Origin of the sequence: Cellulomonas sp. RIT-PI-Y (genome assembly GCF_025642745.1) — a bacterium.
In the GTDB taxonomy this organism is placed as follows: domain Bacteria; phylum Actinomycetota; class Actinomycetes; order Actinomycetales; family Cellulomonadaceae; genus Cellulomonas.
In genome coordinates, this window is sequence record NZ_JANZKP010000003.1 from 56,989 (window position 1) to 112,347 (window position 55,359).

56 protein-coding genes and 3 tRNA genes (2 of these 59 cut by a window edge) are annotated in these 55,359 nt (G+C 73.9%); 34 read left to right on the plus strand and 25 right to left on the minus strand.

Annotation, left to right across the window (positions count from 1 at the left end; genetic code table 11):
• Positions 1 to 189, plus strand: partial view of a UDP-glucose 4-epimerase GalE gene (galE, locus tag OGL89_RS01995; protein ID WP_263118170.1) — the 3' end only. Its footprint begins 771 nt before the window's first position; only the last 189 of its 960 coding nucleotides appear in the window; the start codon falls outside the window, past its left edge; the stop codon is at positions 187 to 189.
• Here the strand turns inward: galE and OGL89_RS02000 are convergent.
• The gene (locus OGL89_RS02000; protein WP_263118171.1) at positions 177 to 1,061 is read right to left on the minus strand and encodes an LLM class flavin-dependent oxidoreductase; all 885 of its coding nucleotides are present in this window, start codon (positions 1,059 to 1,061) and stop codon (positions 177 to 179) included. The two genes, galE and OGL89_RS02000, sit on opposite strands and share 13 nt — an antisense overlap.
• A 10-nt stretch (positions 1,062 to 1,071) precedes the next feature.
• Complete coding sequence (locus tag OGL89_RS02005) at positions 1,072 to 1,416, minus strand: metallopeptidase family protein (RefSeq protein ID WP_263118172.1); 345 nt, start codon at positions 1,414 to 1,416, stop codon at positions 1,072 to 1,074.
• 99 nt (positions 1,417 to 1,515) lie between these two features.
• Between OGL89_RS02005 and OGL89_RS02010 the strand changes: the two genes are divergently transcribed.
• From OGL89_RS02010 to OGL89_RS02025, 4 genes are all read left to right on the plus strand, one after another.
• Positions 1,516 to 1,588: transfer RNA gene (locus OGL89_RS02010), tRNA-Glu, on the plus strand.
• A gap of 50 nt (positions 1,589 to 1,638) precedes the next feature.
• Positions 1,639 to 1,712 (plus strand) — tRNA-Asp (locus OGL89_RS02015).
• Between the two features lie 47 nt (positions 1,713 to 1,759).
• Positions 1,760 to 1,832: transfer RNA gene (locus tag OGL89_RS02020), tRNA-Phe, on the plus strand.
• A gap of 197 nt (positions 1,833 to 2,029) precedes the next feature.
• Positions 2,030 to 2,353 (plus strand): hypothetical protein, encoded by a 324-nt coding sequence (locus OGL89_RS02025; RefSeq protein ID WP_263118173.1) that lies wholly within the window; start codon positions 2,030 to 2,032, stop codon positions 2,351 to 2,353.
• A gap of 12 nt (positions 2,354 to 2,365) precedes the next feature.
• Here OGL89_RS02025 and OGL89_RS02030 read toward each other — a convergent pair whose 3' ends face one another.
• Entirely contained in the window at positions 2,366 to 2,860 is a 495-nt protein-coding gene (locus OGL89_RS02030) for a MarR family winged helix-turn-helix transcriptional regulator (RefSeq protein ID WP_263118174.1), read from the minus strand.
• Between the two features lie 83 nt (positions 2,861 to 2,943).
• Here OGL89_RS02030 and OGL89_RS02035 point away from each other — a divergent pair, with 83 nt between their 5' ends.
• From OGL89_RS02035 to OGL89_RS02050, 4 genes are all read left to right on the plus strand, one after another.
• Positions 2,944 to 3,837, plus strand: a complete 894-nt coding sequence (locus OGL89_RS02035; RefSeq protein WP_346770657.1) for an LLM class flavin-dependent oxidoreductase — start codon at positions 2,944 to 2,946, stop codon at positions 3,835 to 3,837.
• Positions 3,834 to 6,086 carry an LLM class flavin-dependent oxidoreductase gene (locus OGL89_RS02040; RefSeq protein WP_263118175.1) on the plus strand — a complete coding sequence of 751 codons (2,253 nt, stop codon included), beginning with the start codon at positions 3,834 to 3,836 and terminating at the stop codon, positions 6,084 to 6,086. Before OGL89_RS02035 ends, OGL89_RS02040 begins: the two co-directional genes overlap by 4 nt.
• A 39-nt stretch (positions 6,087 to 6,125) precedes the next feature.
• On the plus strand, positions 6,126 to 6,527 hold the full coding sequence (locus OGL89_RS02045; protein WP_263118177.1) for an ATP-binding protein: 402 nt from the start codon (positions 6,126 to 6,128) through the stop codon (positions 6,525 to 6,527).
• 79 nt (positions 6,528 to 6,606) lie between these two features.
• The gene (locus tag OGL89_RS02050; RefSeq protein WP_263118178.1) at positions 6,607 to 8,928 is read left to right on the plus strand and encodes a transglycosylase domain-containing protein; all 2,322 of its coding nucleotides are present in this window, start codon (positions 6,607 to 6,609) and stop codon (positions 8,926 to 8,928) included.
• A 9-nt stretch (positions 8,929 to 8,937) separates the two neighbouring features.
• Here the strand turns inward: OGL89_RS02050 and OGL89_RS02055 are convergent, their stop codons facing one another.
• On the minus strand, positions 8,938 to 9,093 hold the full coding sequence (locus tag OGL89_RS02055; protein WP_263118179.1) for a hypothetical protein: 156 nt from the start codon (positions 9,091 to 9,093) through the stop codon (positions 8,938 to 8,940).
• 114 nt (positions 9,094 to 9,207) lie between these two features.
• Here OGL89_RS02055 and OGL89_RS02060 point away from each other — a divergent pair, with 114 nt between their 5' ends.
• Positions 9,208 to 9,663 carry a metalloregulator ArsR/SmtB family transcription factor gene (locus tag OGL89_RS02060; RefSeq protein WP_263118234.1) on the plus strand — a complete coding sequence of 152 codons (456 nt, stop codon included), beginning with the start codon at positions 9,208 to 9,210 and terminating at the stop codon, positions 9,661 to 9,663.
• Here OGL89_RS02060 and OGL89_RS02065 read toward each other — a convergent pair whose 3' ends face one another.
• On the minus strand, positions 9,664 to 10,272 hold the full coding sequence (locus tag OGL89_RS02065) for a M15 family metallopeptidase (protein ID WP_263118180.1): 609 nt from the start codon (positions 10,270 to 10,272) through the stop codon (positions 9,664 to 9,666).
• A gap of 182 nt (positions 10,273 to 10,454) precedes the next feature.
• Positions 10,455 to 12,284, minus strand: a complete 1,830-nt coding sequence (locus tag OGL89_RS02070; RefSeq protein WP_263118181.1) for a hypothetical protein — start codon at positions 12,282 to 12,284, stop codon at positions 10,455 to 10,457.
• Positions 12,285 to 12,447: 163 nt separating this feature from the next.
• Here OGL89_RS02070 and OGL89_RS02075 point away from each other — a divergent pair, with 163 nt between their 5' ends.
• Positions 12,448 to 13,629 carry an LLM class flavin-dependent oxidoreductase gene (locus OGL89_RS02075; RefSeq protein WP_263118182.1) on the plus strand — a complete coding sequence of 394 codons (1,182 nt, stop codon included), beginning with the start codon at positions 12,448 to 12,450 and terminating at the stop codon, positions 13,627 to 13,629.
• Positions 13,626 to 14,252, plus strand: coding sequence for an FMN reductase (locus OGL89_RS02080; RefSeq protein WP_263118183.1), 627 nt, complete (start codon positions 13,626 to 13,628; stop codon positions 14,250 to 14,252). The genes OGL89_RS02075 and OGL89_RS02080 overlap by 4 nt, the downstream gene beginning before the upstream one ends.
• Positions 14,253 to 14,478: 226 nt before the next feature.
• Here the strand turns inward: OGL89_RS02080 and OGL89_RS02085 are convergent, their stop codons facing one another.
• The 3 genes from OGL89_RS02085 to OGL89_RS02095 all read right to left on the minus strand — a co-directional run bounded on the left by OGL89_RS02085 (position 14,479) and on the right by OGL89_RS02095 (position 17,691).
• A complete protein-coding gene (locus tag OGL89_RS02085; protein ID WP_263118184.1) occupies positions 14,479 to 16,767 on the minus strand; it encodes a SpoIIE family protein phosphatase in 2,289 nt (762 codons plus the stop codon).
• Positions 16,768 to 16,894: 127 nt separating this feature from the next.
• A complete protein-coding gene (gene crcB / locus OGL89_RS02090) occupies positions 16,895 to 17,275 on the minus strand; it encodes a fluoride efflux transporter CrcB (protein WP_263118185.1) in 381 nt (126 codons plus the stop codon).
• Entirely contained in the window at positions 17,272 to 17,691 is a 420-nt protein-coding gene (locus OGL89_RS02095) for a CrcB family protein (protein WP_263118186.1), read from the minus strand. Before OGL89_RS02095 ends, crcB begins: the two co-directional genes overlap by 4 nt.
• Before the next feature lie 105 nt (positions 17,692 to 17,796).
• Between OGL89_RS02095 and OGL89_RS02100 the strand changes: the two genes are divergently transcribed.
• Positions 17,797 to 18,246: a phage holin family protein gene (locus tag OGL89_RS02100; RefSeq protein ID WP_263118187.1), complete on the plus strand. Its 450-nt coding sequence runs from the start codon at positions 17,797 to 17,799 to the stop codon at positions 18,244 to 18,246.
• A complete protein-coding gene (locus OGL89_RS02105; RefSeq protein ID WP_263118188.1) occupies positions 18,243 to 18,521 on the plus strand; it encodes a DUF3618 domain-containing protein in 279 nt (92 codons plus the stop codon). Before OGL89_RS02100 ends, OGL89_RS02105 begins: the two co-directional genes overlap by 4 nt.
• Here OGL89_RS02105 and OGL89_RS02110 read toward each other — a convergent pair.
• A complete protein-coding gene (locus tag OGL89_RS02110) occupies positions 18,508 to 19,038 on the minus strand; it encodes a methylated-DNA--[protein]-cysteine S-methyltransferase (protein WP_263118189.1) in 531 nt (176 codons plus the stop codon). The genes OGL89_RS02105 and OGL89_RS02110 overlap by 14 nt on opposite strands.
• 95 nt (positions 19,039 to 19,133) lie before the next feature.
• Positions 19,134 to 19,340, minus strand: coding sequence for a BldC family transcriptional regulator (locus OGL89_RS02115; protein ID WP_263118190.1), 207 nt, complete (start codon positions 19,338 to 19,340; stop codon positions 19,134 to 19,136).
• A 526-nt stretch (positions 19,341 to 19,866) separates the two neighbouring features.
• Between OGL89_RS02115 and OGL89_RS02120 the strand changes: the two genes are divergently transcribed.
• Complete coding sequence (locus tag OGL89_RS02120) at positions 19,867 to 20,052, plus strand: DUF3073 domain-containing protein (RefSeq protein WP_263118191.1); 186 nt, start codon at positions 19,867 to 19,869, stop codon at positions 20,050 to 20,052.
• Between the two features lie 82 nt (positions 20,053 to 20,134).
• Here OGL89_RS02120 and purM read toward each other — a convergent pair whose 3' ends face one another.
• From purM to OGL89_RS02135, 3 genes are read right to left on the minus strand one after another with little or no spacing between them, the layout of a single operon-like run.
• Positions 20,135 to 21,256, minus strand: a complete 1,122-nt coding sequence (gene purM / locus OGL89_RS02125; protein ID WP_263118192.1) for a phosphoribosylformylglycinamidine cyclo-ligase — start codon at positions 21,254 to 21,256, stop codon at positions 20,135 to 20,137.
• Positions 21,253 to 22,797, minus strand: coding sequence for an amidophosphoribosyltransferase (gene purF, locus OGL89_RS02130; protein ID WP_263118193.1), 1,545 nt, complete (start codon positions 22,795 to 22,797; stop codon positions 21,253 to 21,255). The genes purM and purF overlap by 4 nt, the downstream gene beginning before the upstream one ends.
• Before the next feature lie 48 nt (positions 22,798 to 22,845).
• A complete protein-coding gene (locus OGL89_RS02135; RefSeq protein ID WP_263118194.1) occupies positions 22,846 to 23,232 on the minus strand; it encodes an ATP synthase subunit I in 387 nt (128 codons plus the stop codon).
• A gap of 46 nt (positions 23,233 to 23,278) precedes the next feature.
• Here OGL89_RS02135 and OGL89_RS02140 point away from each other — a divergent pair, with 46 nt between their 5' ends.
• Positions 23,279 to 23,923, plus strand: coding sequence for a YigZ family protein (locus OGL89_RS02140; protein WP_263118195.1), 645 nt, complete (start codon positions 23,279 to 23,281; stop codon positions 23,921 to 23,923).
• On the opposite strand, the gene OGL89_RS02145 is transcribed toward OGL89_RS02140, so the two are convergent.
• The 4 genes from OGL89_RS02145 to purL form a co-directional block, all read right to left on the minus strand.
• Positions 23,920 to 24,294, minus strand: coding sequence for a sterol carrier family protein (locus OGL89_RS02145; protein WP_263118196.1), 375 nt, complete (start codon positions 24,292 to 24,294; stop codon positions 23,920 to 23,922). The two genes, OGL89_RS02140 and OGL89_RS02145, sit on opposite strands and share 4 nt — an antisense overlap.
• A gap of 4 nt (positions 24,295 to 24,298) precedes the next feature.
• Positions 24,299 to 25,654 carry a glycoside hydrolase family 6 protein gene (locus OGL89_RS02150; RefSeq protein WP_263118197.1) on the minus strand — a complete coding sequence of 452 codons (1,356 nt, stop codon included), beginning with the start codon at positions 25,652 to 25,654 and terminating at the stop codon, positions 24,299 to 24,301.
• Between the two features lie 61 nt (positions 25,655 to 25,715).
• On the minus strand, positions 25,716 to 27,053 hold the full coding sequence (gene gdhA / locus OGL89_RS02155) for an NADP-specific glutamate dehydrogenase (RefSeq protein WP_263118198.1): 1,338 nt from the start codon (positions 27,051 to 27,053) through the stop codon (positions 25,716 to 25,718).
• A gap of 91 nt (positions 27,054 to 27,144) precedes the next feature.
• Positions 27,145 to 29,511, minus strand: coding sequence for a phosphoribosylformylglycinamidine synthase subunit PurL (gene purL / locus OGL89_RS02160; RefSeq protein ID WP_263118199.1), 2,367 nt, complete (start codon positions 29,509 to 29,511; stop codon positions 27,145 to 27,147).
• A 105-nt stretch (positions 29,512 to 29,616) separates the two neighbouring features.
• Here purL and OGL89_RS02165 point away from each other — a divergent pair, with 105 nt between their 5' ends.
• Positions 29,617 to 30,351 carry a DUF2599 domain-containing protein gene (locus OGL89_RS02165; RefSeq protein WP_263118200.1) on the plus strand — a complete coding sequence of 245 codons (735 nt, stop codon included), beginning with the start codon at positions 29,617 to 29,619 and terminating at the stop codon, positions 30,349 to 30,351.
• 60 nt (positions 30,352 to 30,411) lie between these two features.
• Here OGL89_RS02165 and OGL89_RS17080 read toward each other — a convergent pair whose 3' ends face one another.
• Both OGL89_RS17080 and OGL89_RS02175 read right to left on the minus strand, forming a co-directional pair.
• Complete coding sequence (locus OGL89_RS17080; RefSeq protein WP_346770658.1) at positions 30,412 to 30,852, minus strand: hypothetical protein; 441 nt, start codon at positions 30,850 to 30,852, stop codon at positions 30,412 to 30,414.
• Positions 30,849 to 32,375 carry a sugar ABC transporter ATP-binding protein gene (locus OGL89_RS02175; RefSeq protein WP_263118201.1) on the minus strand — a complete coding sequence of 509 codons (1,527 nt, stop codon included), beginning with the start codon at positions 32,373 to 32,375 and terminating at the stop codon, positions 30,849 to 30,851. Before OGL89_RS02175 ends, OGL89_RS17080 begins: the two co-directional genes overlap by 4 nt.
• 291 nt (positions 32,376 to 32,666) lie before the next feature.
• On the opposite strand from OGL89_RS02175, the gene OGL89_RS02180 reads away from it, so the two are divergent.
• On the plus strand, positions 32,667 to 33,848 hold the full coding sequence (locus tag OGL89_RS02180) for an ROK family transcriptional regulator (protein ID WP_263118202.1): 1,182 nt from the start codon (positions 32,667 to 32,669) through the stop codon (positions 33,846 to 33,848).
• Between the two features lie 30 nt (positions 33,849 to 33,878).
• On the opposite strand, the gene OGL89_RS02185 is transcribed toward OGL89_RS02180, so the two are convergent.
• Genes OGL89_RS02185 through OGL89_RS02205 form a run of 5 tightly spaced genes read right to left on the minus strand, consistent with a single transcriptional unit; the run spans position 33,879 to position 39,684 of the window.
• Positions 33,879 to 34,721: a siderophore-interacting protein gene (locus tag OGL89_RS02185; RefSeq protein ID WP_263118203.1), complete on the minus strand. Its 843-nt coding sequence runs from the start codon at positions 34,719 to 34,721 to the stop codon at positions 33,879 to 33,881.
• A gap of 30 nt (positions 34,722 to 34,751) precedes the next feature.
• Positions 34,752 to 36,317, minus strand: coding sequence for an ABC transporter ATP-binding protein (locus tag OGL89_RS02190; protein ID WP_263118204.1), 1,566 nt, complete (start codon positions 36,315 to 36,317; stop codon positions 34,752 to 34,754).
• Entirely contained in the window at positions 36,314 to 37,108 is a 795-nt protein-coding gene (locus OGL89_RS02195) for an ABC transporter permease (RefSeq protein ID WP_263118205.1), read from the minus strand. The genes OGL89_RS02190 and OGL89_RS02195 overlap by 4 nt, the downstream gene beginning before the upstream one ends.
• Positions 37,105 to 38,058: an ABC transporter permease gene (locus tag OGL89_RS02200; protein ID WP_263118206.1), complete on the minus strand. Its 954-nt coding sequence runs from the start codon at positions 38,056 to 38,058 to the stop codon at positions 37,105 to 37,107. Before OGL89_RS02200 ends, OGL89_RS02195 begins: the two co-directional genes overlap by 4 nt.
• Positions 38,059 to 38,061: 3 nt before the next feature.
• Positions 38,062 to 39,684 carry an ABC transporter substrate-binding protein gene (locus tag OGL89_RS02205; protein WP_263118208.1) on the minus strand — a complete coding sequence of 541 codons (1,623 nt, stop codon included), beginning with the start codon at positions 39,682 to 39,684 and terminating at the stop codon, positions 38,062 to 38,064.
• Positions 39,685 to 39,760: 76 nt separating this feature from the next.
• On the opposite strand from OGL89_RS02205, the gene OGL89_RS02210 reads away from it, so the two are divergent.
• From OGL89_RS02210 to OGL89_RS02285, 16 genes are all read left to right on the plus strand, one after another.
• Positions 39,761 to 40,324: a TetR/AcrR family transcriptional regulator gene (locus OGL89_RS02210; RefSeq protein WP_263118209.1), complete on the plus strand. Its 564-nt coding sequence runs from the start codon at positions 39,761 to 39,763 to the stop codon at positions 40,322 to 40,324.
• A 152-nt stretch (positions 40,325 to 40,476) separates the two neighbouring features.
• Positions 40,477 to 41,085, plus strand: a complete 609-nt coding sequence (locus OGL89_RS02215; RefSeq protein ID WP_263118210.1) for a hypothetical protein — start codon at positions 40,477 to 40,479, stop codon at positions 41,083 to 41,085.
• Between the two features lie 148 nt (positions 41,086 to 41,233).
• Positions 41,234 to 41,947, plus strand: a complete 714-nt coding sequence (locus OGL89_RS02220) for a YcnI family protein (RefSeq protein WP_263118211.1) — start codon at positions 41,234 to 41,236, stop codon at positions 41,945 to 41,947.
• 120 nt (positions 41,948 to 42,067) lie between these two features.
• On the plus strand, positions 42,068 to 42,709 hold the full coding sequence (locus OGL89_RS02225; RefSeq protein ID WP_263118212.1) for a DUF3105 domain-containing protein: 642 nt from the start codon (positions 42,068 to 42,070) through the stop codon (positions 42,707 to 42,709).
• Positions 42,706 to 43,350, plus strand: coding sequence for a DUF305 domain-containing protein (locus OGL89_RS02230; RefSeq protein ID WP_263118213.1), 645 nt, complete (start codon positions 42,706 to 42,708; stop codon positions 43,348 to 43,350). Before OGL89_RS02225 ends, OGL89_RS02230 begins: the two co-directional genes overlap by 4 nt.
• A gap of 356 nt (positions 43,351 to 43,706) precedes the next feature.
• On the plus strand, positions 43,707 to 44,882 hold the full coding sequence (locus OGL89_RS02235) for an LLM class flavin-dependent oxidoreductase (protein WP_263118214.1): 1,176 nt from the start codon (positions 43,707 to 43,709) through the stop codon (positions 44,880 to 44,882).
• A complete protein-coding gene (locus tag OGL89_RS02240; protein ID WP_263118215.1) occupies positions 44,879 to 46,036 on the plus strand; it encodes an acyl-CoA dehydrogenase family protein in 1,158 nt (385 codons plus the stop codon). Before OGL89_RS02235 ends, OGL89_RS02240 begins: the two co-directional genes overlap by 4 nt.
• 46 nt (positions 46,037 to 46,082) lie before the next feature.
• Positions 46,083 to 47,741 carry an ABC transporter substrate-binding protein gene (locus OGL89_RS02245; protein WP_263118216.1) on the plus strand — a complete coding sequence of 553 codons (1,659 nt, stop codon included), beginning with the start codon at positions 46,083 to 46,085 and terminating at the stop codon, positions 47,739 to 47,741.
• Positions 47,738 to 48,739 carry an ABC transporter permease gene (locus OGL89_RS02250; protein WP_263118217.1) on the plus strand — a complete coding sequence of 334 codons (1,002 nt, stop codon included), beginning with the start codon at positions 47,738 to 47,740 and terminating at the stop codon, positions 48,737 to 48,739. Before OGL89_RS02245 ends, OGL89_RS02250 begins: the two co-directional genes overlap by 4 nt.
• Positions 48,736 to 49,635 carry an ABC transporter permease gene (locus tag OGL89_RS02255; protein WP_263118219.1) on the plus strand — a complete coding sequence of 300 codons (900 nt, stop codon included), beginning with the start codon at positions 48,736 to 48,738 and terminating at the stop codon, positions 49,633 to 49,635. The genes OGL89_RS02250 and OGL89_RS02255 overlap by 4 nt, the downstream gene beginning before the upstream one ends.
• The gene (locus OGL89_RS02260) at positions 49,632 to 51,203 is read left to right on the plus strand and encodes an ABC transporter ATP-binding protein (protein WP_263118220.1); all 1,572 of its coding nucleotides are present in this window, start codon (positions 49,632 to 49,634) and stop codon (positions 51,201 to 51,203) included. Before OGL89_RS02255 ends, OGL89_RS02260 begins: the two co-directional genes overlap by 4 nt.
• Positions 51,200 to 52,066: a LysR family transcriptional regulator gene (locus tag OGL89_RS02265; RefSeq protein WP_263118221.1), complete on the plus strand. Its 867-nt coding sequence runs from the start codon at positions 51,200 to 51,202 to the stop codon at positions 52,064 to 52,066. The genes OGL89_RS02260 and OGL89_RS02265 overlap by 4 nt, the downstream gene beginning before the upstream one ends.
• Positions 52,056 to 52,895, plus strand: a complete 840-nt coding sequence (locus tag OGL89_RS02270) for a sulfurtransferase (RefSeq protein WP_263118222.1) — start codon at positions 52,056 to 52,058, stop codon at positions 52,893 to 52,895. Before OGL89_RS02265 ends, OGL89_RS02270 begins: the two co-directional genes overlap by 11 nt.
• Positions 52,892 to 53,611 (plus strand): alpha/beta hydrolase, encoded by a 720-nt coding sequence (locus tag OGL89_RS02275; protein WP_263118223.1) that lies wholly within the window; start codon positions 52,892 to 52,894, stop codon positions 53,609 to 53,611. The genes OGL89_RS02270 and OGL89_RS02275 overlap by 4 nt, the downstream gene beginning before the upstream one ends.
• A complete protein-coding gene (locus tag OGL89_RS02280) occupies positions 53,608 to 54,930 on the plus strand; it encodes an FAD-linked oxidase C-terminal domain-containing protein (RefSeq protein WP_263118224.1) in 1,323 nt (440 codons plus the stop codon). The genes OGL89_RS02275 and OGL89_RS02280 overlap by 4 nt, the downstream gene beginning before the upstream one ends.
• Positions 54,931 to 54,939: 9 nt before the next feature.
• Positions 54,940 to 55,359, plus strand: partial view of an NAD(P)H-dependent oxidoreductase gene (locus OGL89_RS02285; RefSeq protein ID WP_263118225.1) — the 5' portion only. It continues 129 nt past the right edge of the window; the window shows 420 of its 549 coding nt (coding positions 1–420); the start codon lies at positions 54,940 to 54,942; the stop codon falls past the right edge of the window.

The window sequence follows — 55,359 nt, forward strand, 5'->3', positions numbered from 1 at the left end:
GAGATCATGACCGCGATGGCGGCGGGCACCGGGATCGACTTCGAGCCGGAGGTCGCCCCGCGTCGAGCCGGTGACCCGGCACGGATCGTCGCCTCCGGCGAGGCGGCCGCCCGCGACCTGGACTGGCGGATGCGGCACAGCCTGACCGAGATGGTGTCCAGCGCCTGGCAGGCCCGTCAGGCGCGCTGAAGCCGGGACAGCCCCTCCGCCATCACGTCCTCGGAGCCGGCGTAGATCCCGGATTCGCGCGGCCAGTGCACCACCACGTCGCCGAACCCGAGCGCGGCGGCGCGCTCGACGCCCTCGACCAGCAGGTCGGCGGACTCCAGGGAGTAGCGCGGTGCGCCGTCCAGGTTCAGGTACATCGGCGGGACCGGGCCGATCGGCTCGGCGATCTCACGCATCCGCTCGACCATCGCCGCCAGGCCCGTCCACCAGGACTCCTGGTCACCGTCCTCACCGGGCGCGAACGTCGGACCGTAGGTGGCCCAGCCCTGCCCGTACCGCGCGGCCAGGGTCATCGCCCGCGGGCCGTTGGCGGCCACGATGAACGGGGTCCGGGGCGTGGCCAGGGTCCCCGGGATCATCCGGGCCTGGTGCGCGGTGTAGAACTCGCCCTCGTGGTCGGTCACCGGCTGGGTGAGCAGCCGGTCCAGCAGCGGCACGAACTCCTCGAACCGCCGGGTGCGCTCACCCCGGCTCGGCGCGGGTCCGGTCACCGAGGCGTCGAAGCCCTCCCCGCCCGCACCCAGCCCGAGCAGGAACCGGCCGCCCGCGATGTCGTCCAGGCCCATCACGTCCTTCGCGAACGGCACCGGGTGCCGGAAGTTCGGCGACGCGACCCAGGTGCCGAGCTGGATCCGCTCGGTGACCGCGGCCGCGGCGGCCAGCAGCGGCACGGTGGCGAACCACGGCTCGTCGGCCAGCGACCGCCAGGCCAGATGGTCGTAGGTCCACGCGTGGTCGAAGCCGTACTCCTCCGCCCGCAGCCACTGCGACCGGGACTCGGTCCAGCGACGCTGAGGGAGGATGACGACGCCGAGGCGGGTGCGGGTGCTCATGGCCCCGAGGCTACGACCAGCCCAGCTCGTGCAGGCGCTCGTCGTCGATGCCGAAATGGTGGGCGATCTCGTGCACGACGGTGATCGCGACCTCCTCCACCACGTCCTCGCGGGTGTCGCAGATCGCCAGCGTGGGCCGGCGGAAGATCGTGATCCGGTCCGGCAGGGACCCGGCCGCCCAGAACCCGTCGCGCTCGGTCAACGGGGTGCCCTCGTACAGGCCCAGCAGCTCCGGCTCGTCGGCGGGAGCATCGTCCTCGACCAGCACCACCACGTTGTCCATCTGGGCCGCGAGCTCCGGCGGCACCCGGTCCAGACCGTCCCCGACGGCCTGCTCGAATTCCTCGCGCGACATCTCCACCACGGGCCCATCATGGCCGATTTGGGAGTTCGGCTCCGGACCCCGTATGGTTCATCTCGGTCTGAAGACGCCTCGACGTCAGGGGCGCATCTGGCCCCCATCGTCTAGCGGCCTAGGACCCCGCCCTTTCACGGCGGTAGCACGGGTTCGAATCCCGTTGGGGGTACGGCGTGTGCATGTGGAATACTGTTGGTCAGCATCACGGTCTCACCACGAGGCCCCGTAGCGCAGTTGGTTAGCGCGCCGCCCTGTCACGGCGGAGGTCGCGGGTTCAAGTCCCGTCGGGGTCGCTCGGCACTCGCCGGTCGTTCTAGTGACGACCGGCGTCGTCGTTCAAGGCTCTGTAGCTCAGTTGGTAGAGCGTTCGACTGAAAATCGAAAGGTCACCGGATCGACGCCGGTCGGAGCCACCTCGAGAAGCCCCGCATCACCTCGGTGATGCGGGGCTTCTGCCGTTCCGCCACTCACCCGGCCCGATCGCGACACTCATTCGACCTGGGATGACACCCGGACGTCGGACCTGGGGCATAACCTCCCCTCACACCGCGCGGGCCCGGGCCGCGCGATCTTCCCAGGGGCCGAGATGTCGCAGCAGTCCACGCCTGGCGTGCCGAACCCATCCGCGCGCCGTGCGATCGGCGGGCTGCGGTCCGACGACTCCCCCACGGGCCCGATCCCGGTGGTCTTCCCGGTCACGGCCAAGCAGGCGGCCGCCGTGCGCGACTCGCTGACCGAGCGCCACCGCGCCGCCCGCGCCGCCGCGAGCGCCGGGCACTCCGACGCCGCCGTGCTGGCCGGTCAGACCGAGCAGGCGCTGCGCGAGGTCGAGCGCTACGTCGACCACGGCGGCGGCCTGTCGGACGGCCTGGTGGAACTCCTGGCCGACCTGGACATCGTGCTGGTGCCGTTGCGGCAGGTCCGGACCGCCTGAGCACGCCGGGGCTCAGCTCAGCCCGGCGACCGCCTCCTCGACCACCTGGCACGCGTCGCGGTCGGTGCCCAGCTCCCGGGCGCCCTGGGCCGCACGCCGCAGCAGTCCGCACAGCTGCGCACGCTCGTCGCCGTCGAGTCCGGCCAGCGCGTGGTCCTCGGCGTCGCCCACCACCGCCTCGCACTCGGCCAGTCGGCGCGTCCCCCGGTCGGTGAGCACCACCAGGCGCTGACGACGGTCCTGGGGGTTCGGGCGGCGTTCCACCAGGCCGTCGGCCACCAGATCGTCGATCAGGTAGGTCATCACCGTGCGGTCGATGCCGAGGTCCGCGGCCAGGGCCAGCTGGCTGGGGTGCTGTCCGGTGGAGACCGCGTGCAACACCTGGAAGCCTCGGAAGCCGTGCGGGAGGCTGTCCAGCGCGGACCCCAGCGCCACCTGGTAACCGCGCAGCAGTACCCCGAGCGACCAACCGAGGTCGGTGCGGCGGTCGGAGGTCTGCGGGTCCATCCGGGAATCGTAGGCAGTGATCGCCGGTTGAGCCACTCGTCTGTGCTGCATATGATCTGCGAACCCGCTTGTTTGGAGAGACGATGACCGACTACGGACACGACCTGCTGTTCGGCACCTTCCTGACCCCGACCGCCGCCGCCCCCGAGCGGGTGGTGGCTCTGGCGCAGCAGACCGAGCAGGCCGGACTCGACCTCGTCACCTTCCAGGACCACCCCTACCAGCCCGGTTTCCTGGACACCTGGACCCTGCTGAGCTGGGTCGGTGCGGTCACCTCCACCGTGCGGATCGCCCCCAATGTCGCGAACCTGCCGCTGCGGCCCCCGGCGGTGCTGGCCCGGTCGGCGGCGACCCTCGACCGGCTCACCGGCGGACGGGTGGAGCTCGGGCTCGGCTCGGGTGCGTTCTGGGACGCGATCGTCGCGATGGGCGGACCGCGGCGCACCGCCGGTCAGGGCGTGGACGCGCTGACCGAGGCCGTCGCCGTGATCCGGGCCCTGTGGGACACCGAGCAGACCGCGCGGCTGGACCTGCCCGGTGCGTACTACCCGGTGGCGGGCGCCAAGCGCGGACCCGCACCGGCGCACCCGATCGGCATCTGGCTCGGCGCGTACAAACCCCGGATGCTGCGGCTGACCGGCACCTCCGGCGACGGCTGGCTGCCGTCGATGGGCTACCTGAAGAGCCTGGACGACCTGACCGAGGGCAACCGCCGGATCGACGACGCCGCGCAGGCCGCCGGACGACCGGTCACCGCCGTGCGTCGGCTGCTCAACATCAACGGGCAGCTCACCAGCCGGGCAGGCGACGCCCTGCTGGTCGGGCCCCCGGAGCAGTGGGTGGAACAGCTCGCGGTGCTGGCCCTGCAGTACGGGATCAGCGGGTTCGTGCTGGCCGCGGACGATCCGACCCTGATCGCCGCGTACGGGCAGGAGATCGCCCCCGCCGTGCGCGCGCTGGTCGAGGCGGAGCGGTGAGCGATCTCGGACTGCCGCTGCAGCTGGGAGTCTGGCTCCCGACCGATGTCGACACCGACCCCGCCGCCCGCGCGCTGGCCGCCGAGCACGCGGGCCTCGACCTGGTGGCGGTCGGCGGTCGGGTGGACCTGGTGCAGACCGGCACCGACGCCCGAGATCGGCAGTCGGCGCCCGAGGTCGGCAGTCCGCCGGGCGCTTCCCGGGGCGAACTGCCGAGTTCGGCGGAGCAGGGCGCTGAGGTTGCGGACGGTGCGGACGGTGCGGACGACGACTGGACTGTCGCCGCGTGGGTGGCGGCGCGGACGGCCACCATCCGGCTGCTGGTGGCCGTCGACGCGCAGCACCGCCCCGCGACCGTGACGGCACGGGCGGCGGCGGGTCTGGACCACCTGGCCGGTGGCCGGGTGGACCTGGTGCTGACCGGCACGGACCCGGCGGTGCTGCGTGAGGCGATCGCGGCGGTACGCGGGACGTGGGCGGCCGCCGACCCGACCCCGCTGCACCTGGACGGCGTGCATCACCGGGCCGACGGTGCACGGCGCGGACCGGCACCGGCGCACACCCCCGTGCTCGGCCTGTCCGCAACCGGTTCGGCGCCCGCCGAAGTGCGGACGCTCGGCGCGCAGTGGGCCGACCTGTGGTGGTCGGGGACCGTCGACGACGCGACCCCGCTCGCCGAGGCCGCGCGCACCGCCGGCCGGGAGCCCGCCGAGGTGCGGATCGTGCGCACCGTCGGATCGGACGCGACCCCCGAGGAGGTGGCCGCGCTGGTGCTGTCCGGCCGGGCGTCGACGATCCTGCTGGACGGCGACGACCCGGAGTGGGCGCGCACCGTCGCGCCCCGGGTCCGCGCCCTGGTCGACGCGGGCCGCGAGCTCGCCGGCACCCGGGTGCGTCAGCCGCGCAGCGCGGCCGTGCGGACGGCCCGGCGGCCCGGGATCGACTACGACGGCATCCCGGCCGAGCTGGTCGTGGACGCGGTGGAACCCGGGGACGCGGCCTATGCCACCGTCCGGTCCGGCTACATGCGCGGCGGCAGCCCGGGTCTGGTGCTGCGCCCCGCGGACACCGCCGGGGTGGTCACCGCGCTGGCGTGGGCCCGGACCCAGGACGTGCCGCTGGCGGTCCGGTCCGGCGGGCACGGGATCAGCGGTCGGTCCACGAACGACGGCGGGATCGTGCTGGACGTGGGACGGCTGAACCGGATCGAGGTGCTGGACCGGGCCTCCCGTCGGGTGCGGATCGGCCCCGGCGCCCGCTGGGGCGAGGTCGCCCAGGCACTGGAGCCGTACGGCTGGGCGATCACCTCGGGCGACTCCGGCGGCGTCGGAGTCGGCGGGCTGGCCACCGCGGGCGGGATCGGCTTCCTGGTCCGGGAGCACGGACTGACCCTGGACCACCTGCGGTCGGTCGAGATCGTGCTGGCCGACGGCAGCGTGGTACACGCCTCGGAGACCGAGAACACCGAGCTGTTCTGGGGCGTGCGAGGCGCGGGCGCGAACCTGGGGATCGTGACCGGCTTCGAGTTCGTCGCGGACCCGGTGACCGAGGTCGGCTTCGCCCAGCTGGTGTTCGACGCCACCGACCTGGAGTCGTTCCTGGTCGACTACGGCGCGCTGGTCGAGGCGGCGCCGCGGGACGTCACGCCGTTCGTGCTGATGGGCCGGCCCCAGGGCGGGCGGATCTACGCCCAGGTGATGGCGATGGTCGACAGCACCGACCCGGAGGTCGTGATCGACCGGTTGCAGCCCTTCGCTCAGCTCGCACCGCTGGTGCAGCAGCAGGTGCAGCTCCTGCCGTACAGCGCCGTGGTGGTCGCACCGGACGAGCAGCACCAGGGCGAGGGCGAGCCGGTCAGCCGCTCCGGGATGATCGAGCATCTGACCCCCGGCTTCGCCCGGGACGCGGCGGCTCTGGTCCGCAGCGGTCACACCTACTTCTTCCAGATCCGGGCCGCCGGAGGCGCGGTGGCGGACGTCCCGGCGGAGGCGACCGCGTACGCACACCGGTCGGCCAACTTCTCCGTGGTCGCCTTCGGGGCGAGCCGGCACCGGCTGGACGCGGTGTGGGACGCGATGGCCGGGCACTTCTCCGGCATCTACTCCAGCTTCGAGACCGACCGCCGCCCGGAGCGGCTGGCCGAGGTGTTCCCCGGCCGGACACTGGAACGGCTGCGCGCGCTCAAGCGGCGCCTCGACCCGGAGGACGTGTTCCGACACAACTTCTCCGTGGCTGCGGGCGACGACTGACCCGGCTAGCCTGTCCGCTCGATCGTGGACGGAGGTCCGATGGAGCAGGCGGCCACCGAGCGCTGGACGGTACCGTCGCGGCTGTCCGCCGTGCCCACCGCCCGGCGGTGGGCCGCACGGTTCCTGTCCGGCCGCGGCCTTCCCGAGGACCTGGTCGACACCGTCGAGCTCCTGGTGAGCGAGCTGGTGACCAACGCGGTCCGGCACGCGGACACCGGGGCGGTGAGCGTCGCGCTCCGGATCGAACCGACCCGCCTGCTGGTCGAGGTGCAGGACGACGACCCGCTGCCGCCCAGCCTGGTAACCGCGCGGCCGGGGGACGTCGGCGGGCGCGGGATCGGCATGCTCGCGCTGGCCGGCGCGGAGTGGGGCGTCACGGACCGGGGGACCACCGGCAAGGCGGTGTGGTTCGCACTGCCGTTGACGTCCACGGAATCGTGACCTGATCCGTCGCGCTGGCCGAGAGGTCGTCGCCTACGGTGGGGCCATGGTCAGGCCGCCGCGACAGTCCCGCCGACGGATGTCCGTGTTCACCGCGTTCGCGCTGGTGCTGGCCCTGGTGGTCACCTCGGCGGTCGGTGGTGTGCTCGCCGCCGGACTGGTCGCCCCGGCGGTCGCGATGGCCGACGGGACCACGGACATGGCGGTCCAGGCGTTCGAGGACCTGCCGACCGAGCTGGAACGCCAGCCGCTGTCCGAGAAGTCGGTGATGCTGGCCTCGGACGGCACCACCAAGCTCGCGGAGTTCTGGTCGGAGAACCGGATCGTGGTGCCGCTCGCCGCGGTGAGCGAGCAGATGCAGAACGCGGTGATCGCCACCGAGGACAAGCGGTTCTACCAGCACGGCGGCATCGACCCGACCGGCATGATGCGCGCCGCGGTCCGCAACCTGACCAACCCGGGCCGGACCGAGGGCGCGTCCACGCTGACCCAGCAGTACATCAAGAACGTGCTGATCGAGGCCGCGGTCCGGCAGGACGACCTGGCCGCGGTGGACGCCGCCCGGGAGGCCGACGGCGCCGAGGGCTACCTGCGCAAGCTCCGGGAGGCGAAGCTCGCCATCGCCCTGGAGAAGGAGATGACCAAGGACGAGATCCTCGAGTCCTACCTCAACATCGCGCAGTTCGGCCTGAACACCTACGGCGTCGAGGCGGCCGCGCAGCGGTACTTCAGCACCTCCGCCGCCCAGCTGACCTCCCTCCAGGCGGCCACGATCGCCGGGATCACCCAGAGCCCGAGCGCCTACGACCCGATCCGGAACCCGGAGGCATCCCAGGAGCGCCGGGACCGGGTGCTCCGGCTCATGCACGACCAGGGGTACATCAGCCGCGACGAGCTGGACGCCGGTCTGGCCGCCCCGCTGACCGACACCCTGGTGCCGAGCGAGCCGACGGTCGGCTGCATGGCCGCCGAGCAGACCGTGCTCGGCGCCGGGTACTTCTGCGACTACGTCACCAAGGTGATCCGCAACGACCCGGCGTTCGGCGAGACCCCCGAGGACCGGGTCGACCGGCTGTACCGCGGCGGGCTGACCATCACCACCACCCTGGACGTCCGCGAGCAGACCATCGCCGACCAGGAGGTGAAGAACGGGATCCCGGTGGACGACGCCTCCGGGGTCGCGTCCTCGATCGTCACGGTCGAGCCGGGCAGCGGCAAGATCACCTCGATGGCCCAGAACCGGGTCTACAACAACACCGAGCAGCACGGCGACCGCGAGACCGCGGTCAACTACAACACCGACTTCGCGTACGGCGGCGGCAGCGGCTTCCCGCCCGGATCGACCTTCAAGCCGTTCACGCTCACCCAGTGGCTCAAGCAGGGGCACAACCTCAGCGAGGTGGTGAACGGCACCCGGTTCTCCTACCGGTTCAGCGAGTTCTCCGCGCCCTGCACCAGCCTGAACGGATCGACCGAGTACCGGTTCTCCAACGCCGAGGGCCCGCGGTCCGGCGGCATGATGACGGTGCAGCAGGCGACCTCCGGCTCGGTGAACTCCGGCTACCTGGCGATGGCCGCCCAGCTCGACCTGTGCGGGATCATGGACACCGCCACCTCGCTGGGCATCCACCGGGCGGGCGGGAACTCCGGCGACGGCCCGTTCCAGGTGCTCCCCGCGAACGTGCTCGGCTCGGACTCGGTCGCCCCGGTCACGATGGCCGCCGCCTTCGCCGCGTTCGCCGCCGGGGGCACGTTCTGCGCGCCGATCGCGATCCTCGCGGTCGCCGACACCGACGGGAACCCGTTGCCGGTGCCGGATGCGGGCTGCCACCAGGCACTGGACCCGCAGATCGCCAACGCGGTGGCCTACGCGCTCAGCGGGGTGTGGAACGGCACCGCGAGCACCAGCCCGCCGCCGTTCACCGCCGCGGGCAAGACCGGCACCACCTCGCGGAACGAGCACACCTGGTTCGTCGGCTTCACCCCGCTGCGGTCCACCGCGGTGTGGGTCGGGCACTCCGAGGGCATGGTGCCGATGCAGCGGGTCACGATCAACGGGGCCACCTACCGGAACGTCTTCGGATCCTCGGTGGCGGTGCCGACCTGGAAGCGATTCATGGAGCGCACGCTGGAGAACGTGCCGGTGCCGGCGTTCGGCGCCCCCAACCCGGACCAGATCGTCGGCCAGCAGGTCGCGGTGCCGTCGGTGGTGGGCCAGGACCAGACCGCGGCGATCAGCGCGCTCGCCGCGGCCGGCTTCCCGGCCCGGGTCGCCGGGGCCAACCCGGATGCGGCACCGGCCGGGACGGTGATCCAGCAGTCCCCCGCCGGGACCGCGCCGCCCGGGACGCCGGTCAGCCTGCTGCTGTCGGCCGGCGGCGGCGCACCCGCCACCGGGTGAGCCGGCGGGTCAGGCGGTCTTGCTGAGCACCGGTGCGTCGGCCTCCACCGGCACCAGCAGCGTCTCGCCGTCGTCGAGCACCAGCACCACGGCGGACCCGCCGCAGACGCAGAACAGCTCGGCGGTGTCCCCGTCGTCGAAGTACGTGCAGACGTGTGCGGTCATGTCTCGACGGTAGGCGCGACCACTGACACTCCGGCTCCGATCGGGCCGCGTGTCGCACATCGATCCCCGGTTGCGCAACCTCGGGGTTGCCCGGCTGGCCCCGGCAGTGGTGAGATCGCCCGCGTGGATGACCTGACCCCTGTGCTCGCCGCCCTCGCAGACCCCACCCGTCGGGACATCGTGACGCGGCTCGCTGCCGGGGACGCCACCGCTGGTGAGCTCGCCGCGCCCTACGCCATCACCCCGCAGGCGGTGTCCAAGCACCTGAAGGTGCTCGAAGACGCCGGTCTGGTCAGCCGTCGCCGGGAGGCCCAGCGACGGCCGGTGCACCTGGAGGTGGACCGGCTGGACCTGATGACCATGTGGATCGAGCGCCAGCGCCGGACCGCGCTGCTGCGAGCGGCGGAACAGGCGGCAGCGGAGCAGGCCGCGGCGGACGAGGCGGCAGCGGAGGAGGAGGCCGAGGAGTCGGCTGCGCACGATCCCGCCGGTCCGCCGTTGCGCGGTGGCGCGGACCGGGTGTTCCAGCCCTGGGACCTCGGTGCGCGTCGGGTCGACCCGACGCAGTAGTCAGTTCGTGTACGCCCAGTGCCAGGGCTCGCGGGGGGTGTCCTCGACGAATCCGTAGCGACCGGCGTTCGCCCGCATCCAGGCCTGTGCGGAGGAGTCGAGGTCGAGGTCGGCGGCCATGCCCCAGCCGTGGTCGCTGGTGCCCGGCACCGCGGCCAGACCGCCCTCGGAGTACAGGCCCTTGCGCGCGGCGACGTCGACCTGGGATGCGTAGGACCGGTAGGAATCGGTGATGCCGATCGTGACGCCCTGTGCCTTGGCGTCCGCGATCAGCTGGGTGAGCGCCGACGCCGCCGGGGCCCACAGCCGGTGCGAGGTGGTCCCGACCTGCTGCAGCGCGTCCGCCGGGATCTTGCCGTTGCCGTAGGCGGCCAGCGCCGTGGGGATGCCGTCGGCGTTCCGGGTGGAGTCGACGGCCGCCGCGGCCGTGGTCGAAGTGGTGGTCGTCGTGGTGGACGTGCTGGTCGAGGCGCTCCCGAGCTGAGCGGCGAGTGCCTGCGCGAAGCTGGTGCCGGCGACCGTCGTCGACCCGAACCGGGTGCTCAGGGACGACAGATCGGCCTGGATGGCGGCGATCCGGGACGTGATGCCGGTGATGCCCTCGGTCATGCGGTGCGGTCCTCCCCTGTCCCCGTTCCCATCGGCCGCGCGGGGTCGGGGATGAGCGAACCGGGTCTGCGCCGGCGGCCGGGTGCCGGTCGGCCGGGCCACCGGGCGCCGGTCCGTCGCGCCGCCGGGTGCCGGTCGGCCTGTCGACCGAGTGCCGGACAGCCGGTCCACCGGTCCACCGGTCAGGGCAGGGTCCGCACCGACTGCGTCGGGCCGGTCGCGGTGCCGAGGGCGTTGCTCGCCACCACCCGGAAGGTGTGGCCGGTCCCGGGCGCCAGACCGGTGAGCTCCTGGGTGGACGCCCGTTCCCAGGTCGCGGCGGCGAAGGTCTGCACGGCGCTGCGGTTCTGGAACGCCGGCCCCCACTCCACCCAGACCCGGGTCTCCAGCGCGTGCGGATGCACCCGTAACGGCACGGTGGCCACGGTCCGTCCCACCCCGGTGGCCGCGAGCGCCCGCACCACCGGCGGTCCCGGCGTGTCCAGCACCCGGGTCAGCACGCTGTTCCCCGCCGCGGTGCTGACCGTGGCGGTCCAGGTGTAGCGCGTAGCGGGGGTCAGCCCGGACAGGTCCTGCACGAAGGCCTGGGCGTACCGGGTGGCCGCCACCGCGAACCGCACCCGGCCGACCGGGGCGGCGCCCTCCGGCCCCCAGGCCAGGGTGAGCGTGCCGGACAGCCCGTGTGGATCCACCCAGGCACGCAGCGAGGCGGTGGTGCCGGAGACCGTCTCGGACCCGGTCACCGTCGCCGCCGCACTGGAGACCACCCGTCGCCGGTCGACCGCCGTCCGGCCGCCGGTGTCCGTGACGGTCACGGTGAGCGGCCAGTCGCCCGCCGGGTAGCTGTGCCGGATCGTGCCCGGCTGGCCGGTGCCGGCACCGATCGCGGACCCGTCCCCCCAGTCGACCTGCCAGGAGGCGATGCCGGAACCGGGGGGCGACCCGGAGCCGGTGCTGCGCGACAGGTCGAGCGCGACCGGCAACGGCGCGGGACCGGCGGCGGGGTCCGGCCGCGCCCAGGCGCTCGGCGCGGACCGAACGGAGCTCTGCCGCACCGCCTGCCCGAAGGCCGCCACCGAGTCCGGATCGCCACCGATCCGCCAGTCGCAGGTCCCGACCCCCTCGAACACCGACGCGCCCTCCAGCTCGGGCCAGGCCGCCAGCCACTCCACCGCCTCGCGGAGCCAGTCCGGTCGCCGACCGGGGTCCGCCTGATCCGGAACAGAGCCGAACTCGGCCAGCAGCGGGACCTTGCTCCGGGCGGCGGCCCAGTTCCGGAACGGTCCGGCCACCGTGGACAGCGCCCGCCATGCCGGCGGCTTGCCCGGCGCGCAGCCGAACCAGTTGTAGGCGTCCAGCCCGACCCGGTCGACCACGTCGTCGCCGGGGTAGAACGCCTCCGCCCCCGCGGTGGACGGAGCGGAGCCGAAGCTGCCGGGCGTCATCACCCAGGTCCAGCGCACGGTGGTCACCCCGGCGGCGCGGAACACCGCCACGTAGTGCCGCCAGGCCGCGCGGAACTCCGCGGGGGTGCCCCAGCCCTGCGCGACGTCCGGTTCGTGGTGGAACGTGAGATAGACCGGCACACCGAGGGCGGCGATCCCGGCGGCCTGGGTCCGGATCTGCTCGTCGAGCGCTCCGGAGGCCACCGTCGCCCAGGACACCCGGCTGCCGTCCCGGCGCATCGGCCAGACGGACAGCAGCGGGGTGCGGCCGCGGGCCACGGACGCGGCGACAGGCGCCGGCGGCTGCACGTCGTCCCAGCGCGCGTACCAGCGCACCAGGTCCAGCCGACGGTCCAGCCGGTCCTCGAACGCGTCGACCGCCTCGGCCGCACCGCTCGCCGAGCCCTGGTCGACGTGCGCCCCGAGCAGGAGGCCGGGTCCGGGATCAACGGCGGCCGCGGCGCGCGCCGCCGGGTCGATCGCGGTCGCGGCCGACGGCCCTACCGGGAGCAGTAGGGCGGCGAGGCACAGCGCGAGGATCGCCCGGATCGGATCGGGAGGGTGCATGCGAGGATCCTCACGGCGCTGCACGCCCTGCGATCCACGGATCGCGTGGCCGGATCGATGTGTCCCGCACCACTGTCACATCCGGGGAATATCCCCGCATCCGCGCCGGTTGGGGCGCAGGTACATGCAAACGCATCGAGTTTCGAGTTCTGGGGAGCGCACCATGCAGTTCGGAGTCTTCACGGTCAGCGACATCACCCCTGACCCGCACACCGGCCGTGCCCCCGACGACACCGAGCGGGTGCGCAACATCCTGGCGATCGCCGAACACGCCGACGAGGTCGGCCTGGACGTCTTCGCCACCGGCGAGCACCACAACCCGCCGTTCGTCGCCTCCTCCCCCACCACGATGCTCGGTTACCTGGCCGCCCGCACCCGGCGCATCCAGCTCTCCACGGCCACCACCCTGATCACCACCAACGACCCGGTCCGCCTGGCCGAGGAGTACGCGATGCTCCAGGTGATCAGCGACGGCCGGATGGACCTGATGCTGGGACGCGGCAACACCGGACCGGTCTACCCGTGGTTCGGCCAGGACATCCGCCAGGGCATCCCGCTCGCGATCGAGAACTACGCACTGCTGCGCCGGCTCTGGACCGAGGACGTCGTGGACTGGGAGGGCAAGTTCCGCACCCCGCTGCAGGGCTTCACCAGCACCCCGCGCCCGCTGGACGGCGTGCCGCCCTTCGTCTGGCACGGGTCGATCCGCTCCCCCGAGATCGCCGAGCAGGCCGCCTACTACGGGGACGGCTTCTTCCACAACAACATCTTCTGGCCGATGAGCCACACCCGACAGATGGTGAACTTCTACCGCCAGCGGTTCGAGCACTACGGCCACGGCCAGGCGGACCAGGCGATCGTCGGCCTCGGCGGTCAGGTGTTCATCCGGAAGAACTCCCAGGACGCCGTGAACGAGTTCCGGCCGTACTTCGACGTGGCGCCGGTCTACGGCCACGGTCCCTCGCTGGAGGAGTTCGCCGACCAGACGCCGCTGACCGTCGGCTCGCCGCAGCAGGTGATCGACCGGTACGCCGCCATGCGGCACGAGGTCGGCCACTACCAGCGCCAGCTGTTCCTGATCGACCACGCCGGCCTGCCGCTGAAGACGGTGTTCGAGCAGCTGGACATCCTGGCCGGTGAGGTCGTGCCGGTGCTTCGCAAGGAGATGGAGTCCGATCGTCCCGCGCACGTGCCCTCCGACCCGCCGAGCCACGCCCAGCGCGTCGCCGCCGCCCGCGCCGCCGGGCAGTTGCACGAGCAGCAGGCCGCCGCGGCGGACCACTGGACCGGCAGGACCGCCGAGGACGACATCGAGGCGGCCGACGCCGTGGGCGGTGCCCGGTGACCGCCCGGCGGATCGTCGCGCTGTCGGCCGGGCTGTCCCAGCCGTCGTCCACCCGCCTGCTCGCCGACCGGCTGGCCGAGGCCACCCGCGCGGAGCTGGACGGTCGGGGCGTCCCGGCCGAGGTCCGGGTGGTCGAACTGCGGGACGTGGCGCACGACGTCATCAACGCCATGCTCACCGGCGGGGTCGCCAGCCCCGCCCTGACCGAGGTGATCGACGCCGTGACCGGAGCCGACGGCCTGATCGCGGTCACCCCGTTGTTCACCACGACCTACTCCGGGCTGTTCAAGAGCTTCATCGACATCCTGGACAAGGAGTCGCTCACCGGGGTGCCCGTGCTGCTCGGCGCGACCGGAGGCACCCCGCGGCACTCCCTGGCCCTGGAGTACTCGATCCGCCCGCTGTTCACCTACCTGCGAGCCGACGTGGCCACGACCAGCGTGTTCGCGGCCACCGACGACTGGGCCGCGGGTAGCACCGCCGGGGAGCCCAGCCCGCTGCCGACCCGGATCACCCGCGCCGGCGCCGAGTTCGCCCGGACGATCGCGGCCCGCTCGGCCCGGGGCCCCGCCGCCGACCCCTTCGCCGGCACACCGGACTTCGCGGACCTGCTCGGCAACTGACCGCCGGCCCCTCGACCACCGCACGCACGGCCCAGCGCGCGCACCCGGCCAAGCGCTCTGCCCGCCCAGCGCGCACCCAGCCACGTGCGCACCCCACCCGGCCCAGCGCTCCCCCGCCGAGTGCGAAGAACTTGTCGGACAAAACGCCATGTCGGCGACAAGTTCTCCGCACTCGGCGAAGCGTCGAGGCGCGGGCGCGGGAAGGCCCAGATCAGTCCGGGTCGGGTCAGTCGCGGGTGATCAGGACCAGGGTCGCGTCGTCGTCCGAGTCCGGGTCGCGCAACGACTCGACCAGCGGACGCAGGCCGCTCGGGTCCGGACGGCCGATCCCGGTGACCAGGCGGTCCATCGCGACCCGGAGCGACTCGCCGCGACGCTCGATCACCCCGTCCGACAGCAGCACCATCCGCTCGCCGGGCTCCAGCGTCCCGGACTCCTCCGCGGGCGGACCGTCGAGCAGTCCGATCAGCGGCGAGCCCAGCACCCGGAGCCAGCGGGCCGTCCCCGCCGCGTCGATCAGCACGGGCGGCAGGTGCCCCGCGGAGGAGTACTCGTACCGTCCGGTCGCCGGATCGATCACCACCAGCACCAGGGTCGCCATCTGACCGGGCAGGGTCCAGCGCGCCAGACCGGCCACCCGGTGCAGCACCCGGGCCGGGGACGCCGAGTCGATCATGTAGGCGCGCACCGCGTTGCGCAGCTGACCCATCGCGCCGACCGCGGCGAGCCCGTGCCCGGTCACGTCGCCGACCGCCACCGCCAGCCGCCCGTCCTGCAACCGCAGCACGTCGAACCAGTCGCCGCCGACCCGGCCGCCGTCCGCGGGCTGGTAGTGCGCGTCCACCCGCCAGCCGTCCAGCGCGGGCAACCGGGCTGGCAGCAGGGCACGCTGCACCGCCTGCGCGGCCCGGATCTCACGCTGCCCACGACGGAACAGCGCCTCGACCAGGTGCCCGCGCAGGTCGTCCGCGGCGGTGACCTGCGCGTCCTCCCAGGGTGCCGACCGTCCGCTCACCAGCTCACGCCACAGGTCGAAGGACCGCCGCGGGCTGAGCCGGAACCGGTCGCCGTCGCGCACGATCTCCTTGCCGGTGGGGTCGCCGCCCCAGTCGACGGTGCGGAGCACCTCGTCCCGGAGCCAGACCACCGTCCCGCCGTCCGGCAGCTCGAGGGCCAGCAGTCCGGCCACCCCGGGCAGGATCGGGGCGCCTTCCGGCAGTTCGTCCAGCACCAGCACGCCGGTGCGGTCGTCGTCCTGCGCGAGGACCGGGTCCCCCGATCCGGGCGCGGCCTCGATCCTCGACAGCTCACCCGAGGTCACCCAGTCCAGCAGGTCCTGCGACCCGGCCGGGACCCTGCCCCGTGAGCCGAGTTCACCGTCGGCGCACACCAGCACGCCGTCCGCGGGCACCAGCTCCAGCAGGGCGTCGTCGGCGGTCAGCGCCTCGGCCAGCGGACGTTCCTCGTCCCGGGACGCCGCCACCAGCCGGGCCAGGATCACCGCGGACCGCCGGGTGGCCTCCAGCACGTCCTGGTCGACCTGCGCGATCAGCCGCAGCGAGAGCGCCACACCCAGGAACTCCGCGGCGGCCCGCACCCCGTAGGACGGCGCGTGCGGTCCCGCGTAGTGGTGGCACGCGATCATGCCCCAGAGCTTCCCGTCCCGGAGCAGCGAGATCGACATCGACGCGCGCACGCCCATGTTCCGCAGGTACTCGCAGTGGATCGGCGACACCGAGCGCAGGCTGGCGTAGGTCAGGTCCAGCGGCGTGGGCAGCGCCGGCACCACCGGCACAGGGACGTAGTCCACGTCGGAGATCAGCCGGATCCAGGACTTCTCGTACAGGGCACGGGCCTGCGGCGGGATGTCCGAGGCCGGGTAGTGCAGTCCGAGGAACGGCTCCAGGTCGGCGCGCTTGGCCTCGGCGACGACCTCCCCGTTGTACTCGGCGTCGAACCGGTAGACCATCACCCGGTCGAAGCCGGTCAGCCGCCGCACGTGCCGCGCCGCCAGGTCGTACAGCTCGGGGAGCGTGGTGCCGCGGTTCAGCTCCGCGATCGCGTCCCGGACCCCCTCGTAGGTGGTGCCGTAGGTCAGCGGGCGGATGCCGTCGGCGGGCTCCAGCTCCAGCACGAACACGCCCTCGTCGCCGGGCGGCCGGTGCACGACCACGTCCAGGTCCACGACCTGCCCGGCGACCTCGACCTGGACCAGGCCCGGGTTCCGCACCCGGGTGTCCGGCACGTCGACCAGCTGATCGCGGACGGTGCCGTCGGCCACCCCGCCCAGGACCTCGGCGAGCGTGCGGCCGACCACCCGCTCCACCGGCAGACCGAGCAGCTCGCGCACGTTCTCCGAGGCCTGCCGGATCCGGCCCTCCGCCTCGTGCACCACCAGCAGCAGGCCACGGGGCTGCACCGACCCGGGGATGTGGATGGGCTCACGCGCGCAGTTGTCCAGGTCGATCGGGACATCGGGCGAGACGAACCAGGTTCGGTCGAGCGCGTCGGTCACCGGCGGTGGCACCGCCTTCCGCCCCGAGGGTGACGGGGCCTGGGAGGACGCCCACCAGCAGGTCGGCGTGACGGGCCGCCACGGTTCACGAGCGGCCCGGGCCGGTAGCCTCTCAGGCCGATGCCCGCTAGTCCAGCAGCCCGACCAGGGCGAGCCCCATGGCCGCCGCGGCCACCGTGACCAGCACCGTGCCGAGCGCGTTCACCACCGCCCGCCACCGGTCGCCCTCCTGCGCCAGCCGCACGGTCTCCACCGCCGCGGTGGAGAACGTGGTGTACCCGCCGCAGAAGCCGGTGGCCAGCACCGTCTGCCACCCGGACGACAGACCGAGGAGCAGGTGCGCCCCGGCGATCAGCCCGATCACGAAGGACCCGGAGACGTTGATCGCGATCGTCGCCACCGGCAGCGCGGTCCGCCATCGGCCGCGGATCTCCCCGTCCAGCCAGAACCGGCACGCCGCACCGACGCCACCGGCCAGTGCCAGCAGTACCGCCAGCCCCGCGCTCATCGGTGCGTGCCGACCGGCAGCATCCGACCGATCCGGATCCCGGCCCAGGCCAGCAGCACGCCGCCGACCATGGTGCCGAGGACGTAGACCGCCGCCTGGCCGGGCGCTCCGTCCGCGAGCAGTCGCTCGGTCTCCAACGCCAGCGCGCTGAACGTGGTGTACCCGCCGAGGAATCCGGTGCCGATCGCCAGCCGGGCCCGGAGCGCGCCGCGGTGCCAGGGGCCGAAGCGCGAGCACACCTCCAGCACCAGCCCGAGCAGCAGGGCACCCGTGAGGTTGGCGGTCAGCGTGCCGACCGGCCAGCCGTGCACCGGGGGCCACCCGGTGCCGATCAGCGCCCGGCTCAGCGCACCGAGCGCTCCGGTCACGGCGACCAGCAGCACCAGGAGCGGTTGCCGGTGGGCGGGGGGTTCCACCCCCGCATCCTCGCACCGGTGGCTAGGCTCATCAGCACCCTGACCTGCGCCGAGCGCGGGATCGGGCCACACTGGGATCCGGCACTCGGACGAAGGAGCACAGGCATGACGTTCGCATCGGGCCCGTCCGGACCCTCTCCCGTCACCGACCCGCCCCAGGGGCAACCCTCGCTCGGGCACCTGATCAGCCAGATGTCGGAGCAGACCGCGCGTCTGGTCCGGGCCGAGATCGACCTGGCCAAGGCCGAGCTGACCGAGAAGGCCAAGGCGGCGGGGATCGGCATCGGGCTGCTGGCCGCGGCCGGATTCCTCGGGTTCTTCGCCTTCGGGGTACTGCTGACCGTGGCGATCCTGGCGCTGGCCGTGGCGTTCCCGGCCTGGCTGGCCGCGCTGATCGTGCTGGTCGCACTGCTGCTGATCATCGGGGTGCTGGCCCTGATCGGGATCAAGAAGCTCAAGCAGGGCGTCCCGCCCACCCCGGAGAAGGCCATCGACGGCGTGAAGCAGGACGCCGACGCGGTCACCACCGCCGTGAAGGAAGGGTTCCAGCGATGAGCGAGAACACCCCGAAGCTGACCGTGTCGGACTACGAGGCCGAGGTGCTCCGTTCGCGCGCGGATCTGGCAGCGACCGCCGACGCGCTGGCCGCCAAGATCGACCCGCGGACGCAGGTCGCCGAGGCCAAGGAGTCCGCGAGCCGGCTCGTGCGGGACGCGGTGGGCAGCGACCCGGCCGCCGACCCGGAGAACAAGAGCCGGGCCCGTGCGATCCTCGCCGGGGGCGTCGCCGCGGTGGCGGGTCTCGTGGTGCTGGCGATCAGGCGGCGCTGACCACGCCCGACTCGTGGGCGAGCAGCGCTCGCTTCACGTCCAGACCGTAGTAGTAGCCCCCCATCGCCCCGCCGGTGCGCAGCACCCGGTGGCAGGGCACGAACGGGGCGACCAGATTGCGGGCGCACGCGGACCCGGCGGCACGCACCGCCGCCGGGTTCCCGGCTGCCTGGGCGAGCTCCGCGTAGGTCAGCGTCTCGCCGGGGGCGATGTCCCGCATGGCCTGCCAGGCGCGCTGGGTGAACGGTCCACCGGGTTGCGCGACCGGGACCTCGGCCAGCGCCTCCAGGTCGCCGTCGGCGTACCGGCGTACGGCGTCCGCGACCGGCCCCAGGACGGACGGCGTCTCCTGGACACCGCGGTCCCGCAGGGCGACGTCCAGGCGCGGGGCCATGTCGGCCACCGGGGCGAATCCCGCAGCCCGCACCGTCTGGTCCTCCGGCGTGAGCAGCACGGTCAACGGGCCGGCCGGGGTGGGCAGCACCAGCGCGGACAGCGGGGCGGTGGAGGTCGTCATGGCTCCATCCTGCGCCCGCGGACGGTGCAGCGCTGGCGGTTTTCGGACGCCGCGGGTGGCCTCATCGCCGCCCGCGGCGCCCGGTCGATCGAGGCTCAGGCCTCGTCGCGCTGGTCCGGGATCCCGGTGAGCAGCTCACGGACCTCGGTCTCGCGGTACCGGCGGTGACCGCCGAGGGTGCGGATCGAGGAGAGCTTGCCGGCCTTCGCCCAGCGCGTGACCGTCTTCGGATCGACCCGGAACAACGTGGCCACCTCCGAGGGCGTCAGGAGCACCTCGTTCTCGGTGTGGGGAACAGACATGGGAACCTCCGAGGCCTGCGGGGGAAGCGCCGTGACGGTGTCGCCCCCATTGTCTGGTTGCTCCCGGCCCCCTCTGGACCGGTCGCGTGACATGCGTGTTCCTCGTTCATTGCCCCCCGGAACAAGTTTCACCCTGTCACACGAGAGGGTACCGAAGAGGGACCAACATCCCATCCCGGACAACTGTTACTAATCAGGACAGGGTAGGTCGTAACGGCCCATGCGTCGCGGCGAGCGGGCGGCGCGCGACGCCCCAGGCTCCATCCCGGGCGAGTTCACCCGTTCGGACGCCCCCGGAGGTGGGGTGCCACGCCCGACTGGCGGAGGTGCTGTGAGGAAGCTCACAAGCCGTCAGACCGGGCGGAGTGGCGGATTCCGACCCCTCATCGGGTTCCCGCCGCCCCCGCGAGTGGCCGGATGGCTCACCCGCCATGTACCGTTGCCAATCGAACAGATATTCCAGCATCCCGGGGCCGCACGTGTGAGCACGGAGCCGCCCCGCTTCCACGTTGAGGGGGTCGGTGCCATGGGGCGCGGCCGTCAGAAGGCTAAGCAGACCAAGGTGGCTCGGGAGCTGAAGTACTTCAGTCCCGAGCCGGATTACCGGGTCCTCGAGCGAGAGCTCACGGAACCGCGGAGCAACCTGGTCACGGACAGCCGACAGGACTCCGACGACGAGGACGACTACTCCCCCTGGGCGGACGAGCGCTGACCTCGCGGGACTAGCCACAGACGCCCGCGGCGGAGGTCACTCCCCCACCGCGGGCGCTGTCTGTCCAGGTCAGTGCGCGAGCTCAGGCGCGGTAGCTGTTCCGCAGCCGCACCGCTCCGCCCTGCACGCCCTTGGTGCCGGCCACCAGGTCCGGGCCCTCGACGTCCCCTGCGTCCAGTGCGCGCACCTCGCCGAGCGGCCATGCCGCCAGCCCCAGGCCCTCGGCCTGACGGCGCAGCGCGTCCGCGCGCTCCGGCTCGACGACGGCGACCATGCCCACGCCCAGGTTCAGCGTGCGCTCCAGGTCGTGCCACGGCACCTGCCCGAGCTGCTGCATCACCGCGAACACCGGCGGCAGCCGCCAGGAGTCCCGGTCGATGTCGGCGACCAGGCCCGAGGGCAGCACCCGGGCCACGTTCGCGGCCAGTCCGCCGCCGGTCACGTGGCTGAACGCGTGCACGCCGCCGGACGCGGCCAGGGCCAGGCAGTCCGCGGCGTAGACCCGGGTCGGCTCCAGCAGCTCGGCACCCAGGGTCCGCCCGAACTCCGGCACGTCCCGGTCCAGCGACCACCCGGCGACCTCGACCACCCGGCGGACCAGGGAGTACCCGTTCGAGTGCAGCCCGGAGGATCCGAGGGCCAGCAGGACGTCGCCTGCACGCACCCGTTCCGGCCCGAGCAGGTCGTCCGCCTCCACGACCCCGGTGGCGGCGCCCGCGACGTCGTACTCGTCCGGGCCCAGCAGGCCCGGGTGCTCGGCGGTCTCCCCGCCGACCAGCGCGGTCCCGGCCACCTCGCAGGCGGCCGCGATCCCCTGGACCACGGCGGCGATCCGCTCCGGGATCACCTTGCCGCAGGCGATGTAGTCCGTCATGAACAACGGCTTCGCGCCGACCACGACGATGTCGTCCACCACCATGCCGACCAGGTCGAAGCCGATGGTGTGGTGCGCGTCCATCGCCTGCGCGATCGCGACCTTGGTGCCCACCCCGTCGGTCGAGCTGGCCAGCAGCGGACGGCGGTAGCCGGTCAGCGCGGAGGCGTCGAAGAGTCCGGCGAACCCGCCGACCCCACCGAGCACCTCCGGGCCGTGCGTGGCGCGGACGGCGTCCTTCATCAGCTCGACAGCCTTGTCACCCGCCTCGGTATCGACCCCGGCGGCGGCGTAGGTCACGGGGCTGCGGTCGGCGGGTGCGGTGCTCACGGTTGCTCCAGGGCGGTCGACCCGCCGGTCGAGGGGACGATGGCGGCCAGGCCGTCCGGGCCGAGCGGCAGTTCGCTCTGCTCCAAGAGGTGCTTGCCCAGGCGATCCGCCGGGGGCAGTTCGATCGGGTACTGACCGGTGAAGCAGGCGGTGCACAGCTGGTTCGCGGGCTGCTCGGTGGCGGCGATCATCGCGTCCATCGAGATGTAGCCCAGCGAGTCCGCACCGAGCGAGGCGCCGATGTCGTCGACCGAGAGCCCGTTCGCGATCAGCTCCGCCCGCGAGGCGAAGTCGATGCCGTAGAAGCATGGCCACTTCACCGGCGGGGAGCTGATCCGCACGTGCACCTCGGCCGCGCCGGCCTCGCGCAGCATCCGGATCAGCGCGCGCTGGGTGTTGCCGCGGACGATCGAGTCGTCGACCACCACCAGCCGCTTGCCGCGGATCACCTCGCGCAGCGGGTTCAGCTTGAGCCGGATGCCGAGCTGACGCAGGGTCTGCGACGGCTGGATGAAGGTGCGCCCGACGTAGGCGTTCTTGGTCAGGCCCTGGCCGAACGGGATCCCGGACGCCTGGGCGTAGCCGACCGCGGCGGGGGTCCCGGACTCCGGCACCGGGATGACCAGATCGGCCTCCACCGGATGCTCCTGGGCGAGCCGACGTCCCATCTCGACCCGGGCGGCGTGCACCGAGCGGCCGGAGATCGTGGTGTCCGGGCGGGCCAGGTAGACGTACTCGAACACGCAGCCCGCACGCTGCTGGCGCTCGGTGAACCGCCGGGTGCGCAGCCCGTCCGCGTCGATCGCGATCAGCTCGCCGGGCTCGATCTCCCGGACGTAGGACGCGCCGACGATGTCCAGCGCCGGGGTCTCCGAGGCGACCACCCAGCCACGCTCCAACCGGCCGAGCACCAGCGGGCGCACGCCCTGCGGGTCCCGGGCGGCGTACAGGGTGTGCTCGTCCATCCAGACCAGGCTGAACGCGCCGCGCAGCCGGGGCAGCACCTCCAGGGCGGTGGCCTCGAGCGTGCGGTCCGGGTCGCCGGCGAACAGCGCGGTGACCAGCGCCGTGTCGGTGGTGTTGCCCCGGGCCAGCTCACCGCGACGCTGGCTGCCGTAGCGCTCGGCGACCAGATCCACCAGCTCGGCGGTGTTGGTCAGGTTGCCGTTGTGCGCGAGCGCGACCGTGCCGCCCGACGTGGGGCCGAGGGTGGGCTGGGCGTTCTCCCAGGTGGAGCCACCGGTGGTGGAGTAGCGCGCGTGCCCGACGGCGATGTGCCCGTGCAGCGCGTTCAGCGCGGTCTCGTCGAAGACCTGGGAGACCAGTCCCATGTCCTTGTAGACCAGCAGCTGCTCACCGTTCGAGGTGGCGATGCCCGCGGACTCCTGTCCGCGGTGCTGGAGGGCGTAGAGCCCGAAGTAGGCGAGTTTGGCGACCTCTTCACCGGGTGCCCAGACCCCGAAGACGCCGCAGGCGTCTTGAGGTCCCTTCTCACCCGGCATCAGGTCGTGGTTGAGGAGTCCGTCTCCGCGGGGGGCCACAGGTCCTATGGTGACACACCCCACTGTGCCGCCCCGACGAGATGTCCGTTATCGGCGGCGGCTGCGGTGATCCGCCCACACCGCAGCGGCGGCGCCCAGCAGCGCACCCAGGCAGCCACCGGCCACGGCGCTGAGGAACCGGATCGCGCCCTCGCCCTCGAACGCGCTGATGAACGCCTGTCCGGCGTCCGCGGCCAGGGTCGCCTCGTCCGCCCGGGCGAAGAGGACCGCCAGCAGGAATCCGATCACGAGGCCGAGCAGGGCACCCGCGGTGATGAACGCGCCGATCTTGGGCGCCCGGCGCACGGTGGCGTCCTCGGCCACCCGCTCCAGCTGCTCCTCGGTGGGCAGCTCGGGCGCCTCGGTAGACAGCTCGGGTGCCTCGGTGGGCAGCTCGGGCTCCTCGCTCTCGGGCACGTCCCGCTCGTCGACCATCCGGCGATCCTAAGGCGGTCCGTCCGCGCCCCCTACCCTGGCCGATGTGATCTCCGCCTACCCGTCCTCGGTCACCGCGCCGGTGGAGCACGAGCTGGTGGAGAAGAAGTCCCGGTTCCTGACCCGGATCCAGCCGGTGCCGACCGTGGCCGACGCCGACGCGGTGGTGGCCGCCCGGCGCAAGGAGTTCTGGGACGCCCGGCACCACTGCGTGGCCCTGATCGTCGGGACCGAGGCCGACCAGCAGCGCTCCACCGACGACGGCGAGCCCTCGGGCACCGCAGGCATCCCGATGCTGGAGGTGCTCCGCCGCCGGGACCTGACCGATCTGGTGGCGGTGGTGACCCGGTACTTCGGCGGGGTGAAACTGGGCGCGGGCGGACTGGTCCGGGCCTACTCCTCCGCGGTCTCCGAGGCGCTGGACCGGGCGGTGCTGGTCCGGCGGCTGCCCGCGGTGGTGGTCACTGTGCCGGTGCCGCACGCGGACGCCGGGCGGCTGCACGGGGTGCTGGCGCTGTGGTGCGAGGGGCACGACGCGGAGCTCCGGGACGTGGCCTACGGCGAACGGGCGGTGTTCACCCTGGTGGTGCCGCCGGGCGCGTTGGACGACCTGGACGCGGTACTGGCGGCCGCCTCGGCGGGGACCCTGTCGGCCGGACGCGGCGAGACGGTGGTGCTGGACCGGGTCTAGCCCCGGCGCCGGGTCGCCTGCAACGGCAGCAGGGCTGAGAGGTCCGCGCGCTCCCCGGACGCGGACACCCGTCCGTCCGCGACCGCGTCTGCCCAGTCCAGCGTGCCGGTGGCCAGCCGCAGCCAGGTCTCCGGATCGGTCTCCACCACGTTCGGCGGCGTGCCGCGGGTGTGCCGCGGCCCCTCGACCGCCTGCACCGCGCCGTCCGGGGGCACCCTCACCTCCACGGTGTGCCCGGGGGCGACGTCCGCCAGCTCCTCCAGGGTGAACCGGACCGCGGTGCGCCGGTTCCCGGTGTCCTCGGGGTGGTCGCGCCAGGTGGTGACGGCGGCGCGGCCCACGGCGGGGTCGGTGCGGCGGCGGGGAGGCATGCGGTCATTGTCCCTCGGTGCCGGCCACCAGCTCCCGGGCGATCTCCGGCCACCACTGCCCGGCCTCCGGCCCGCCGCCGCAGGTGCCGTCCGACTCACCGGGGTTCTTGATCCAGAGCAGGGCGTCCAGGGCGGTGTCGTCGTCGACCGGCCGCGGGTCGTCGCCCAGCGCCCGGCCGCGCAGGTTGCACCACTCGCCGTCGGGGTTGCCGTTGCCGTTCCGGGAGGTGTCGATCACGTAGCCGAGGTCGCCGGTCAGCTGCGAGACGACCTCCCCGTAGCGGACCGACTCCGCGGTGGTGTGGTAGTTCGACACGTTCAACGCGAAGCCGGTCAGGTGGGCGGTGCCGACCTGGTTGATCCGGTCCGCGGCGTCCTCGGCCGGCAGCCACCCGGAGTGCCCGGCGTCCAGGTAGACCCGGGCGCCCGCCGCGTCGAGCAGGGCGGCGGCGTCCCGGAGCATCCCGACCCGGTCGCCCTGTCCGTCGCAGGAGCCGAGGTCGGCCAGGGCGTCGGGTTCCAGCACCACCCACGGCTCGCCGACCACGGCGTCGGCGACCCCGGACACCCAGTCCCGGTAGGCGTCGGTCGGCGTGCCGCCCGCCGAGTACGCACCGCAGTCCCGGCCGGGGATCGCGTAGAGCACCAGCAGGCCGGTCTGCCCGGCGGACCGGGCGGCGGCGGTGTAGTCCGCGACCTGCCGGGCCGCGGCCCCGGGGTCGGCGTCGGTGACCCAGAAGCCCTGCGGGGTGCTGGCGATCCGCTGGAAGACGGCCCGGTCGTCGCCGGTGGCCGTCGCGGCGGCGCGGGCGGCCTGGCTGTCCGGGTCGACGTAGAAGCCGGACGTGCTCACCGGGGCGGTGGCCGGCACCGTGTCCCCGCACTCCAGACCGTTCAGGCTCGCGCCGACCAGCGTCGGCTCCGACGTCGTGTCCCGCTCACCGTTGAAGCCCACCGTCGCGGACTGCCCGGCGGCCAGGTCCGGTGCCCAGTCCGGCGCGGTGACCTGGACCGGCAGTCCGTCGGCACCTCCGGAGACCAGGGTGCTACCCCAGGCCTCGGTCACCGTCGCGCCGTCGGACAGCGTCCAGCTGAGCCGCCAGTCCGGCGCGGCGGAGGCGGCGGTCACGACCAGCTCGGCGCCGAAGCCACCGGGCCAGGAGGCGGTGATCCGCAGCTCCGCCGCGCAGGACGCGTCGGTCGCCGGATCCGCCGTGGCCGGTGCGGTGCCGGACGTGGCGCTCGCGGTCGCCGCCGGCCGGTCGCCGGGGCCACGGCCGAGCAGGGCGATCACCACGAGCACCACCACGATCGCGGCGGTGAGGATCCCGCCCAGCAGCACCGTCGCACGCTGGGTCATGCCTGCCCCCTCCGGACGGACGAGTCGCCTCCCGAGTGCACAGGCTAGGGCCGGGCGGGTCTCAGATCACGCCGAAGGCGAGCATGGCGTCCGCGACCCGGGTGAACCCGGCGATGTTGGCGCCCACCACGTAGTCGCCGGCCGCCCCGAACTCCTCGGCGGTCGCGGCGCACCGGTCGTGGATGCCGCGCATGATGTCGGACAGCCGCTGCTCGGTGTACTCGAAGCTCCACGCGTCCCGGCTGGCGTTCTGCTGCATCTCCAGCGCGGAGGTGGCCACACCGCCGGCGTTGGCGGCCTTGCCCGGAGCGAACAGCACCCGCTCGGCCTGGAACAGCTCGACGGCCGCCGGGGTGGTCGGCATGTTCGCGCCCTCGGCCACCGCCAGCACGCCGCCCGCGATCAGGGTCTTGGCATCGGCGGCGGACAGCTCGTTCTGGGTGGCGCAGGGCAGCGCGACCTCGGCCGGCACGTCCCACACCCGGGCACCGGCGGCGTAGCGGGCGTCCGGGCGGCGCTCGGCGTACGCGCTCACCGGCAGTCGCTCCGCCAGGCGCACCCGCTTGAGCAGCTCCAGGTCCAGGCCGGCCTCGTCGACCACCGCACCCTGGGAGTCCGAGCAGGCGACCACGTGGGCACCGAGCTGCTGGGCCTTCTCCACCGCGTGCAGCGCCACGTTCCCCGAGCCGGAGACCACCACCCGCAGCCCCTCCATCGACCGGCCCCGGGTGCGCAGCATCTCCTGGGCGAACATCACGGTGCCGTAGCCGGTGGCCTCGGTGCGGACCAGCGACCCGCCCCACTCCACGCCCTTGCCGGTCAGCGCACCGGACTCGTAACGGTTGGTGATCCGCTTGTACTGGCCGAACAGGTAGCCGATCTCCCGGCTCCCGACGCCGATGTCACCGGCCGGGACGTCGGTGTACTCGCCGATGTGCCGGGCGAGCTCGGTCATGAAGGACTGACAGAACCGCATCACCTCGGCGTCGGAACGCCCGCGCGGGTCGAAGTCCGCACCGCCCTTGCCGCCGCCGAGTGGCATGCCGGTGAGCGCGTTCTTGAACACCTGCTCGAAGCCGAGGAACTTCACGATCCCCAGGTAGACCGACGGATGGAACCGCAGCCCGCCCTTGTACGGCCCGAGCACCGAGGAGTACTCCACCCGGAAGCCCCGGTTCACCTGGATGCGCCCGGCGTCGTCCACCCACGGCACCCGGAAGATGATCTGCCGCTCCGGCTCGCACAGCCGTTCCAGCACGGCGGCGTCCGCGTACTCCGGATGCGCCTCGATCACCGGTCCGAGGCTGTCCACCACCTCCCGCACCGCTTGGTGGAATTCCGTCTCACCGGGATTCCGGCGCAGGACTTCCTCGAGGACGGGGGTGAGACGGGGGTGCACGATCGGGCTCCTGACCTGTGACGAAACCGCCATCGTGCACCCCTTGCCCGAATGCTGCGCAGATTCGTCTCAGCCGTCGGGACGGTCGGCCTCAGTCGAAGTAGCGCGGCAGCGTCCCCTCGAAGACCTCGCGCGCCTCGGCGAGCGGCAGGGTGAACAGCCCCTGCACCTCCACCGCGGCGGCGTGCACGTGGTCGGAGGGCAGCTCGTCCACCGGAGCGCCGGCACCCGGGGTGCAGGCCTCGGCGGTCTCACCGATCTTGAGCACCGGCACGCCCTGCGCGGTGCACAGGTCCTCCAACCGGACTCCCTCGCCGCGCGGCACCGCGACCAGCGCACGCGCGGTGGACTCGGAGAACAGCAGCTCGAACGGGGTCAGACCGCTGCGCTCGGCCAACGGGCCCAGGTCGATCTGGACCCCGACGCCGTAGCGCAGGCTGGACTCGACCAGCGCCTGCGCCAGGCCACCCTCGGACAGGTCGTGCGCCGCGTCGGCCACCCCGTCGCGGGCGGCCCGGATCAGGACCTCGGCCAGCCGGCGCTCGGCCTCCAGGTCGACCTGCGGCGGCCGACCGCCCAGGTGCTGGTGCGCGACGTCCGCCCACGCCGACCCGTCCAGCTCCGAGCGGGTGACGCCCAGCAGGTAGACCGACTGGCCGGGCTCGGTCCAGCCGGAGCGCACCGCCTTGGCCACGTCGTCCAGCACCCCGAGCACGCCCACCACCGGGGTCGGGTGGATGGCGGAGTCGATCTTCCCGGGCTCGCCGGTGCCGTTGTAGAGCGAGACGTTGCCGCCGGTGACCGGGACCGACAGCACCTGGCACGCCTCGGCCAGGCCCTCGATCGCCTGCACCAGCTGCCACATGGACGCCGGGTCCTCCGGGCTGCCGAAGTTGAGGCAGTCGGTGACGGCCAGCGGGCGGGCGCCGGAGGCGGCGACGTTGCGGTACGCCTCCGCGAGCGCCAGCTGCGCACCGGTGTACGGGTCGAGCTTCGCGTACCGCCCGTTGGCGTCGGTGGCCAGCGCCACGCCCAGGCCGGTGACCTCGTCCACCCGGATCACCCCGGCGTCGTCGGGCTGCGCGGCGGCGGTGTTGCCCTGCACGAAGCGGTCGTACTGGTCGGTGACCCAGGCCTTGGACGCCAGGTTCGGCGAGGCCAGCAGGTCCAGCACGGTCCGGCGCAGCTCGGCGCCGGTGGACGGGCGGGGCAGCGCGGCCACGGTGTCCGCGTTCAGCTCGGCCTGCCAGGTCGGCACCGAGTACGGGCGGTCGTAGACCGGGCCCTCGTGCGCGACGGTCTTCGGGTCGACATCCACGATCCGGCGCCCGTGGTGGTCGATGGTCAGGCGGCCGGTGCCGGTGACCTCACCGATCACCGCGGTCTCCACGTCCCACCGCTGCGTGATCGCCAGGAACGCCTCCAGCTGGTCCGGCCGGACCACCGCCATCATCCGCTCCTGCGACTCGGACATCAGGATCTCGCCCGCGGTCAGGGTCGGGTCGCGGAGCAGCACGTTCTCCAGGTCGACGTGCATGCCGCCGTCACCGTTGGACGCCAGCTCGCTGGTCGCGCAGGAGATCCCCGCCGCCCCCAGGTCCTGGATGCCCTCCACCACGTGCGCGGCGTACAGCTCCAGGCAGCACTCGATCAGCACCTTCTCCATGAAGGGGTCGCCGACCTGCACGCTGGGCCGCTTGGACGGCTTGGTGTCGTCGAAGGTCTCGGAGGCCAGGATCGACGCGCCGCCGATGCCGTCGCCACCCGTCCGCGCACCGAAGAGCACCACCTTGTTGCCCACACCCGAGGCGTTGGCCAGGTGGATGTCCTCGTGCCGCAGCACCCCGAGGCAGAGCGCGTTCACCAGCGGGTTGCCCTGGTAGGAGGCGTCGAACACCAGCTCGCCGCCGATGTTCGGCAGCCCCAGGCTGTTGCCGTAGCCGCCGACGCCGGAGACCACGCCGTGCACGACGCGGGCGGTGTCCGGGTGGTCCACCGCGCCGAAGCGCAGCTGGTCCATCACCGCCACCGGCCGGGCCCCCATCGAGATGATGTCCCGCACGATGCCGCCGACGCCGGTCGCCGCACCCTGGTAGGGCTCGACGTACGACGGGTGGTTGTGCGACTCGACCTTGAAGGTGACCGCCCAGCCGTCGCCGATGTCCACCACGCCGGCGTTCTCCCCGATGCCCACCAGCAGGTGCTCGCGCATCGCGTCGGTCGTCTTCCGGCCGAAGGTGCTCAGGTGCTTCTTGCTCGACTTGTACGAGCAGTGCTCCGACCACATCACGGAGTACATCGCCAGCTCGGCCGCCGTCGGCCGCCGTCCCAGGATGTCCCGGATCCGCTGGTACTCCTCCGGCTTGAGACCCAGCTCCGCGAAGGGCTGCTCCTGATCGGGAGTGGCGGCCGCGTCGTCGACCGTGTCCGTGGCGTCAGTGGGGGTGGACGTGCTCATCGGATCCCTTGCGACTGGGTGGATGGGGGGAACAGCGTCGGGGCACAGGCTACCCGGGCGGGTTCACCGCTCGGACACCCGGTCCGGCCTAGAGTCGGCGGCACCATGCGCCGTCTGCCGATCGCCCTGCTCGCCGGTCTCCTGCTGCTCGCGGGCTGCACCCCCGGGACCGGCGACCCGGTCCCGACCGCCGTGGCCACCGCGGACACCACCGCGGACGTACCGGCCGCCACCACCGACGCCGCCGGGGTCCGTGCCACCGGGACCCCGCTCACGGTCGGCGACCTCACACTCGTCCTCTCCCCGGCGCCGGTCGATCCCACGGTGGACGAGGAGGGCGCCACCACCGTCGAGGTCGGGGGGACGGTGTCGGCCGCTCCGCCGGAGGGCGACTCCGCCGAGCCGCTGGGCGACGGCGGTGTGCTGCTCCGGGACGTCGCGGGCGTCGCGGTGGCCGGGATCGACGCCGACGGGGCGACCTCGACCGTCGCGGCGGACGGGCTGATCGTCTTCACCCCGACCACCGAGCTGTCCACCGTGACGCTGACCGTCGCGACCGTGGCGGTGCGCTCGGCGACCTGGGCCGACATCGACGACGAGGGCGGCCGCTCGCTCGCGGTGGTGCCGAGCACCTGGGCCCGTGGCGGCGGGCTCGCGGTCGACGCGCTGCTCTGGGCCCAGCTGATCGCCGCGCAACCGGAGGCGGACAGCCAGACGATGCACGACCAGCTGACCTGCCACCAGATCGGTGCGCCGGACAAGGAGAGCTGGAACCTGGAGCCGTGGCGGCCGGAGGTCGGACTGGTGCAGACCCTGCTGGCGCGGTGCAATCCGGAGTGATCCGGCTCTCATCGGGGAACACCCGGCCCGCTGCTAGTGTCTGCACCACCATGCGCCACCTCACCGACACCCCCTGCACCCGCTGCTGTCGACCGACGTCGACCGCCGCGTGCTGTTGTCGCTGACCTGACGCACCCGGCGCCCGGAGCGCCCCCGGCCGTCGCTCTGGGTGGCCAGCGTGGTCGCCCACACCGAGGCCAGTCCGAGCACCGAGCCGACCGACAGGTCGATCCCCCCGGCGGTGATCACGAACGTCATCCCGATGCACAGCACCCCGACGATCGACGCCGTGGAGACGATCACCGTCAGGTTGTCCAGGCTGGCGAACCGGGTGCCCGACGTGGCGTAGCCGATCACGCCGAGCACGGCCAGCGCGATGATCAGGCCGATGTTGCGCATCCCGGCCCCGCCGAGGGAGTAGCGCGACGGGGCCGCCGCCTGCTGCTCCACCCGGGCCTGCTCGTCGGACGCCGGCGGCGCCGCTGCGGTCTGGTGGCTCACGCCGCACTTCCTTCCATCACCATGTCGAGCACGGTGTGCTCGTCGATCTGATCGGTCGGCCCGGTGTGCACCACCCGGCCCTCGGACACCACCAGCACGCGGTCGGCCAGACCGAGCACCTCCGGGATCTCGCTGGAGACCACCACCACGGCGGCGCCCGAGTCGGCGAGCCGGCGGACCAGGGCGTAGATCTCCGCCCGGGCGCCCACGTCGACGCCCCGGGTCGGCTCGTCCAGCAGCAGCACCCGGCAGCCGTGCACCAGCCAGCGGGCGAGCATCGCCTTCTGCTGGTTCCCGCCGGACAGGGTGCGGATCGCGCGGTCGACCCCGGTGGGGCGCAGGTCCAGCGAGGCGGCCTGCTCCGTCGCGGCGTCCCGCTCGGCCCGCTCGTCCAGCAGCCCGCCACGGGCGAACCGGCCGAAGGTGGACAGCGTGATGTTCCGGTACACCGGCTCGTCCAGCAGCAGGCCCTGGCTCTTGCGCTCCTCCGGGGCCAAGCCGATCCCGGCACGCACCGCGGCGCCCACCGATCCCGGGCGCAGCCGGGTGCCACCGACCCGGACCGTCCCGGCGGTCGCCTTGCGTGCGCCGTAGACGGTCTCCAGGATCTCGGACCGCCCGGAACCGACCAGACCGGCCAGCCCGACGATCTCCCCGGCACGGACCTGGAAGCCGACGTCGCTGAACGTGCCGCGCAGCGCGAGGTCCTCGACCTCCAGCACCACCGGCGCGGCAGTGCCCTCGGTGTCGCGCGCGACACGGACCGGGAAGGCGAACTCCACCGAGCGGCCGGTCATCAGCCGGATCAGGTCGGCGGTCGGGGTCTCGGCCACCGGGAGGTTCGCGGCGACGGTGCGCCCGTCCTTCAGCACGGTGATCCGGTCGCCGATCGCCCGGATCTCCTCCATCCGGTGCGAGATGTACACGATGGCGACCCCCGAGGCCGTGAGCTCACGGACCACGCGGAACAGGTTCTGCACCTCGTCGGAGTCCAGCACCGCGGACGGCTCGTCCATCACGATCACCCGGGCGTCGTGCGACAGCGCGCGGGCCATCGACACCACCTGCTGGGCGGCGGCGGACAGGCTGGCCACCTCGCGGTTCGGCGACAGCTCACCGTGCCCGAGCCGACGGAGCAGCTCGCGGGTGTGACGCCGGGCCTCGCGGCGCCGGGACACCCCCGCGGTGGCGAGCTCGTGCCCGAGGTAGATGTTCTCCGCGACCGTGAGGCCGCCGACCACGTCCAGCTCCTGGTACATGGTGGCGATGCCCCGCTTGAGCGCGGCGACCGGGGTCGGGAAGGTGACCGGCTCCCCGTCCACCAGCACGGTGCCCTCGGTGGGCTGGTGCGCCCCGGCGAGGACCTTGATCAGGGTGGACTTCCCGGCGCCGTTCTGCCCGAGCAGGCAGTGCACCTCACCGGGGAGGACGTCGAGGTCCACCCCGTCGAGCGCCCGGGCACCCGGGAACTCCTTGACGATGCCGCGCATCTGGAGCAGCGGCTGGGGGTCGGCGTTGACCATGTGGTGATCCTGACCAGAGTTCTGTCGGCTGTCAATCAAAAGTTGCAAACTTATCGGCACGTTATGTGATCGTGACCGACAGAAGCGAGAGGGAGTTCACCCCAGATCGTGGGGTGGAGATGATCGAGGTGACACGCGGGCCGCGTCGTTGCGGCCGTACCGAGCAGTCGATGTGGGACGTGTCGGACATGAGGGACGTTACGGGACCTTTTGCCGCTTGCCAAGCACAAGTTGCACACAGGTTCGACGAAAGCCGACTTCGGCGGCCCGACTTCGTGGTTCACTGTCCGGGTGCAGGACGTCGTGAAGCTTCCCCAGCGGCACACCGGGGCCGGTGAGCTGTTCCAACTCCTCCGGGACGGTCGGCCGCGGACCCGTGCCGACCTGGCCGCTGCCACCGGTCAGGCCCGGTCCACCATCGCCGCGCGGGTCGACCTGCTGATGTCTGCCGGACTGATCTCCCCCGCGGGCGAGGCCTCCTCCACCGGCGGCCGGCCGCCCACCACCTTCGCCTTCCGGCCCACGGCCAAGATCGTGCTCGCCGTCGAACTCGGCGCCACGCACGCCCGGGCCGCCCTCACCGATCTGCGCAGCACCGTCCTCGCCGAGACCGCCGCCGCCCTGGCGATCAGCGAGGGCCCGGACGTGGTCCTGGACTGGGTGGTGACCACGGCCCGGAAGCTGCTGGCCGACCAGGGCCGGGACCTGGGCGACCTGGCCGGTGTCGGCGTCGGCCTGCCCGGCCCGGTGGAGCACTCCACCGGCCGTCCGATCAACCCGCCGATCATGCCCGCCTGGGACGACGTCGACGTCTCCGGCCTGCTGGCCGCGCAGCTGCACGCACCCGTCCTGGTCGACAACGACGTGAACCTGATGGCGCTCGGCGAGCACCGCACCGCCTGGCCGGAGGTCGACGACCTGCTGTTCGTCAAGGTCGCCACCGGCATCGGCTCCGGTGTGATCTGCGACGGCGAGCTCCGGCGCGGGGCGCAGGGCACCGCCGGGGACATCGGCCACATCGCCGTCCCGGGGGCCGAGGGCGTGCCCTGCCGCTGCGGCAACGTCGGCTGCCTGGAGGCCGTCGCCTCCGGCCACGCGGTCGCCGAGGCGCTGACCCGTCAGGGGCTGACCGCGGCCGACGGAGCCGACGTCGTCGCCCTGGTCCGGTCCGGCGACCTGGCCGCCAGCCGCGCTGTCCGGCAGTCCGGCCGGGAGATCGGCGCCGTCCTCGCCGCCTGCGTCAGCCTGCTCAACCCGTCGATGATCGTGATCGGCGGCATCCTCGCCGAGGCCGGGGAACACCTGATCGCGGGCATCCGCGAGGTCGTCTACTCCCGCACCCTGCCGCTGGCCACCCAGCACCTGCGGATCGTCACCTCGCAGGCCCGGTCGCAGGTCGGCATCCTCGGCGCCAGCGCGATGGCGATCGACCACGTGCTGTCGCCGGAGGCGGTGGACGCGCTCATCGCGTGACCACCCCGACGCCCCGGCACCGACCGGCGCCTAGACCGTCGCCGCCCGCTTCGCCGCCTTCCAGTACCCGCAGAACGTGATGTCCTCCTTGGGCACGCCCGCCTTCACCCAGTGCCGCCGCGCTCCGGTGGCCAGCGCCGACTCCCCGACCGCCCAGCCGGTGAACCGCGTCTCCGGCAGCGGTCCGTCCGTCACCGCGGCGAGCGCCCGGGCGCCGGGGACGTCGTGCGAGCCGTGACCGCGGGCGATCCAGCGGACCGTGACCCTCGCGGGGCCGGAGAGCTCCTGCCGGTCGGCCTCGTCGGCGATCTCCACGATCGCCTCCCCCACGGTGTGCGCGGGCAACGAGGCGAGGATCCCGGCGACCGCGGGCAGCCCGGACCCGTCGGCGACCAGCAGCACCCGGTCGTGGGCGGCGGTGGGGAACGTGATGCCCTCGTCGATCAGCGCCACCGGGTCGCCGGGGCGGCACTGCTGCGCCCAGGTGGCCGCCGGGCCGGAGGTGCCGTCCTCGACCGACCCGTGCACCACGAAGTCCACGTCGAACTCCGGGCCGGTCGCGGTCACCCGGTGCGCCCGCACGGTGTAGTTCCGCAGCACCGGCCGCCGGGTCCGGGAGATCGTCAGGTACCGCAGGTAGCTCAGGGTGTCGAGCTTGGCGGGCAGCCGCTCCAGACCGGTGCCGTCGTCCACCGGCAGGAACAGCCGGAACCACTGGTCGTAGCCCATCGGGCTCAGCGCCGCCGCCCCCTCGCCACCGAGGGTGACCCGGACGAAGCCGGGTGACAGCCGCTCGGTGCGCAGCACCTCCACGGTGAGGAGGTCGGACCCGGCCGGGCGGGTGCGTCCGGCGTTGACATTGCTGCGGGCCACGGCTACTCCTGAAGTGAGGGAAGGCTTACCTCACCACGCAGCGCCGTCGATCGACAACCCCCGGGCCGCGAGCAGCTCTCGGGTGAGCGGCTCGCGCGGTGCCGCGAACACCTCGGCCACCGGCCCGGACTCCACCACCCGGCCCCGGCTCATCACCAGCACCCGGTCGCACACCCGCCGGATCACCCCCAGGTCGTGCGACACCAGCACCAGGCAGACGCCGGTCTCCCGGCGCAGTTCGACCAGCAGGTCCAGCACCGCCGCCTGGACCTGGACGTCCAGCGCCGACACCGGTTCGTCCAGCACCAGCACCCGGGGCTCCGCCGCGAGCGCCCGCGCGATCGCCACCCGCTGACGCTGACCGCCGGACAGGGTGCGCGGTCGCCGGGCGGCCAGCGCCGGGTCGAGGTGCACCCGGCGCAGCAGGGCGTCGACGTCCCGTGCCCCCGCGTCCCGCAGCACCGCGCCGACCGTCAGCCGGGGGTCCATCGACCCCAACGGATCCTGCGGCACCCAGCGGATCGCCGACCGGCGGGCCCGCCGCCGGGACTCGGGCGCCCCGGACCACGGCCCGCCGTCCAGCTCCACCGTCCCGGCGTCCGGGGTGTCCGCCGCCAGCAGCAGCCGGGCCAGCGTGGTCTTGCCGGACCCGGACTCGCCGACCAGGCCCAGCGCCTCCCCGGCGCGCAGCTCCACGTCCACGTCGTCGACCGCGGTCACGGTCGCCCCGCCGGGCAGCGGGAACTGCCGGCGCAGCCCACGGCCCACCAGCACCGGCTCGCCGGGCTCCGGCACCGGTCCCGGTCCCTCGGGCAGCCGGGCCGCCGCCACGAGTCGGCGGGTGACCTCGTGCCGGGGCGCACCGACCACCTCGGCCACCGTGCCGGACTCGACCACCAGGCCGTCGTCCAGCACCAGCACCCGGTCCGCGACCCGGGAGACCGCCGCCAGGTCGTGGCTGATCAACAGGATCGCCGTCCCCGCGTCGCGCAGCCCGGCCAGCAGGCCCAGCACCCGGGCCGCCACCGTGGCGTCCAGGGCGGTGGTCGGCTCGTCCGCGATCAGCAGCGGCGGAGCGGCGGCGAGCGCCGCGGCGATCAGCGCCCGCTGCCGCATCCCGCCGGACAGCTGGCCGGATCGCTGCCGGGCGCGCAGCTCCGGCTCCGGCAGCCCGACCCGGGTCAGCAGCTCACGCACCCGGGCGTCACGTCGGGCACGGGGCAGCCGGGGATCGGGTCGCCCGGAGCCGTCCCGGGGCCGGCGGATCGCGATCGCCTCGGCCACCTCCGCGCCGACCGTCCGCAGCGGGTCCAGCGAGCCGAGTGCGTCCTGCAGCACCAGGCCCACGTCCCGGCCCCGGGCGGACCGCCACTGCCGCGCCCCGAACCCGCGGGCGTCCCGGCCGAGCAGCCGGAAGTGCTCCGACCCGGACGGTTCCAGCCCGACCAGGGCCCGGGCCAGCACCGACTTGCCCGCCCCGGAGCCGCCGACCACCGCCACGCACTCCCCCGGCGCGATCCGCAGGTCCACCCCGCGCAGCACCGGCCGGTCGAAGGCGACCCGCAGGCCGCGCACGTCCAGCACCGGCCCGGTCATGCCGACACCCGCCCGATCCGCCGGCCCAGGACCGTGAGGGCGGCGGCGGTCAGCGTGATCGCGGTGCCGGGCACCACGGTCAGCCACCACGCCGAGTCCAGGTACAGCCGGCCGGCGTTCAGCATCGCGCCCCACTCCGGCGACGGCGGCAGGGCCCCCAGGCCCAGGAAGCTCAGCGCGCACACCCACACCACCGCCTGCCCGATCCCGAGCGTCGCCACGGACACCAGCGGCCACAGGGTGTTCGGCAGCACGTGCCGCACCACGACCCGGACCCGGCCGTGTCCCTCCAACCGCGCGGCCTCCACGTAGCCGGAGGCCGCCACCGTGCGCACCCGGGCGCGCAGGATCCGGGCGTACCCCGGTGCGGTCGCCGCCCCGACCGCCAGCACGGAGGACCGCACCCCGGCTCCCTGCACGGCGACCAGCAGCAGTGCCAGCACCAGGGTGGGCAGCGCGAACAGCACCTCGATCACCCGGCCGACCGCGGCGTCCAGCCAGCGCGGTCCGAGCCCGGCGGCCAGCCCGAGCACCAGCCCGGCGCCGACCCCGATCCCGGTCGCCGCGGCGCCGATCCCCACCGACGCCGCCGCCCCGTGCACCACCCGGGTCCACAGGTCGCGGCCCGACTCGTCCGCGCCCAGCCAGTGCCCCGGCCCGGGCGACGCGAACGCCGACAGCGGGTCGACGGCGGTCGGGTCCCCGGGCGCGAGCAGCCCCGGCCACACCACGGCCACCGCGATCAGCGCGACGACCGCCGTCGACAGCGCGGTGCTCACCCGCCCGGTCATGCCACGACCTCCGGCACCCGCGGATCCAGCACCCGTTCCAGCAGGTCGACCACCAGCATCACGACGACGTACGCCAGCGCCACCACCAGCACCGCGCCGATCACCACCGGCACGTCCCGGCTGAGCGTCGCGTCCAGCAGCAGCCGGCCCAGACCGGGCCGGCCGAACAGCGTCTCCACCACCACCGCTCCGGACAGCAGCGACCCGAAGGCCCAGCCGGAGAGCGCGACCGCCGGCAGCACCCCGTGCCGCAGGCTGTGCCGCCACAGCACCCCGACCGCCGACCCGCCGCGAGCCCGGGCGGTCACCGCGAACGGCGCGGTCTCCGCCTCGAGCACCGCGTCCCGGATCAGCTGCCCGAGGAACCCGGCGACCGGTACCGCCAGCGTCACGGTCGGCAGCACCAGCCCCGCGGGGTCGCTGCCGGAGCTCGTCGCCGGGAACCAGCCGAGGGTGGTGGAGAACACCAGGATCAGCACCGCGCCCAGCCAGAAGTGCGGGACCACCGCGGCCACCACCTCGACCCCGCGCAGCACGGCGGCGCACGCCCGGCCCACCGGGCCCCGCGCCCCGACCGCCGCCGTCGCCACCGCGAGCGCCAGTACCCAGGCCAGCACCAGCGCGAGCACCGCGAGCAGGAACGTCCCCGGCAGCTGCTCGGCGAGCAGGTCGCCGACCGGCACCCGCCGGGCGTAGGAGTCGCCGAGGTCGAAGGTCAGCACCCGCCAGAGCTGGGTCAGGTACTGCACCACCAGCGGCCGGTCGAGCCCGTACTCCGCGCGGGCCGCGGCGACCGCCTCGGGGCCGGCCTGCGACCCGGGTCCGCCGAGGATCGCCTCGGTCGGGTCACCGCCCGCCGCCCGCAGCGCGAAGAACACCACGGTGGCGACCACCCAGGCCACCAGCAGGGCGGAACCGATCCGGGCCAGCGCCCAGCGCAGCCAGGCCACCGCTCAGGACAGGACGCGCGCGTCGAGGAAGGTCGGCGTCGCGACCGTGTTCAGGGTGCGCACCCCCTCCGCGTCGCGGACCAGGAACCGGTTGAGCTGGTCGTAGAGCGGCAGCACCGTGTAGCTCTCCAGGATGGTCTGCTGCGCCTGCTGGTAGAGCTCGGATCGCTCGTCGGCGTCCGAGGTCGTCGCCGCGCGGTCCAGCAGGTCGTCCAGGGCCGGGTCCGTCAGCTCCGCGTGGTTGGCGAAGTAGCCGCTCGGCGCGGGCACCGTGCCGTCCGAGTGGTAGAGGATCCGCAGCACGTCCGGGCCGACCTTGGTGTACGGCGCGCTGACCGCCTCGTACTCGTGGGCGCCGAGCGCGGCGTACCAGCCGGACAGGTCCAGCGGGGTCAGCACCACGTCGAACCCGGCCTGCTTGGCCCCGGCCTGGATCTGCTCGAACAGCGACTGCTCGGCCGCCACCGACTGGTTGGTGCTGACCGGGAACCGCACGGTCAGCCGCTCGCCGTCCTTGGTGCGGTAGCCGTCGGCGTCCCGCTCGGTCCACCCGGCCTCGTCCAGCAGCTCGTTCGCCCGGTCCAGGTCGACCGTGAACAGATCGGGCTCGGAGTACACGTCCGGCTCCACGCTGGACAGCACCGAGCTGGACCGCTGCACCGTCCCGGCGAACAGGGTGTCGATCCCGGCGTCGATGTCCGCCGACCGCACGAACGCCTCCCGGACCCGGATGTCGTCGAAGGGCGCCTGCGCCGCGTTCAGCTCGATCCGGTTGGAGGCCCCGGGCCGCGGGGCGTCGATCAGGGCGATGTCGCTGTCCCCGCCGGCGGCGGCGACCGCGTCCGGCTGCGGGTTGTCGATCATCTGCACCTCACCGGAGCGCAGCGCGGCGTAGCGGGTGGCGGCGTCCGGGATGAACCGCCAGACGATCTGCTCCACGTACGCGGGACCGTCGTGCCCGGCCTCCGGGTCCAGCCCGGCGTAGTCGTCGTTGCGCACCAGGTCGACCTGCTGCTGCGGCGTCCAGCTGTCCACCACGAACGGCCCGGTGCCGACCGGTGCCGCGCAGTTCGCGTCCATCCCGCGTTCGATGCCGGCCGGCGACTCCATCGCGGTCCACTGCTGGCTCAGCGACTCCAGCAGCGCCGAGTCCGGCTCGGTCAGGTGGAACCGTGCGTGCGTCGCGTCGACCGCCTCCACCGACGCGACCTTCTGCACCGCCAGGTAGCCGGTCGACGATCCGGTGTCCGGGTCCTGCAGGTGCTCGATGTTCACCCGCACCGCATCGGCGTCGAAGGGCGTGCCGTCGGTGAACGTCACCCCGTTCTCCAGGGTGAAGTCCCAGGTCAGACCGTCGTCGCTCACCTCCCACGCGCTCGCGAGCCAGGGCAGGATCGTGCCGTCCTCGGACCGGCCGACCAGCGGCTCGAGGTACTGGGTGCTGATCAGCGCCTGCGGGTAGTTGCCGCCGACGTGCGGGTCGAGGCAGGTCGGCTCGGCGTCCCCGGTGGCGTACACCAGGGTCCCGCCGTCCTGCGGGGTGGCGTCCTCGGACGTGGCCCCGGAACAGGCGGCCACGAGCAGGACCGGGACGACGGCGAGGGCGACGAGCGACTGACGGGCCACGAGGGTCCTGCTTTCGACGGATCGGGGAGTTGTTGAACCGGGTCCAACAATAACGGCCCTGGCTAGCATGGGTGTCGTGACGATCCCCACACGCCGGGCCGGCCGCCCGCACGCCTCCTCCCGGGCCATGCTCGAGGAGGCAGCCGGCGAGCTGTTCCTGGAGCAGGGGTACGCCGCCACCTCGGTCGCCGACATCACTCGCCGGGCGGGGGTGAGCCGCTCCAGCTTCTTCAACTACTTCGGCGGGAAGAGCGACCTGCTCTGGGCGAGCTTCGACGAGCTGGTCGACCGGCTGCGCGCCGACCTGACGGCCGACCCCGCCGACCCGCGCGCCGCCCTGCTGCGCCTGGCCCGGGACCTGCCCGCCGACCACGTGGCCCTGGCGTTCACCCAGAGCGACGCGATGGGCCTCGGCGAGGAGCTGCGGCTGGCGGCCGCCCGGCGCACCATCGCCGTGGCCGACGCGCTCCGCCCCGCCGCGGCCGGCCTCGACCCCCTGCACGCCCGGGTCGCCTGCACCGCCTGGGCCGGAGCGTTGATCGCCGCCGTCCAGGAGTGGTCCCGCGCCGGGGCCTCCCGCACCAGCCTGCCGGACCTGCTCGGCCGCGCCCTGACCCCGGTCGGCCGCGCCTTCTCCTGACCCGCACCCACCCGCACCCTGCCCTCACGCTCACGCCACCCGCCGAGTGCGGAGAACTCGTCGCCCATATCGCCCGTACCGCGACGACTTCTCCGCAGTCGCCGAGTCGGCCGGCTGGGACGGAGGTCCCGGGTCCGGGTAGCGTCCGGGGCGTGAGCTCCGCCGACACCGCCGTGCGCGGCTGGCGTCTGCTCGCGGTCGCCGGGACGGTCACGGCGCTGGCGCTGCTCGGTCACCTGCTGGCCGGGGGCTCGGCGCCGGGCGCGGCCGCTCTGGCCCTGCTCGGCGTGCCGGTGCTGATCGGCTCGGCCGTCCTAGCCCGGCGGCGACTGCGCGCCCGCACCCTGCTCCCGTTCGCGGCGGCGGCCCAGCTCGGCCTGCACCACGGCCTGGCCTGGCTGTCCGGCCCGACCACGATCACGCCCGGCACCGGGCACCACACCACCGTGGTGGTCCGCACCCTGCTGCACGCGCATCCCGGCGCCGGACCCGGCACGCACCCGGTCGACGGCGGGCTGATGCTCGCCGCCCACCTGCTCGCCGCCGCGCTCACCGTGGCCCTGCTGCTCGCGGTGGAGCGGGGCCTGATCGGCCTGCACCGCCGCTGGCTCGCCCTGCTGCCCCTGCTGGGCGGACCCCTGCCGAGCAGCCCGCGGCGCACGCCCGCGCCCGCCACCCGCGCCGTGCGGCACCCGGCGCACTCGGTCACCCTCGGCGGCCGCGGGCTGCGCGGGCCACCGGTCGCCCTGCTCACCGCCTGATCACACCGGTCCGACCCCGCGACCCATCCGCCCCACCCGTCCGCGCCGAACTCCGCGCGTCCGGGTCGGCAGCGCACCCGGGTCAGCGCCGACCGGTGCACCCACCTGTACCCGGCCGCACCCGCGGCCCCCTGTCGAAGGACCCACCATGACCACGCACCGCACCGCCCGTCTGCTCGCCACCACCGCCGCGACCGGCGCCGTCCTCGCGCTGACCGCGACCGCCGCCTCCGCGCACGTGCACATCACCCCGGACACCACCGCCGCGGGCAGCTACGCGATCCTCACCGTCCGGGTGCCCAACGAGTCGCCGGACGCCGCGACCGTCGGCGTCACCGTCGATCTGCCCACCGACACCCCGCTCACCTACGTCGCCACCGAACCGGTGCCCGGCTGGACCGCCGAGGTGATCACCGGCGCCCTGCCCGAGCCGGTCGAGGTGAACGGCGCCACGCTGACCCAGGCCCCGCTCCAGGTGGTGTGGACCGCCACCGACGGCGGGATCGGCGACGGTGAGTTCCAGCAGTTCGAGCTGTCCACCGGTCCGCTGCCGGAGGCCGGGATCGACCTGGTGCTGCCCACCCACCAGGCCTACAGCGACGGCAGCGTCGTCGACTGGGACGAGGTCAGCACCGACGGCACCGAGCCGGAGAGCCCGGCTCCCGAGTTCACCACCACGGCGGCGGTCGAGGACGACTCCCCCGCCGCGGAGCCGACCGCGGAGACCACCACCACGGCGGACGGCGCCACGACGACCGCCGCACCGGACCCCCTGGGCCGCTGGCTCGGCGGTCTCGGCCTGCTCGCGGGCGTCGCCGCCCTCGCCCTGGTCCTGACCGGACGGGCCCGCCGCTCGTCCTGACCCCGTCGGGAGTGCACGAAGGCGGGCCCTGCCTCCGTGCACTCCCGGCCTCGGTCTGTTGATTCGTTGACTTTTCAAGTAGTCTCCCCCGGACGCAGGTCCCGACCCCGAGGAGACGTCATGCCCGACCGCCGACCCACAGCGGCCGAGCGCCAGGCCCACCTGGCCGCCGTCCGTGCCGAGCAGCAGCGCAGCAAGACCCGCCGCACCTGGCTCTACGGCTCGATCGCCGGAGTGCTGGTGCTGGGCCTGATCGGCATCAGCATCGCCGTGATCTGGGACGCCGGCCGCGACCAGGCAGCCCTGGACACCGCCGCCGCGCAGGACATCGAGGGCGTCGAGGTGATCGACGGCCTCACGTTCAACCATGTGAGCACCACCGTCGACTACCCGCAGACCCCGCCCGCGGGCGGCGACCACAACGCCGCCTGGCTGAACTGCGGCGTCTACACCGAGCCGGTGCCGAACGAGAACGCGGTGCACGCCCTGGAGCACGGCGCGGTCTGGATCACCTACTCCCCCGATCTGCCCGCCGACCAGGTGACGACCCTGCAGGCGATGGCCGAGGGCCAGTCCTACGTCGTGGTCAGCCCGTACGAGGACATGGACTCGCCGGTCGCGATCAGCGCCTGGGGCTACCAGCTCGAGGTCGACGACGCCTCCGACCCGCGCCTGGCCACCTTCCTGCAGAAGTACCTGCTGAACCCGGAGCTCTCCGAGGTCGGCGCGCCCTGCTCCAACGGCGTGGGTGTGCCTGCGTGACGGAGTCCGCCGTGCCGCGCCGGTGTGTCGTCCTGATCCTGCTGGTCGCCACCCTGGCCGTCGGCGCCCTGATCGGCGCCCTGCTCGCCCGGCAGCCCGCGCTCGCCGTCCCCGCCGAGGGATCGGTGGACGCGGGCTTCGCCCGGGACATGCAGGCGCACCACGCCCAGGCCGTGCAGCTCGCGGTGCTGATCCGCGACCGCAGCACGGACGAGGAGGTCCGGACGGTCGCACTCGACATCCTGCTCACCCAGCAGAACCAGATCGGGCAGATGGCCGGCTGGCTCAGCACCTGGGGGCTGCCGGCGGCGAGCAGCACCGCCCCGATGGCCTGGATGACCGACGGCTCGCACGCCCACACCGCGTCCGCCGCCACCGGCTCGTACGCGGACATGCCCGGCTGGGTGTCCGGCGCGGACCTGGCCCGGCTGACCGCAGCCGACGGCACCGAGGCTGACCGGCTCTTCCTCCAGCTGATGATCCCGCACCACGAGGGCGGGGTGCAGATGGCGCAGTACGCCGTCGACCACGCCCGGATGCCCCAGGTCGTGGCATTGGCGAACGGCGTGGTCACGTTCCAGGAGAAGGAGCTGACCGTGCTGCACGACATGTTGACCGCGCGCGGCGGCCCGGTCGACTGACCACCTGACGGACACATCTGTCCCACTGATCGGGAACCCCGATCAGTCCACATGACAGAACACTGTTGGACGACCACGCCCGGTCGCGCTTAGCGTGTCCGCCATGACGTGGAACCGACCCCTCGGACACCGGGCGCTGAGCGCACCGGTGCCCGGTCGTTCCCGCGCCCCGATCTCCGGGGCCCCCGGCGCCGACGTGCGCCCCTGTTGTTGTCGCTGACGAGTCACCGCTGACCGTCCCGCCGCGGCGGATCTGACCCCGCGCGCCCCTGCCTGACCTCGACCCTCAGGCCACCCCCTTCGCACGCCCACGTCCGGCGTGCGCCTTCCGCACACCCATGTCCCGGAGGACAGCCATGCCCGTCGAGTTCATCTCCGCCATCAACGTCAACCCCGCCAACGAGGTCAACGGCCTGCGGGAGAGCGCCATCGACCCCGCCTACCTGCGCCGCTACGCCCGGATCCTGGAGGAGGGCGGCTTCGACTACTCCCTGGTCCCCTACGGGTCCGCGGGCCACGACCCGTTCACCATCGCCTCGGCATTCACGCAGGTCACCGAGCACCTGCGCCCGATCGTCGCCCTGCGGCCCAACACCGTGTACCCGACCGTCGCGGCCAAGGCGCTGGCCACCCTCGACCAGCTCTCCGGCGGCCGTGCGGTGGTGCACTTCATCGCCGGCGGCGACGACCACGAGCAGGCCCGCGAGGGCGATCGCCTGACCAAGCCGGAGCGCTACGCCCGCCAGGAGGAGTACATCCGGATCCTGCGCCGGGTCTGGTCCGAGACCGAGCCCTTCGACCACGCAGGGACCTACTACTCCTTCGAGGACTTCGTCTCCCGGGTCCGGCCGGTGAACGGCACCATCCCGGTGTCGGTCGGCGGGTCCTCGGCGGAGGCCTACGCCCAGGGCGGCGCGCTGGCGGACATCTTCGGCCTGTGGGGCGAGCCGCTGAAGGACACCCAGCAGCAGATCGACCGGATCGCGGACGCCGCCCGCTCCGCCGGCCGCACCGACACCCCGCGCACCTGGGTGACGTTCCGGCCGATCATCGCGCCGACCGAGGAGCTGGCCTGGGAGAAGGCCGAGCGCACGCTGGAGATCCTGCAGAGCAGGTCCGGCGCCCCCGGCGCGGGCCAGCCCAGCGGGCACCGGGGCGGCCTGTGGGTGCAGACCCCGTCCGGCACCGGGCCCGCCAACGTCGGCTCCCAGCGGCTGCTGGAGATCGCGGCCCGCGGCGACCGGCACGACCGCGCCCTGTGGACCCCGACCGCCAGCGCCACCGGCGCCCGCGGCGCGTCCACCGCACTGGTCGGCACCCCGGAGACCGTCGCCGCCGCGATCCTCGACTACGTCGACCTCGGCGCCGAGCTGATCTCGATCCGCGGCTACGACAACCTCAACGACGCGATCGACTACGGCCGCTACCTGATCCCGCTGGTCCGCGAGGAGCTGGCCCACCGCGAGGCCACCGGGGTCCGCGGCCAGATCGTCGCGCAGCCGCCGCTGGAGTCCGTGGCGGTGCCGGCATGACCGTCGAGGCCCCGGCGGTCCCCGACCTCTCCGACGCCGCGCTCGCCCGGGTCACCCAGGCCCTGGCCGCCACCGCGGAGCAGCACGACCGGACCGCCGAGTTCCCCTGGGCCGGGATCCACACCGTGCACGACGCCGGCCTGCTCACCCTCGGCATCGGCCCCCGCCACGGCGGACCCGGCCTGTCCGCGGTCGACGCGGTCCGGGTGTTCGAGGCCCTGGGTGCGGGCGACCCCGCCGTCGCCCTGATCGTGGCGATGACGGTCGGCCAGCACGCCGCGCAGGACAGATCGCCGTGGTGGCCCGAGGAGCTCTACCGCGAGGTCGTCGCCCGCTCGGTGGACGCCCCGGTGCTGCTGAACGCGGTACGGGCCGAGCCGGAGTGGGGGGCTCCCGCCCGCGGCGGCCTGCCGGCCACCACGGTCCGCCGGGAGGGCGACGGCTGGCTGCTCTCCGGTCGCAAGGGCTTCGCCACCGGGTCGGAGGGACTGGCCTACCACCTGGTCTGGGCGGTCCATCACGACGGCCCCTCCGGCGAGCCCGAGCTGGCGCACGCCATCGTGCCCGGCGACGACCCGGGCGTCCGGGTGGAGCGCACCTGGGACCACCTCGGCCAGCGCGCGACCAGCACCCACGACGTGATCTACACCGACGTCCGGATCCCGGCCGACCACTTCCGGGGCGTCCCGCAGTCCCGGCTGTCCCGGCAGGACTTCCCCGGCGTGATCGCGCTCGGACTGCCCGCCCTCTACGTCGGGGTCGGGCGGGCGGCGCAGACCTTCCTGCACCGCTTCGCCCGGGACCGGGTGCCGACCTCGCTCGGCCGCCCGATCGCGACCACCGAGCACATCCAGCAGACGGCGGGCCAGGTCGAGGCGCTGCTGGTCCAGGCCGAGGAACTGCTGCTCGGCCTGGCCGCCCGTGCCGACGCCGGGGACCCGGGTGCGACCCGGCGGTTCGGCCTGGCCAAGGTGCTCGCCACCCGCGGCGCGATCGAGGCGGTGCAGACCGCCGTGGCCGCGCTCGGCAACCCCGCGCTCACCCGCCACCACCCGCTGGAGCGGCACCTGCGTGACGTGCTCGCCGCCCGCGTCCACCCGCCGCAGGAGGACGCCGCCCTGCTCGCCACCGGCCGCCACCTGCTGGCCGAGTGACCCCTCCCGCCCCACCTCGCACCGACCGATCCCAGAGGACCGACCGATGACCCTCAGCCGCCGCTTCGCCACCCTGGCGTCCGCCACCGCCGTCACCGCCCTGCTCGCCGCCTGCTCCACCGCGGGCGCCACCGGCACCGACCCCACCGAGGACGCGGGCGACCCCGTCTCCGGCGGCACCCTCGACGTCGCGTTCTTCCCCGACAACGCCGCCTTCGCCTGCGTCGACCCGTTCCAGACCTACTGGATCGAGCACCGCACCGTGATCCGGAACTTCGCCGACTCGCTCACCGACCAGGACCCCGAGACCGGTGAGCTGGTCCCGTGGCTGGCCACCGACTGGCAGGTCTCCGACGACGGCCTGTCCTACACCTTCGATCTGCGGGACGACGTGACGTTCTCGGACGGCACCGCGTTCACCGCCGACTCGGTCAAGCTGGCCTTCGACTCCGGCGCCGCCACCCTGGAGCAGCTGCCCACCGCCTACGGCGCGGTGTACCTGGCGGGCTACGACTCCACCGAGGTCGTCGACGGGGACACCGTGGTCGTGCACTTCAGCACGCCGAACTCGGCCTTCCTGCAAGGCACGTCGACCACCAACCTGGCGATCCTGGCCGCCTCGTCGTACCAGGCGACCCCGGAGGAGCGCTGCCTCGGGGACGTGGTCGGCTCCGGACCCTTCGTGCTCGAGGACTACTCCCCCGGGGAGAAGACCGTCCTGACCAAGCGCGAGGGCTACGACTGGGGCTCCGAGCTGCGCGAGCACTCCGGTGAGGCCTACCTGGACGGCATCACCTTCACCTACGTGGCGGAGGACAGCGTCCGGGTCGGCCAGCTCACCTCGGACGCGATCGACATCGCCTGGCCGCGCAATCCGATCAGCGAGAACGACACCGCGCTGATCCAGTCCTCCGGCGACTCGGTGGTCAGCCGCTCGCTGCCGGGCCCGGCGAACACCTACTACCCGAACGTCGCGGACGGGAAGATCCTGGCCGACGAGCAGGTCCGCCTCGCGCTGCAGAAGGCCATCGACCGGGACAGCTACGCCTCGACCATCTTCGGCACCGAGTACCCCGCGGTGACCAGCATCTACGACACCACCACCCCGTCGTACCAGGATCACACCGACGACCTGGCCTACGACGCGGACGGCGCCGCCGACCTGCTGGACGAGGCCGGGTGGACCCTCGGCGACGACGGGTACCGCTACAAGGACGGCCAGAAGCTGACCCTGTCCACCCCGGTCATCGCGCAGTTCTCCGCTGGCGACCAGCTGATCCAGGACCAGCTCAAGGCGGTCGGCATCGACCTGGAGCTGAACGTGATCACCCAGGCCCAGCGGTCCGAGGTGCTGGCCGCGGGCGACTACGACCTGATCAGCACCTACTACACCCGCGCCGACCCGGGCGTGATCCAGTGGATCGTCGATGCCCGCTACGCCGGCTCCCAGGCGCAGGCGGTCAACGCGCTCACCGCCGACCAGACCGCCGAGGTGCAGGCGTTGCTCGACCGGGGCACCACCACGCTGGACGCCACGGCCCGGTCGGAGGTCTACGCCGAGCTGCAGGACTACTACCTGGAGCACGCCCTGGCCTTCCCGACCTTCGAGCGGGTGCAGACCGCGGGTGTGTCGGCGGCGGTGCACGGCTTCCGGTTCACCTCGGAGTCCTTCGGGGACTTCGCCGACACCTGGATCACCCCGTGACCGCGGCGGTCCTGGCGGCCCCGGGCGTCCCGCGGACCCGGGTCCTGCGCTGGGGGCCGGCCGGGTACATCGCCGGCCGGGTCCTGCAGGCGGCCGGGGTGCTGTGGGCGGCGTACACCGTCACCTTCGTCATCCTGTGGCTGCTGCCCAGCGACCCGCTGGCCCTGGTGCTCTCGGCCAACAACGTCGAGCTGGACTCGCTCACGCCGGCCCAGCTGGCCGAGGCCCAGGCCCGCTACGGCCTGGACCAGCCGGTGCTGACCCAGTACTGGACCATGCTGACGAACGCGCTGCACGGGGACCTGGGCACCTCCACCACCAAGGGGGTGCCGGTCACCCAGCTGATCGCCGAGCGTCTGCCGGGCACCCTCCAGCTCTCCGGCCTCGCGATCCTGCTGGCGCTCGGCGGCGGCGTGCTGGTCGCCTGGCTGGCCGCCTACGTCCGGTGGTCCCCGCTCCGGCTGCTGCTGACCCGGCTGCCGTCCGCGGGGGTGGCGTTCCCGTCGTTCTGGATCGGTCTGCTGCTGATCCAGGTGTTCGCCTTCGGCCTGGGCTGGCTGCCGTCCACCGGCTCGGCCGGGCCGCAGGCGCTGATCCTGCCCGCCGTCACGATGGCGATCCCGACCGGTGCCGCCTTCGCACAGGTGCTGACCCGCAGCCTGACCGACACGCTCGCGGAGCCGTACATCACCACCGCCACCGCCACCGGGCTGTCCCGGGCCGCGGTGATCGGACGGCACGCGCTGCGCAATGCCGCCCTGCCCACGCTGACCATCCTCGGCCTGCTGGTCGGGGGCACGGTCACCGGCGCGATCGTCACCGAGACGGTCTTCGCCCGGCAGGGGGTGGGCACCCTCGCCCAGGAGTCCGTGCTGAACCAGGACGTGCCGGTGGTGCAGGCCGTGGTCGTGCTGGCCGCCGCCGCCTTCGTGCTGGTGAACCTGCTGGTCGACCTGCTCTACCCGTTGCTCGACCCCCGGATCGCGAGGTCACGATGACCACTCTCACCCAGTCCCGGGTCACCGCGGCCGCCCGCGCCGCCGCCCCGGCCCGGACCGCCACCGGCCGCTCCGCCCGGCGCCGCGCCACCGCTCGGGCCCTGCTCCGGCGACCCGGCTTCCTGATCGCCCTGGCGTTCACCGGCTTCGTGATCCTGTCCGCGCTCGTGCCGGCCTGGTTCACCTCGGCCGACCCCTACGCCACGGCCCCGGCGGACAAGCTGCTGCCGCCCAGCGCCGCCCACCTGTTCGGCACCGACGAGCTGGGCCGGGACCTGTTCTCCCGGGTGCTGCACGGCGGCGCGCTCACCATCCAGGCCACCGCCCTGGCGATCGGCATCGCGCTGGTCGGTGGGCTCGGGCTCGGAGTGCTGAGCGGGTTCGTCGGCGGCTGGGTGGACGCCCTGGTGATGCGCGCGGTCGACGTGCTGCTGGCCATCCCCGGTCTGCTGCTCGCGCTGGCGATCGTCACCGCGGTCGGCTTCGGCACCGTCCCGGTCGCCGTGGCGGTCGGCGTCGGGATCATCCCCGGCTTCGCCCGCACCACCCGGGCCGAGGTGCTCCGGGTCAAGACCCTCCCCTACGTGGAGGCCGCCCGCACCGGCGGCGCTCCCTGGGGCCGGGTGCTGCTGCGGCACGTGCTGCCGAACTCCTGGGGTCCGGTGGCCGTGCTGGCGGTGCTGGACTTCGGCGCCGCGATCATCGCGGTGGCGGCGCTCTCCTTCCTCGGCTTCGGTGCCGAACCGCCCGCCGCGGAGTGGGGCACGTTGATCTCCGCGGGCCGGAACTACCTGGTGACGAGCCCGTGGCTGAGCCTGCTGCCCGGCCTGTTCGTCGGCCTGCTGGTCCTGGCACTGAACCACCTGGCCCGTACCGTCGAGGAGGTCGGCCGATGACCGCCGTCGCCCAGCTCACCGACCTGGAGGTCACCTACCGGCGCCACGCCCCGGCGGTGCGCGGCGTGTCCCTGAGCATCGCCCCGGGCGAGGTCCTGGCCGTGGTCGGCGAGTCCGGCTCCGGCAAGACCACCACCGCCTCCGCCCTGCTCGGTCTGCTGCCCGCCGCGGGCCGGATCACCGGCGGCAGGATCGAGGTCGACGGCCTGGACGTCACCCACGCCGGGGAGCGGGTGCGCCGCGGACTGCGCGGCCGGGTGATCGGCCTGGTCCCGCAGGACCCGATGGTCGGCCTGGACCCCACCCGCCGGGTGGCGGGTCAGCTCGCCGAGGCGGTCCGGCTGCGAGGGGTGCCGCGTCGCACGGCCCAGGTCGAGGTGCTGCAGCTGCTGCACGAGGCCGGAGTGGACGACCCTGAGCTACGGGCACGCCAGTACCCGCACGAGCTGTCCGGCGGCCTGCGGCAGCGGGTGCTGATCGCGCTCGCCCTGGCCGGCCGCCCCCGGCTGGTGGTGGCCGACGAGCCGACCTCGGCTCTGGACGTCACCGTGCAACGCCGGATCCTGGACCACCTGGTCGACCAGGTCCGCACCTCCGGGACCGCGCTGCTGATCATCACGCACGACCTGGCGATGGCCGCCGACCGCGCGGACCGGATCGTGGTCATGCAGGACGGCCGGGTGGTCGAGCACGGCCCCACCGCCACCGTGGTCGGGCAGCCCCAGGAGGCGTACACCCGACGCCTGATCGCCGCCGCCCCCGGTCTGCGCGGGTTCGAGCCCCGTCCGGACGAGCCGGCCCCGGACGTCCTCCGGCTGACCGGCGCCACCGTCGACTTCCCCGGTTCCGGCCGGGTGCTGGACGGCGTGGACCTCACCGTGCAGCGCGGTCGCACCCTGGCCGTGGTGGGCGAGTCGGGCTCGGGGAAGACCACCGCGCTGCGGGTCGCCCTCGGCCTGCAACGGCTCACCGCCGGCCGGATCGAGCTGGACGGCCAGGACCTCACCGACGCCGGGTGGAAGCAGTGGCGACCGCTGCGCCGCCGGGTGCAGCTGGTGCACCAGAACCCGTTCGCCGCCCTCGACCCGCGGTTCACCGTGGCCGAGTCGGTCGCGGAGCCCCTGGTCTCCTTCCGGGTCGGCGACCGGCGGACCCGGGCCACCCGCGCCGCCGAGCTGATCGACCGGGTGGGCCTGCCCGCCGACACGCTCTCCCGGCTGCCCGCGGAGCTCTCCGGCGGTCAGCGCCAGCGGGTGGCCATCGCCCGGGCCCTGGCCCTGTCCCCGGAGATCCTGCTGCTGGACGAGCCGGTGTCCGCCCTGGACGTGTCCGTGCAGGCGCAGATCCTCGACCTGCTGGCCGACCTGCAGCGCGAGCTCGGGGTGTCCTACCTGTTCGTCTCGCACGACCTCGCCGTGGTGGCCCAGGTCGCGCACCGGGTCGCGGTGCTGCACCGCGGACGGCTGGTCGAGTCCGGGGCCACCACCCAGGTCTTCACCGACCCCCGGCACGAGCGCACCCGCGAGCTGCTGGACGCGGTGCCGGGCCGATCGGCGGTGGCCCGATGACCGCCGCCCTGGACCTGGTCCAGCTCCGGTCGTTCGTGGCCATCGCGGACTGCGGGGGCTTCGGGCGCGCCGCCGTCGCCCTGCACCTGAGCCAGCCCACCGTCAGCCAGCACGTGCGCAGCCTGGAGCGCCGGCTGCACACCCCGCTGGTCGAGCGGCACGGGCGCGGCACCCGGTTCACCCCGGCCGGGGAGCGCCTGCTGGCCGAGGCCCGCCGGATCCTCGCGGTGCACGACGACGCGCTGGCCCGGTTGGACGCGGCCGGTCGGCGCACCGTGGTGATCGGCTCCACCGAGACCGCCGCCGACCAGGTGCTGCCCGGTCTGCTCACCGCGCTGCGCGACGCCTACCCGGGGCGACCGGTGCAGTTCAGCATCGACCGCTCCACCCAGATGACCGAGGCGATCGACCGCGGCACGATCGACGTCGCGGTGCTGCTCGCGCTCGGACCGGAGACCCCGGGACGCCCGGTGGGCACCCTGCCGCTGCGCTGGTTCGCCCACCCGGGTCTGGAGCTGACCGACACGATCCCGCTGGTCGCGTACTCGGAGCCCTGCGGCATGCGCCGCCGGGCGATGTCCGAGCTGGGCGAGGCCGGACGGGTGGTCCACCTGGCGGCCGAGTCCACCAGCCTCGAGGGCGTGATCGCCGCCGCCCGGGCCGGACTCGGCGTCGCCGTGCTGCCCAGTGCGGGTGCGGTCCCGGACGGCCTGGTCGAGCGCACCGACCTGCCCCCGCTGGGTGTCGCCTCCATCCACCTGGCCGTCCGGCGCGGGCTGGACGTCGACCTGGAGGCGGCCGCGCTGGGCGCCCTCGAACTGTTCTTCACCACCCTCACCAGGAGCACCGTCCATGAGCACTGACCACCTGATCGACGCCCCGGAGCTGGCCGCCCTGCTCGGCTCCGGCGCCCCGGTCCGCCTGCTCGACGTCCGCTGGACGCTGCCGGTGCCGGACGGCCGCCCGGCCTACCGCGCGGGGCACCTGCCGGGCGCGGTCTACGTCGACCTGGACACCGAGCTGGCCGCCCCGCCGTCCCGTGCCGGCCGTCATCCGCTGCCGGCCGTCGCGGACCTGCAGTCCGCCGCCCGGGGCTGGGGCCTGCGCACCGGCGACACGGTGGTGGTCTACGACGACAACGCGGGGCAGTCCGCCGCCCGGGCGTGGTGGCTGCTGCGCTGGGCCGGACTCACCGATGTCCGGCTGCTCGACGGCGGCCTGTCCGCCTGGGCCGCCGCCGGTCTGCCGCTGGAGCAGGACACGCCGGCGGTCGACCCGGGCGACGTCACCCTCGCCCCGGGCCACCTGCCCACCCTGGACGCCGACGGCGCCGCCGCCGCCGATCTGCTGCTGGACGCGCGCGCCGCCGAGCGCTACCGCGGCGAGGTCGAGCCGATCGATCCGCGTCCCGGTCACATCCCCGGCGCGGTCAGCGCCCCCACCGCGCAGAACGTCGGCGCCGACGGCCGGTTCCGGCCCGCCGCCGAGCTGACCGAGCGCTTCACCGCACTGGGCGCCCGACCGGGTGCGCCGGTCGGCGTCTACTGCGGCTCCGGTGTCACCGCCGCGCACCAGGCACTCGCCCTGACCCTCGCCGGGCTGGACCCGGTGCTCTACCCCGGATCGTGGTCCGAATGGTCCGCCGATCCCACCCGTCCCGCCGCACTCGCCGCCGAGGAGGCCGCCCGATGACCGTCACCCAGCCCAGCACCACCGCCGCCACCCGCACCTGGTCCGAGCCGGAGCACCTCGCACCGCGCGGCACCCTGGTCCTGCTGGTCGGCCGCGGTGAGACGCCCGAGGTCTACCAGCGGTTCGGCAGCCGGATCGCGGCGGACGCGTACCGGGTGATCGCGGTCGACGACGACCCCGCGGCGCCCGCCACCGCCGCGGCCCTGCTCGCCGACGACACGCTGCCCGGCCCGCACGTCCTGATCGGCTCGGACGCCGGGGCGCTCACCGCCGTGCAGCTGGTCCGCGACGGCGCCCGCCCGGACGCCGTCGTGCTGGCCGGCCTGCCGGTCCGCCCGGGTCCGCTCGGTCAGGCCTGGGGCGGCAGCTGGGAGTCCGAGGTCGCCGCGCGCACCGCCTGCCCGAACCACCGTGCGGTGCTGGCCCGCTCCGCCCGCGGCGGGATCGCCGAGGCGCTGCGCACCGCCCTGCCGATCGCGCCGGTCGCCCCCGGCACGCTCGGTGTCCCGACCCTGGCCCTGCACGGCGCCGCCGACCCGATCAGCCCCGCGCCGGAGGCCGTGCCGGTGCTGACCGAGCTCGGCGCGGAGGTCTCCCTGGTCGCCGACGGCCTGCACGACGTGCTCAACGACGTCCAGCACCGCTCGGTCGCCGCCACCGTCGTCCTGTTCCTGGAGCGCCTGCGTGCCGGCGGCGTGATCGTGAGCCCGGCATGACCGCCCTGGACGTCCTCGCCCCCACCGACCGGTCCGCGGCCGCCCGCGAGTCCGCCCGGGCCGACCGCTCCGGCTGGTCGGTCGGCGACCCCCCGGACGCCGTGGTCCGCCCGACCACCGTCGCCGAGGTCCAGGCCGTGGTCCGCTGGGCCGCCGACCACCAGGTGCCCCTGGTCCCCCGTGGCGCGGGCACCGGTCTGACCGGGGGCGCGTCGGCCACCGCCGGTCAGGTCGTCCTGGACCTGTCCGCCCTGGACGCCATCGAGTCCGTCGACCCGGACGCCCGGATCGCCGTGGTCCAGCCCGGGGTGATCGTCGCCGACCTGGACCGGGCGGCCGCGGCGCACGGTCTGCGCTACGCCCCGGACCCGGGCAGCGTCGCCATCGCCAGCATCGGCGGCACCATCGCCACCAACGCGGGCGGTCTGCGCTGCGCCCGGCACGGCGGCACCCGGGAGGCGGTGGTCGGCCTGGACGTCGTGCTGGCCGACGGATCCCTGCTGCGCACCGGCACCTCGGGCCCGCGCAGCGTCACCGGCTACGACCTCACCTCGCTGTTCGTCGGCTCGGAGGGCACCCTCGGCATCGTGGTCCGCGCCACCGTCCGGCTCCAGCCGCAGCCGGTCGCGACCGCCACCGTGGCCGCCCTGTTCGCGGACGTCGCCGCCGCGGCCCGCGCAGTCCGCACCGTGACCGCCGCCGGGCCGGTGCCGCCGACGCTGGAACTCCTCGATCACGCCACCCTCGCCGCCGTCGACCCGGTGCTGGCCGCCGACGGGGGCGCCTTCCTCCTGGTGCAGACCGAGGGACCGGGGGCCCTGGCCGAGGCCACCGACCTGGCCGGGCTGCTGCGCGGCACCGCGCTGCGGGTGGACGTGACCGACGACCCGGCCCGCTCCGAGCGCCTGATCGAGACCCGCCGCGGCGCACTGCCCGCCGTGCAGCGCCTCGGCCGGGTGCTGATCGAGGACGTGTCGGTCCCGCGCACCGCGCTGGCCGAGGCGCTGACCGGCATCGCCGCGATCTCCGACGCCACCGGGGTCCGGGTCTTCACCTTCGCGCACGCCGGCGAGGGCGTCATCCACCCCCTGGTCCTCACCGACGACGGCGAGGTCACGCCCCGGGTGCAGGAGGCCGTCGACGCCGTCGTCGCCCTCGCGCTGCGCCTCGGCGGCACGCTGACCGGCGAGCACGGCATCGGCGCGCTCAAGCGCCGCTGGCTGTCCGACGAGCTCGACCCGGTCGCCCGCACCACCCTGCACCGGATCAAGGACGCACTCGACCCGGCCGGGGTGCTGAACCCCGGCAAGGCGATCTGAGAGGACCCCATGACTATCCCGTCCACCCTGCTCACCGGCGGCCGACAGGTCGTCGCCCTCACCGGCAATCCCCGCCCCGGCTCCCGGACCGCCGCCGCCGCCCAGGCCACCGCCGCCTACCTCGGGACCGCGCTCGACCTGTCCCCGGCGGATCCGATCGACCTGTCCGATCTCGCCCCGGAGCTGCTGGCCCCGGAGCACCCCCGCGCGGACCGCGCGCTGACCGCGGCCGCCCACGCCGCGGTCCTGGTGGTCGCGACCCCGGTGCACAAGGCGTCCTTCACCGGCCTGCTCAAGGCGTTCCTCGACCTGTACGGCCCGCGTGGGCTGGCCGGTGTCGTCGCGGTCCCGCTGGTGATCCCCGGCGACCCCGCGCACGCCCTGGTCGGCGAGCACCACCTGCGACCCGTCCTGGTCGAGCTCGGCGCC

Coding starts and splice junctions, on each gene's coding strand:
- OGL89_RS02000 (WP_263118171.1), bottom strand. CDS start 1,061: ATGAGCACCCGCACCCGCCTCGGCGTCGTCATCCTCCCTCAGCGTCGC.
- OGL89_RS02005 (WP_263118172.1), bottom strand. CDS start 1,416: ATGTCGCGCGAGGAATTCGAGCAGGCCGTCGGGGACGGTCTGGACCGG.
- OGL89_RS02030 (WP_263118174.1), bottom strand. CDS start 2,860: ATGGACCCGCAGACCTCCGACCGCCGCACCGACCTCGGTTGGTCGCTC.
- OGL89_RS02035 (WP_346770657.1), top strand. CDS start 2,944: ATGACCGACTACGGACACGACCTGCTGTTCGGCACCTTCCTGACCCCG.
- OGL89_RS02045 (WP_263118177.1), top strand. CDS start 6,126: ATGGAGCAGGCGGCCACCGAGCGCTGGACGGTACCGTCGCGGCTGTCC.
- OGL89_RS02050 (WP_263118178.1), top strand. CDS start 6,607: ATGTCCGTGTTCACCGCGTTCGCGCTGGTGCTGGCCCTGGTGGTCACC.
- OGL89_RS02055 (WP_263118179.1), bottom strand. CDS start 9,093: ATGACCGCACACGTCTGCACGTACTTCGACGACGGGGACACCGCCGAG.
- OGL89_RS02065 (WP_263118180.1), bottom strand. CDS start 10,272: ATGACCGAGGGCATCACCGGCATCACGTCCCGGATCGCCGCCATCCAG.
- OGL89_RS02070 (WP_263118181.1), bottom strand. CDS start 12,284: ATGCACCCTCCCGATCCGATCCGGGCGATCCTCGCGCTGTGCCTCGCC.
- OGL89_RS02075 (WP_263118182.1), top strand. CDS start 12,448: ATGCAGTTCGGAGTCTTCACGGTCAGCGACATCACCCCTGACCCGCAC.
- crcB (WP_263118185.1), bottom strand. CDS start 17,275: ATGAGCGCGGGGCTGGCGGTACTGCTGGCACTGGCCGGTGGCGTCGGT.
- OGL89_RS02100 (WP_263118187.1), top strand. CDS start 17,797: ATGACGTTCGCATCGGGCCCGTCCGGACCCTCTCCCGTCACCGACCCG.
- OGL89_RS02105 (WP_263118188.1), top strand. CDS start 18,243: ATGAGCGAGAACACCCCGAAGCTGACCGTGTCGGACTACGAGGCCGAG.
- OGL89_RS02110 (WP_263118189.1), bottom strand. CDS start 19,038: ATGACGACCTCCACCGCCCCGCTGTCCGCGCTGGTGCTGCCCACCCCG.
- OGL89_RS02115 (WP_263118190.1), bottom strand. CDS start 19,340: ATGTCTGTTCCCCACACCGAGAACGAGGTGCTCCTGACGCCCTCGGAG.
- OGL89_RS02120 (WP_263118191.1), top strand. CDS start 19,867: ATGGGGCGCGGCCGTCAGAAGGCTAAGCAGACCAAGGTGGCTCGGGAG.
- OGL89_RS02135 (WP_263118194.1), bottom strand. CDS start 23,232: ATGGTCGACGAGCGGGACGTGCCCGAGAGCGAGGAGCCCGAGCTGCCC.
- OGL89_RS02145 (WP_263118196.1), bottom strand. CDS start 24,294: ATGCCTCCCCGCCGCCGCACCGACCCCGCCGTGGGCCGCGCCGCCGTC.
- OGL89_RS02150 (WP_263118197.1), bottom strand. CDS start 25,654: ATGACCCAGCGTGCGACGGTGCTGCTGGGCGGGATCCTCACCGCCGCG.
- purL (WP_263118199.1), bottom strand. CDS start 29,511: ATGAGCACGTCCACCCCCACTGACGCCACGGACACGGTCGACGACGCG.
- OGL89_RS02165 (WP_263118200.1), top strand. CDS start 29,617: ATGCGCCGTCTGCCGATCGCCCTGCTCGCCGGTCTCCTGCTGCTCGCG.
- OGL89_RS02175 (WP_263118201.1), bottom strand. CDS start 32,375: ATGGTCAACGCCGACCCCCAGCCGCTGCTCCAGATGCGCGGCATCGTC.
- OGL89_RS02190 (WP_263118204.1), bottom strand. CDS start 36,317: ATGACCGGGCCGGTGCTGGACGTGCGCGGCCTGCGGGTCGCCTTCGAC.
- OGL89_RS02195 (WP_263118205.1), bottom strand. CDS start 37,108: ATGACCGGGCGGGTGAGCACCGCGCTGTCGACGGCGGTCGTCGCGCTG.
- OGL89_RS02220 (WP_263118211.1), top strand. CDS start 41,234: ATGACCACGCACCGCACCGCCCGTCTGCTCGCCACCACCGCCGCGACC.
- OGL89_RS02225 (WP_263118212.1), top strand. CDS start 42,068: ATGCCCGACCGCCGACCCACAGCGGCCGAGCGCCAGGCCCACCTGGCC.
- OGL89_RS02235 (WP_263118214.1), top strand. CDS start 43,707: ATGCCCGTCGAGTTCATCTCCGCCATCAACGTCAACCCCGCCAACGAG.
- OGL89_RS02240 (WP_263118215.1), top strand. CDS start 44,879: ATGACCGTCGAGGCCCCGGCGGTCCCCGACCTCTCCGACGCCGCGCTC.
- OGL89_RS02245 (WP_263118216.1), top strand. CDS start 46,083: ATGACCCTCAGCCGCCGCTTCGCCACCCTGGCGTCCGCCACCGCCGTC.
- OGL89_RS02255 (WP_263118219.1), top strand. CDS start 48,736: ATGACCACTCTCACCCAGTCCCGGGTCACCGCGGCCGCCCGCGCCGCC.
- OGL89_RS02260 (WP_263118220.1), top strand. CDS start 49,632: ATGACCGCCGTCGCCCAGCTCACCGACCTGGAGGTCACCTACCGGCGC.
- OGL89_RS02265 (WP_263118221.1), top strand. CDS start 51,200: ATGACCGCCGCCCTGGACCTGGTCCAGCTCCGGTCGTTCGTGGCCATC.
- OGL89_RS02270 (WP_263118222.1), top strand. CDS start 52,056: ATGAGCACTGACCACCTGATCGACGCCCCGGAGCTGGCCGCCCTGCTC.
- OGL89_RS02275 (WP_263118223.1), top strand. CDS start 52,892: ATGACCGTCACCCAGCCCAGCACCACCGCCGCCACCCGCACCTGGTCC.
- OGL89_RS02280 (WP_263118224.1), top strand. CDS start 53,608: ATGACCGCCCTGGACGTCCTCGCCCCCACCGACCGGTCCGCGGCCGCC.